General features: G+C 33.8%; 63 protein-coding genes and 1 pseudogene (2 of these 64 only partly in view). 23 read left to right on the top strand and 41 right to left on the bottom strand.

Annotated elements, in window-relative coordinates:
• From ACUXEY_RS01375 to ACUXEY_RS01350, 6 genes are all read right to left on the bottom strand, one after another.
• On the bottom strand, window positions 1–393 hold the 5' portion of the coding sequence (locus ACUXEY_RS01375) for an ABC transporter ATP-binding protein (RefSeq protein WP_429603534.1). The gene continues 369 nt to the left of window position 1, outside the view; the window shows 393 of its 762 coding nt (coding positions 1–393); the start codon lies at window positions 391–393; its stop codon lies off the left edge, out of view.
• A 156-nt stretch (window positions 394–549) separates the two neighbouring features.
• Window positions 550–891 carry a DUF1048 domain-containing protein gene (locus ACUXEY_RS01370; RefSeq protein ID WP_000889650.1) on the bottom strand — a complete coding sequence of 114 codons (342 nt, stop codon included), beginning with the start codon at window positions 889–891 and terminating at the stop codon, window positions 550–552.
• 75 nt (window positions 892–966) lie between these two features.
• Window positions 967–1,287, bottom strand: a complete 321-nt coding sequence (locus tag ACUXEY_RS01365; protein ID WP_000429483.1) for a PadR family transcriptional regulator — start codon at window positions 1,285–1,287, stop codon at window positions 967–969.
• Between the two features lie 419 nt (window positions 1,288–1,706).
• Window positions 1,707–2,993 carry a hydroxylamine reductase gene (gene hcp, locus ACUXEY_RS01360; RefSeq protein ID WP_098230493.1) on the bottom strand — a complete coding sequence of 429 codons (1,287 nt, stop codon included), beginning with the start codon at window positions 2,991–2,993 and terminating at the stop codon, window positions 1,707–1,709.
• 609 nt (window positions 2,994–3,602) lie between these two features.
• A complete protein-coding gene (gene bla2 / locus ACUXEY_RS01355; RefSeq protein ID WP_461299894.1) occupies window positions 3,603–4,376 on the bottom strand; it encodes a BcII family subclass B1 metallo-beta-lactamase in 774 nt (257 codons plus the stop codon).
• Between the two features lie 143 nt (window positions 4,377–4,519).
• Window positions 4,520–4,801 carry a MazG nucleotide pyrophosphohydrolase domain-containing protein gene (locus tag ACUXEY_RS01350; RefSeq protein ID WP_097815512.1) on the bottom strand — a complete coding sequence of 94 codons (282 nt, stop codon included), beginning with the start codon at window positions 4,799–4,801 and terminating at the stop codon, window positions 4,520–4,522.
• Between the two features lie 112 nt (window positions 4,802–4,913).
• Here ACUXEY_RS01350 and ACUXEY_RS01345 point away from each other — a divergent pair, with 112 nt between their 5' ends.
• A complete protein-coding gene (locus ACUXEY_RS01345; RefSeq protein WP_087984093.1) occupies window positions 4,914–5,204 on the top strand; it encodes a DUF3784 domain-containing protein in 291 nt (96 codons plus the stop codon).
• Window positions 5,205–5,233: 29 nt separating this feature from the next.
• Here the strand turns inward: ACUXEY_RS01345 and ACUXEY_RS01340 are convergent, their stop codons facing one another.
• The gene (locus ACUXEY_RS01340) at window positions 5,234–5,515 is read right to left on the bottom strand and encodes a hypothetical protein (protein WP_461299893.1); all 282 of its coding nucleotides are present in this window, start codon (window positions 5,513–5,515) and stop codon (window positions 5,234–5,236) included.
• Between the two features lie 133 nt (window positions 5,516–5,648).
• Here ACUXEY_RS01340 and ACUXEY_RS01335 point away from each other — a divergent pair, with 133 nt between their 5' ends.
• Entirely contained in the window at window positions 5,649–5,843 is a 195-nt protein-coding gene (locus ACUXEY_RS01335) for a hypothetical protein (protein ID WP_461299892.1), read from the top strand.
• 52 nt (window positions 5,844–5,895) lie between these two features.
• Here the strand turns inward: ACUXEY_RS01335 and ACUXEY_RS01330 are convergent, their stop codons facing one another.
• The 4 genes from ACUXEY_RS01330 to yeiL form a co-directional block, all read right to left on the bottom strand.
• Window positions 5,896–6,144, bottom strand: coding sequence for a hypothetical protein (locus tag ACUXEY_RS01330; RefSeq protein ID WP_000666946.1), 249 nt, complete (start codon window positions 6,142–6,144; stop codon window positions 5,896–5,898).
• 280 nt (window positions 6,145–6,424) lie between these two features.
• Window positions 6,425–7,468 carry a flavin-containing monooxygenase gene (locus tag ACUXEY_RS01325; protein WP_461299891.1) on the bottom strand — a complete coding sequence of 348 codons (1,044 nt, stop codon included), beginning with the start codon at window positions 7,466–7,468 and terminating at the stop codon, window positions 6,425–6,427.
• Window positions 7,469–7,673: 205 nt separating this feature from the next.
• Window positions 7,674–8,027, bottom strand: coding sequence for a glyoxalase superfamily protein (locus ACUXEY_RS01320; protein ID WP_000632412.1), 354 nt, complete (start codon window positions 8,025–8,027; stop codon window positions 7,674–7,676).
• 13 nt (window positions 8,028–8,040) lie between these two features.
• Complete coding sequence (yeiL, locus tag ACUXEY_RS01315) at window positions 8,041–8,733, bottom strand: transcriptional regulator YeiL (RefSeq protein ID WP_461299890.1); 693 nt, start codon at window positions 8,731–8,733, stop codon at window positions 8,041–8,043.
• Window positions 8,734–8,842: 109 nt separating this feature from the next.
• On the opposite strand from yeiL, the gene ACUXEY_RS01310 reads away from it, so the two are divergent.
• The 3 genes from ACUXEY_RS01310 to ACUXEY_RS01300 all read left to right on the top strand — a co-directional run bounded on the left by ACUXEY_RS01310 (window position 8,843) and on the right by ACUXEY_RS01300 (window position 10,351).
• On the top strand, window positions 8,843–9,289 hold the full coding sequence (locus tag ACUXEY_RS01310; RefSeq protein ID WP_243497915.1) for a DMT family transporter: 447 nt from the start codon (window positions 8,843–8,845) through the stop codon (window positions 9,287–9,289).
• 13 nt (window positions 9,290–9,302) lie between these two features.
• A complete protein-coding gene (locus ACUXEY_RS01305; RefSeq protein ID WP_210627154.1) occupies window positions 9,303–9,767 on the top strand; it encodes a DMT family transporter in 465 nt (154 codons plus the stop codon).
• 89 nt (window positions 9,768–9,856) lie between these two features.
• Complete coding sequence (locus tag ACUXEY_RS01300; RefSeq protein WP_429603260.1) at window positions 9,857–10,351, top strand: hypothetical protein; 495 nt, start codon at window positions 9,857–9,859, stop codon at window positions 10,349–10,351.
• A 40-nt stretch (window positions 10,352–10,391) separates the two neighbouring features.
• On the opposite strand, the gene aiiA is transcribed toward ACUXEY_RS01300, so the two are convergent.
• Window positions 10,392–11,144, bottom strand: a complete 753-nt coding sequence (aiiA, locus tag ACUXEY_RS01295; RefSeq protein ID WP_429603075.1) for a quorum-quenching N-acyl homoserine lactonase AiiA — start codon at window positions 11,142–11,144, stop codon at window positions 10,392–10,394.
• A 187-nt stretch (window positions 11,145–11,331) separates the two neighbouring features.
• Between aiiA and ACUXEY_RS01290 the strand changes: the two genes are divergently transcribed.
• Complete coding sequence (locus ACUXEY_RS01290; RefSeq protein ID WP_461299889.1) at window positions 11,332–12,351, top strand: zinc-binding alcohol dehydrogenase family protein; 1,020 nt, start codon at window positions 11,332–11,334, stop codon at window positions 12,349–12,351.
• Window positions 12,352–12,399: 48 nt separating this feature from the next.
• On the opposite strand, the gene ACUXEY_RS01285 is transcribed toward ACUXEY_RS01290, so the two are convergent.
• Together ACUXEY_RS01285 and ACUXEY_RS01280 are read right to left on the bottom strand one after the other, a co-directional pair.
• On the bottom strand, window positions 12,400–13,791 hold the full coding sequence (locus tag ACUXEY_RS01285) for an amino acid permease (RefSeq protein WP_461299888.1): 1,392 nt from the start codon (window positions 13,789–13,791) through the stop codon (window positions 12,400–12,402).
• Window positions 13,792–14,367: 576 nt separating this feature from the next.
• Window positions 14,368–15,567, bottom strand: coding sequence for a multidrug effflux MFS transporter (locus ACUXEY_RS01280; RefSeq protein ID WP_461299887.1), 1,200 nt, complete (start codon window positions 15,565–15,567; stop codon window positions 14,368–14,370).
• A gap of 364 nt (window positions 15,568–15,931) precedes the next feature.
• On the opposite strand from ACUXEY_RS01280, the gene ACUXEY_RS01275 reads away from it, so the two are divergent.
• Window positions 15,932–16,483, top strand: coding sequence for a DUF5823 family protein (locus tag ACUXEY_RS01275; protein ID WP_461299886.1), 552 nt, complete (start codon window positions 15,932–15,934; stop codon window positions 16,481–16,483).
• An 85-nt stretch (window positions 16,484–16,568) separates the two neighbouring features.
• Window positions 16,569–16,997 (top strand): cytidine deaminase, encoded by a 429-nt coding sequence (locus ACUXEY_RS01270; RefSeq protein ID WP_461299885.1) that lies wholly within the window; start codon window positions 16,569–16,571, stop codon window positions 16,995–16,997.
• A 111-nt stretch (window positions 16,998–17,108) separates the two neighbouring features.
• On the opposite strand, the gene bshB2 is transcribed toward ACUXEY_RS01270, so the two are convergent.
• Together bshB2 and ACUXEY_RS01260 are read right to left on the bottom strand one after the other, a co-directional pair.
• The gene (bshB2, locus tag ACUXEY_RS01265; protein ID WP_000439464.1) at window positions 17,109–17,771 is read right to left on the bottom strand and encodes a bacillithiol biosynthesis deacetylase BshB2; all 663 of its coding nucleotides are present in this window, start codon (window positions 17,769–17,771) and stop codon (window positions 17,109–17,111) included.
• Between the two features lie 15 nt (window positions 17,772–17,786).
• Window positions 17,787–18,137: a YojF family protein gene (locus tag ACUXEY_RS01260; RefSeq protein ID WP_000407039.1), complete on the bottom strand. Its 351-nt coding sequence runs from the start codon at window positions 18,135–18,137 to the stop codon at window positions 17,787–17,789.
• Between the two features lie 263 nt (window positions 18,138–18,400).
• Here ACUXEY_RS01260 and ACUXEY_RS01255 point away from each other — a divergent pair, with 263 nt between their 5' ends.
• The gene (locus ACUXEY_RS01255; RefSeq protein WP_461299884.1) at window positions 18,401–19,726 is read left to right on the top strand and encodes an ArsB/NhaD family transporter; all 1,326 of its coding nucleotides are present in this window, start codon (window positions 18,401–18,403) and stop codon (window positions 19,724–19,726) included.
• 151 nt (window positions 19,727–19,877) lie between these two features.
• On the opposite strand, the gene ACUXEY_RS01250 is transcribed toward ACUXEY_RS01255, so the two are convergent.
• On the bottom strand, window positions 19,878–20,105 hold the full coding sequence (locus tag ACUXEY_RS01250) for a coiled-coil domain-containing protein (protein ID WP_166703237.1): 228 nt from the start codon (window positions 20,103–20,105) through the stop codon (window positions 19,878–19,880).
• A 230-nt stretch (window positions 20,106–20,335) separates the two neighbouring features.
• Here ACUXEY_RS01250 and ACUXEY_RS01245 point away from each other — a divergent pair, with 230 nt between their 5' ends.
• From ACUXEY_RS01245 to ACUXEY_RS01235, 3 genes are read left to right on the top strand one after another with little or no spacing between them, the layout of a single operon-like run.
• Window positions 20,336–21,223 (top strand): ABC transporter ATP-binding protein, encoded by an 888-nt coding sequence (locus ACUXEY_RS01245; RefSeq protein ID WP_461299883.1) that lies wholly within the window; start codon window positions 20,336–20,338, stop codon window positions 21,221–21,223.
• Entirely contained in the window at window positions 21,220–22,317 is a 1,098-nt protein-coding gene (locus ACUXEY_RS01240; protein WP_461299882.1) for an ABC transporter permease, read from the top strand. The genes ACUXEY_RS01245 and ACUXEY_RS01240 overlap by 4 nt, the downstream gene beginning before the upstream one ends.
• 1 nt (window position 22,318) lies before the next feature.
• Window positions 22,319–23,617, top strand: coding sequence for an ABC transporter permease subunit (locus ACUXEY_RS01235; RefSeq protein ID WP_461299881.1), 1,299 nt, complete (start codon window positions 22,319–22,321; stop codon window positions 23,615–23,617).
• 72 nt (window positions 23,618–23,689) lie between these two features.
• On the opposite strand, the gene ACUXEY_RS01230 is transcribed toward ACUXEY_RS01235, so the two are convergent.
• From ACUXEY_RS01230 to ACUXEY_RS01215, 4 genes are all read right to left on the bottom strand, one after another.
• Window positions 23,690–24,241: a GNAT family N-acetyltransferase gene (locus ACUXEY_RS01230; RefSeq protein WP_461299880.1), complete on the bottom strand. Its 552-nt coding sequence runs from the start codon at window positions 24,239–24,241 to the stop codon at window positions 23,690–23,692.
• Between the two features lie 215 nt (window positions 24,242–24,456).
• Window positions 24,457–25,365 (bottom strand): ABC transporter substrate-binding protein, encoded by a 909-nt coding sequence (locus ACUXEY_RS01225; protein WP_461299879.1) that lies wholly within the window; start codon window positions 25,363–25,365, stop codon window positions 24,457–24,459.
• A 21-nt stretch (window positions 25,366–25,386) separates the two neighbouring features.
• A complete protein-coding gene (locus ACUXEY_RS01220; protein ID WP_461299878.1) occupies window positions 25,387–26,403 on the bottom strand; it encodes a FecCD family ABC transporter permease in 1,017 nt (338 codons plus the stop codon).
• A complete protein-coding gene (locus ACUXEY_RS01215; RefSeq protein WP_461299877.1) occupies window positions 26,404–27,438 on the bottom strand; it encodes a FecCD family ABC transporter permease in 1,035 nt (344 codons plus the stop codon).
• Between the two features lie 268 nt (window positions 27,439–27,706).
• On the opposite strand from ACUXEY_RS01215, the gene ACUXEY_RS01210 reads away from it, so the two are divergent.
• Entirely contained in the window at window positions 27,707–28,471 is a 765-nt protein-coding gene (locus tag ACUXEY_RS01210; protein ID WP_461299876.1) for a DUF817 domain-containing protein, read from the top strand.
• Between the two features lie 108 nt (window positions 28,472–28,579).
• Here ACUXEY_RS01210 and ACUXEY_RS01205 read toward each other — a convergent pair whose 3' ends face one another.
• Window positions 28,580–29,617 carry a DUF4003 domain-containing protein gene (locus ACUXEY_RS01205; RefSeq protein ID WP_461299875.1) on the bottom strand — a complete coding sequence of 346 codons (1,038 nt, stop codon included), beginning with the start codon at window positions 29,615–29,617 and terminating at the stop codon, window positions 28,580–28,582.
• A gap of 212 nt (window positions 29,618–29,829) precedes the next feature.
• Window positions 29,830–30,306: a DinB family protein gene (locus ACUXEY_RS01200; protein ID WP_461299874.1), complete on the bottom strand. Its 477-nt coding sequence runs from the start codon at window positions 30,304–30,306 to the stop codon at window positions 29,830–29,832.
• Between the two features lie 184 nt (window positions 30,307–30,490).
• On the opposite strand from ACUXEY_RS01200, the gene ACUXEY_RS01195 reads away from it, so the two are divergent.
• Window positions 30,491–30,979 carry a DinB family protein gene (locus tag ACUXEY_RS01195; RefSeq protein ID WP_461299873.1) on the top strand — a complete coding sequence of 163 codons (489 nt, stop codon included), beginning with the start codon at window positions 30,491–30,493 and terminating at the stop codon, window positions 30,977–30,979.
• A gap of 183 nt (window positions 30,980–31,162) precedes the next feature.
• A complete protein-coding gene (locus ACUXEY_RS01190) occupies window positions 31,163–31,699 on the top strand; it encodes a GNAT family N-acetyltransferase (protein ID WP_461299872.1) in 537 nt (178 codons plus the stop codon).
• A gap of 111 nt (window positions 31,700–31,810) precedes the next feature.
• On the opposite strand, the gene ACUXEY_RS01185 is transcribed toward ACUXEY_RS01190, so the two are convergent.
• From ACUXEY_RS01185 to ACUXEY_RS01175, 3 genes are all read right to left on the bottom strand, one after another.
• Window positions 31,811–32,287, bottom strand: a complete 477-nt coding sequence (locus tag ACUXEY_RS01185; RefSeq protein ID WP_461299871.1) for a DUF2690 domain-containing protein — start codon at window positions 32,285–32,287, stop codon at window positions 31,811–31,813.
• Between the two features lie 16 nt (window positions 32,288–32,303).
• Complete coding sequence (locus ACUXEY_RS01180; protein ID WP_000473750.1) at window positions 32,304–32,816, bottom strand: YjfA family protein; 513 nt, start codon at window positions 32,814–32,816, stop codon at window positions 32,304–32,306.
• Window positions 32,817–33,118: 302 nt separating this feature from the next.
• The gene (locus ACUXEY_RS01175) at window positions 33,119–34,012 is read right to left on the bottom strand and encodes a LysR family transcriptional regulator (RefSeq protein WP_461299870.1); all 894 of its coding nucleotides are present in this window, start codon (window positions 34,010–34,012) and stop codon (window positions 33,119–33,121) included.
• A gap of 123 nt (window positions 34,013–34,135) precedes the next feature.
• Here ACUXEY_RS01175 and ACUXEY_RS01170 point away from each other — a divergent pair, with 123 nt between their 5' ends.
• On the top strand, window positions 34,136–35,101 hold the full coding sequence (locus tag ACUXEY_RS01170; RefSeq protein WP_461299869.1) for a quinone oxidoreductase family protein: 966 nt from the start codon (window positions 34,136–34,138) through the stop codon (window positions 35,099–35,101).
• A gap of 110 nt (window positions 35,102–35,211) precedes the next feature.
• On the opposite strand, the gene ACUXEY_RS01165 is transcribed toward ACUXEY_RS01170, so the two are convergent.
• The 4 genes from ACUXEY_RS01165 to ACUXEY_RS01150 form a co-directional block, all read right to left on the bottom strand.
• Window positions 35,212–35,469: a hypothetical protein gene (locus ACUXEY_RS01165; RefSeq protein WP_461299868.1), complete on the bottom strand. Its 258-nt coding sequence runs from the start codon at window positions 35,467–35,469 to the stop codon at window positions 35,212–35,214.
• Between the two features lie 316 nt (window positions 35,470–35,785).
• On the bottom strand, window positions 35,786–36,496 hold the full coding sequence (locus ACUXEY_RS01160) for a histidine phosphatase family protein (RefSeq protein WP_461299867.1): 711 nt from the start codon (window positions 36,494–36,496) through the stop codon (window positions 35,786–35,788).
• Window positions 36,497–36,655: 159 nt separating this feature from the next.
• Window positions 36,656–37,180: a GNAT family N-acetyltransferase gene (locus ACUXEY_RS01155; RefSeq protein WP_461299866.1), complete on the bottom strand. Its 525-nt coding sequence runs from the start codon at window positions 37,178–37,180 to the stop codon at window positions 36,656–36,658.
• A gap of 6 nt (window positions 37,181–37,186) precedes the next feature.
• Window positions 37,187–39,088: an endonuclease MutS2 gene (locus ACUXEY_RS01150; protein ID WP_461299865.1), complete on the bottom strand. Its 1,902-nt coding sequence runs from the start codon at window positions 39,086–39,088 to the stop codon at window positions 37,187–37,189.
• 622 nt (window positions 39,089–39,710) lie between these two features.
• Between ACUXEY_RS01150 and ACUXEY_RS01145 the strand changes: the two genes are divergently transcribed.
• A complete protein-coding gene (locus ACUXEY_RS01145) occupies window positions 39,711–40,508 on the top strand; it encodes an exosporium leader peptide-containing protein (protein WP_461299864.1) in 798 nt (265 codons plus the stop codon).
• 94 nt (window positions 40,509–40,602) lie between these two features.
• Here the strand turns inward: ACUXEY_RS01145 and amyS are convergent, their stop codons facing one another.
• On the bottom strand, window positions 40,603–42,144 hold the full coding sequence (gene amyS / locus ACUXEY_RS01140; RefSeq protein WP_429603095.1) for an alpha-amylase: 1,542 nt from the start codon (window positions 42,142–42,144) through the stop codon (window positions 40,603–40,605).
• Window positions 42,145–42,360: 216 nt separating this feature from the next.
• Between amyS and ACUXEY_RS01135 the strand changes: the two genes are divergently transcribed.
• Both ACUXEY_RS01135 and pepF read left to right on the top strand, forming a co-directional pair.
• Window positions 42,361–43,152 carry an arylamine N-acetyltransferase family protein gene (locus ACUXEY_RS01135; RefSeq protein WP_461299863.1) on the top strand — a complete coding sequence of 264 codons (792 nt, stop codon included), beginning with the start codon at window positions 42,361–42,363 and terminating at the stop codon, window positions 43,150–43,152.
• Window positions 43,153–43,269: 117 nt separating this feature from the next.
• Complete coding sequence (pepF, locus tag ACUXEY_RS01130) at window positions 43,270–45,057, top strand: oligoendopeptidase F (protein ID WP_461299862.1); 1,788 nt, start codon at window positions 43,270–43,272, stop codon at window positions 45,055–45,057.
• Window positions 45,058–45,092: 35 nt separating this feature from the next.
• Here the strand turns inward: pepF and ACUXEY_RS01125 are convergent, their stop codons facing one another.
• On the bottom strand, window positions 45,093–46,226 hold the full coding sequence (locus tag ACUXEY_RS01125; protein WP_461299861.1) for a serine hydrolase domain-containing protein: 1,134 nt from the start codon (window positions 46,224–46,226) through the stop codon (window positions 45,093–45,095).
• A gap of 257 nt (window positions 46,227–46,483) precedes the next feature.
• Here ACUXEY_RS01125 and ACUXEY_RS01120 point away from each other — a divergent pair, with 257 nt between their 5' ends.
• Complete coding sequence (locus ACUXEY_RS01120) at window positions 46,484–46,714, top strand: hypothetical protein (protein ID WP_429789757.1); 231 nt, start codon at window positions 46,484–46,486, stop codon at window positions 46,712–46,714.
• Between the two features lie 110 nt (window positions 46,715–46,824).
• Here ACUXEY_RS01120 and ACUXEY_RS01115 read toward each other — a convergent pair whose 3' ends face one another.
• Window positions 46,825–48,057 carry an MFS transporter gene (locus tag ACUXEY_RS01115; protein WP_461299860.1) on the bottom strand — a complete coding sequence of 411 codons (1,233 nt, stop codon included), beginning with the start codon at window positions 48,055–48,057 and terminating at the stop codon, window positions 46,825–46,827.
• A gap of 85 nt (window positions 48,058–48,142) precedes the next feature.
• Between ACUXEY_RS01115 and ACUXEY_RS01110 the strand changes: the two genes are divergently transcribed.
• From ACUXEY_RS01110 to ACUXEY_RS01100, 3 genes are all read left to right on the top strand, one after another.
• Window positions 48,143–48,985 (top strand): LysR family transcriptional regulator, encoded by an 843-nt coding sequence (locus ACUXEY_RS01110; protein ID WP_166703214.1) that lies wholly within the window; start codon window positions 48,143–48,145, stop codon window positions 48,983–48,985.
• Window positions 48,986–48,987: 2 nt separating this feature from the next.
• Window positions 48,988–49,497, top strand: coding sequence for a DUF3916 domain-containing protein (locus tag ACUXEY_RS01105; protein WP_429603100.1), 510 nt, complete (start codon window positions 48,988–48,990; stop codon window positions 49,495–49,497).
• Between the two features lie 93 nt (window positions 49,498–49,590).
• A complete protein-coding gene (locus ACUXEY_RS01100; RefSeq protein WP_087984054.1) occupies window positions 49,591–50,268 on the top strand; it encodes a YdcF family protein in 678 nt (225 codons plus the stop codon).
• 50 nt (window positions 50,269–50,318) lie between these two features.
• On the opposite strand, the pseudogene ACUXEY_RS01095 reads toward ACUXEY_RS01100, so the two are convergent.
• The 8 genes and pseudogenes from ACUXEY_RS01095 to ACUXEY_RS01060 all read right to left on the bottom strand — a co-directional run.
• Window positions 50,319–51,262, bottom strand: a pseudogene (locus tag ACUXEY_RS01095) (glycerophosphodiester phosphodiesterase).
• A gap of 531 nt (window positions 51,263–51,793) precedes the next feature.
• On the bottom strand, window positions 51,794–52,573 hold the full coding sequence (locus ACUXEY_RS01090; protein ID WP_461299859.1) for a hypothetical protein: 780 nt from the start codon (window positions 52,571–52,573) through the stop codon (window positions 51,794–51,796).
• Window positions 52,560–53,213 carry a hypothetical protein gene (locus ACUXEY_RS01085; protein WP_461299858.1) on the bottom strand — a complete coding sequence of 218 codons (654 nt, stop codon included), beginning with the start codon at window positions 53,211–53,213 and terminating at the stop codon, window positions 52,560–52,562. The genes ACUXEY_RS01090 and ACUXEY_RS01085 overlap by 14 nt, the downstream gene beginning before the upstream one ends.
• A 184-nt stretch (window positions 53,214–53,397) precedes the next feature.
• On the bottom strand, window positions 53,398–53,661 hold the full coding sequence (locus ACUXEY_RS01080; RefSeq protein ID WP_242270465.1) for a DUF4176 domain-containing protein: 264 nt from the start codon (window positions 53,659–53,661) through the stop codon (window positions 53,398–53,400).
• Window positions 53,658–54,434 carry a hypothetical protein gene (locus ACUXEY_RS01075; RefSeq protein WP_461299857.1) on the bottom strand — a complete coding sequence of 259 codons (777 nt, stop codon included), beginning with the start codon at window positions 54,432–54,434 and terminating at the stop codon, window positions 53,658–53,660. Before ACUXEY_RS01075 ends, ACUXEY_RS01080 begins: the two co-directional genes overlap by 4 nt.
• Before the next feature lie 18 nt (window positions 54,435–54,452).
• Window positions 54,453–55,436, bottom strand: coding sequence for a WXG100 family type VII secretion target (locus ACUXEY_RS01070; protein WP_461299856.1), 984 nt, complete (start codon window positions 55,434–55,436; stop codon window positions 54,453–54,455).
• Entirely contained in the window at window positions 55,433–56,236 is an 804-nt protein-coding gene (locus ACUXEY_RS01065; RefSeq protein ID WP_098225080.1) for a hypothetical protein, read from the bottom strand. The genes ACUXEY_RS01070 and ACUXEY_RS01065 overlap by 4 nt, the downstream gene beginning before the upstream one ends.
• Window positions 56,237–56,485: 249 nt before the next feature.
• A protein-coding gene (locus ACUXEY_RS01060) for an FAD-dependent oxidoreductase (protein WP_461299855.1) crosses the window boundary here: on the bottom strand, window positions 56,486–57,671 show its 3' portion. It continues 434 nt past the right edge of the window; 1,186 of the gene's 1,620 nt are visible here — the last part of the coding sequence; its start codon lies beyond the right edge, outside the window; the stop codon is at window positions 56,486–56,488.

Below are 57,671 nucleotides of genomic sequence, written 5' to 3'. Positions count from 1 at the left end.
CCTCTGATTAGCCGCATCCGTCAGGCTAAATCTTCCAAGCAAATTGTCAGCGATTTGAACAGGATTGGAGACACCACGTAACTTGGCAATCATGATCAAGTTTTCCCTCCCGGTAAGCATGCCGTCTAAAGCTGCGAACTGCCCTGTCAAACTGATGCTTTGACGAACATGATCTGGTTGACGTTCGATATTAAATCCACAAATACTTACTTCACCATCATCTTGTTTCATTAGCGTCGAAAGGATATTGACCGTTGTCGTTTTCCCCGCTCCATTTGAGCCTAGCAGCGCGAAAATTTCGCCACGCTGCACTTCAAAATCCACTCCCTTTAAGACTTCTTTATCTTTAAAAGATTTTTTTAATCCTTTTACAGAAACCGCTGCATTACTCATACTTTTTCCCCCTTTATCAAAATAGATTACCTATACCCTCTATTTAGTATCACTGATAATCTGTAATACTTAGTAGTGATTTAAAAATATAACTGAATAGCGATGGTAGCAATTCACATTTGTAACCAGCTAATCAGTTGGTATTCCTAATTGTATTTATTTTTTTCTCAACTTCTTCATAATACTTTCATTCAAATCTTCACGATACTTGGAGACATACGTTTTAGCGTTTGCCACTAGTTCGTCAGCAAAAGATGCTACGTCTTCCCCAGTAATGTCAAGCACTTGTCTGCCTTCTGCTGCACCAGCTTCAAACAAATCGATTAATTCATACTGTATGTGCAGCATATCCATACCGTTTCCGGTCGAAAAATTCCACATGTAGTTTTGAATTTTCTTAAACACAAATTGATAGTCCTCGGGTAGTGCTGCAACACGTGCCATCATCATTCTGTACTCTTTTTTATCACCAATTAATTTTTTGAATATTTCCAACATATTATTTTCCTCCTTTTTTATAAAGCAGAACAAGAAACTCTCCAAATATGAGCCGGAACATTTTATATTATGAGGCTAGTTTGACTTCAAGACGTTAATTTTTGAAGATACAAAATCCCATTTTTTCCAAAACAATTCAAGTTCCTGACGGCCTGCTTCATTTAATGAATAAAACTTACGAGGCGGCCCCATATCTGATGGTTTCTTTTCAATATTCACAAGCTTTTTCTTTTCTAATCGTACGAGGATAGTATAAACCGTCCCTTCTACGACTTCGGTAAACCCAAGATCATTCAGGTGGCGGGTAATCTCATAGCCGTACGTTTCACGGCGGCTGATGATTTCCAGTACACACCCTTCCAGTGAACCTTTCAACATTTCAGTTAAATTTTCCATATCCTGATCCTCCTTTACCCCCTATTCTGTCTGACTTATATTCAGTATCACAGAGTACTAAGGCGAATTTTTACTGAATAGCTTTTGAGTAAAACTACACTATTCAGTATTACTTATTACAACTACATTGTATGACTAAGTAGTTGTGAATGTCAACTGATTTTCAAAATTTTTCTAAAAACCGCTATTACCTATCGTTTGCTGAAAATATTTTGAGAAACAGCACTACTCAGTATTACCTATTACAAGTACATTGTATGACTGAGTAGTTGTAAATGTCAACTCGATTTTTATATTTTTCTAAAATCAACTATTACCTATCCCACTAAGAAAAAATGCCCCGAAACAAAAATTCTACATTTTTGTTTCGAGGCGCTATAGGCCAGTTCTTCTTCTTAATAAGACAAATCACCCTTTTGTTACGATAACATCATTTCCATATCTTCCGCTGCATTTGTAATCAGTTTCAAACCGAATGTTTCTTGTAATACATCAAGCACGCCAGGTGAAATAAATTCAGGCGCCTTTGGACCGATGCGAATATCTTGAATGCCGAGACTAAATAGTCCAAGTAAAATCGCAACCGCTTTTTGTTCAAACCATGAAAGGACAATACTAACTGGCAGTTCGTTCACTTCGCATTGAAAAGCACCTGCTAAAGCGGCTGCTATTTTCACTGTAGAAATTGAATTATTACATTGCCCTAAATCAATGTAACGCGGAATCTCTGTACCAGGTACAACACCGTACTCTACATCATTAAAGCGGAATTTTCCGCAAGAAGTCGTTAAAATAACCGTTTCTGGCGGAAGTGACGTTGCTAATTCACGATAATATTCCCCGCCTTTTCCTGGTGCATCACAACCTGCGATGACAAAGAAACGCTTAATCTTCCCTTCTTTTACTGCCTCAATAATTTCTGGGGCCAATGATAATACTGTATTATGATGAAACCCTGTTACTAACTGTTCATCCGACTCCATATGTACTTCTGGAAGTTCTAGCGCTTTTTGAATCAACGGCGTGAAATCATCATTTTCAATTTTTTGTACACCTTCTAAACCTGCAATATCATATGAAAAGAATCGATCAGAATATGATCCTTTAATTGGCATAACACAATTCGTTGTCGCTAATATGGCACCTGTAAATTTTTCGAACAGACGTCGTTGATCGTACCATGCCTTACCGATGTTTCCTTTTAAATGTTTATATTTTTTCAGCTGCGGATACCCGTGTGCTGGCAACATTTCAGAGTGCGTATAAATATTAATTTCTTTTCCTTCTGTTTGTTTTAATAATTCTTCTAACGCAAATAAATTATGACCAGTAACTACAATTGCTTTACCTTCTACATGGTTTTGTGTAATTTGAACAGGCTCTGGAACACCAAAGTGATTCGTATGCGCCTCATCTAATAACTCCATTACTCGTAAAGCCGATTTCCCTACTTTCATAGCCATATCAATATGTTCTTGTTCATTAAAGTTAGAATTGGTTAATGTCATATACAGTGCTTCTTGCGTTGTAGCATCTACAAAATCATCAGTATACCCTAGCTGAGCAGCATGCGTACGATAAGCCGCAATTCCTTTTAATCCAAACACAATCGTATCTTGTAAACTTGCAATTGTTTCATTTTTACCGCAAACACCGATTACTTTACATCCGCCTGTTGGCGTTTGTTCACATTGATAACAAAACATTATCATCCCACCCTCTCCCAATCATTCCTTACAAACTAAGCATAATATCTGGTGAGATGAAAGGATGTGATATCAATCACAATAATATAGATAAATTTGTGACAGTTCATATTGTTGACATAATATTTTTATTGACTCTAAAAACATTACTGAAAAATGTACATCTTTGTTGGTACTTTCAAATAGCTAGTTAATAGATTTAAAGAACTATTAGCAACTAGCAATTTTTTTGATTAAAAATTCTATGGGAAAGTCCTTCATTTACAATACATTTACATTATCTTAACATTGTTTACATTATTTATATGATATATTTATATAGAAACTACTTAATAAATTTCATGTACATTGTTATCTTTATAATCTCTGATTTAATTAACAAGAGATTATGTTATATTTTCATATCAGGGGTGAATGAGGATGACTGAAACTTTAAAAACACTTATAATGCTTGATGCTACTTACGTTGTTATAGCGATTATGACGGTACTGGTATTTGTATACTTGGAATTAAAATCTCAATAACGTATGCAGGCTTCGCATTTAAATATAGTTAGAAGAAAGCGAGGAGAAAATTGTTTCTCCTCGCTTTTTTATTCCCACTGTTTCTTATTTCAACAAATCCAATGTATGTAAAAGTAAACCTCTATCCCCAACTTCTCCATGACCAGGAACTACTGAATTGATAGTTCCATATCGCTTCAGCACATTCTCAATCGATGTAGACCATTCATTTACGTAAGCATCAGCAACGTTTCCTAAATCTTTCGCGGACGCAGATTTCACTAAACAGCCTCCAGCTAAAATGTTGTATTGCGGTAACCATACGACAATATTATCTTCTGTATGTCCTTTCCCTGGATAAAACGTTTCTACTTTCATATTTCCAAACTTCAAATTTGTAACGGTTTGTAAATCTCCAAGCGGTTCCTCATATCCATTTTTCTTTGCTAGTTCTGCAGTCAACACTGTACTATGCGCTTTAATGCCTCTTTCTTTCAATGTTTTTATTCCGCCAATTCGATCAGCGTGCGCATGTGTAATAATGACATCCGTTACCCGTTTCTTAAATTTCTTTTCTACCATCTCTATTAATTCCTTCGTTAACTTATCATCCCAAGAAGAATCAACAAGCACTAACCCTTTAGAAGTAATAAGAACTAGCCCGTTCGAAGGAACTGCTTCTCCGTTAAAATAACCTAACTCCGTATGAACCCATACATGCTTGTTTAACTGAGAAATTGAAATAGTTCCTGTCTCATTTTTTATTATTTTTTGCTCTAGCTTTTGTTCCGCTTTCACAGAAGAAACAGCACTAACAAATTGAGTTGTTCCTAGCAAACTAACACATACCCCTAATTTTAATAATGTATTCTTTTTCATTTTCTCCACCCTTTCTTTCAAACGAAATAGTTATTACCTATAATAGACAATTCACCTTAACAGTTTGTTCCATCTTTTCTTACATATTTTTCATCTCATTAATAAAAAGCGTACAAAATTTTGTACGCTTTTTAACTTTCCTTTTACCATTCACGTTTTTTATTAATCCTCATTTTTTCTTCAAACGCCTTCTCTAAATCAATTTCTAACTTGTTTGCTAAATCACATACATTCCAAATGACATCAAACATTTCTAAACCAATCTCTCTTTTCGAATCTTGTATTTTATCACGCTTTAATATAACTTCCGCTAATTCACCCAATTCCGCCATCGTATACATTGTACGCTCTTCAATGGTTGTATCTTGAAATCCTTTTTCTTTACTGAAATTTGATACATATCTCTGGAATTCTACAATATTCATACTTAATCCCCCTTCATGATAAATACTCCGTTTTTCTATTACACTTATATTTTGTTAAATTATAACATTCATACTATAATTTATTTATAACCCTTTAACGGAGGTGTTTTCAATGACTCTCTTCGCTTCCCCATCATTATTCATATTAGCAATCATTTCATTTGCATTAGCTTATTTCATCGGAGTAAAACAATACACTTGGCTCTTATCAGGATTCAATGAACGCCGTGTGCCAGATAAAGGTAAGTTATCACAAATAGTTGGTCTTTATAATTTAACTGCCGGTGTTATTGCCACAATTGGTAGTGTCTTCACTACTCCTAATGCCAAAATCTTATTTCCTATCATTATAATTGGACACGTTATAATAGCTGCCTATGTAAATACACGTATGGTTCAATAAAAAAAGATCATCCGATTGGATGGTCTTTTTTATAATTTATCGACATATTGCTTCGCTTCTAATAATGAAAAACCAAAAGCCTCTCTTACTCTCTTAACTGCTGTAACTGTTTTTCCTTCTTCCATAAGCTGGCGCAACTCTTTATTAATTTCAGGTTCTTTATCTATAATTCCCATTTCTTTCGAAATTAGCTGTAATCTATCTTCCATCCTCTTTAAACGTGCATCCGTTTTCTTTTCGATTCTATTTAATTTTTCAACGATATAAATAAACCCAAAGACCGCTATCGGTATGATCATCCAAAATTCCATGACTATTCCTCCTCATTAGCTTTCATTTGTTTTATTTCACTAACTTATGTAAATTTTACCACGAAACACATTTAATGTATAATAGTAATATACAACACTGTTGATAAAACCTTTTATTTTAAGGGGGCACTTTATGAAAAGATTTTTAAATACGCTACTACAATTTGTAGTTCTTTTAATTGCACTACATTTATTATTTGATATCGTTGGCTGGCTTGTTTTCAATGCGCCAATTAAAAATAAACAAATCATTATTTCCTTACTAACAACCTCATGGTTAATGTACATGTACCGAGATAAATTTTTTAAGACATTCACTTCGAATTAACTAAAAAAACTTCATCAATAAAAGATGAAGTTTTTTCTTTTTCTCTCATTCTCTATATAACATTTTTCGCAACAATTTTTATATGTTCTGGTGCAATAATCTCCGTTATACTTTCTTGGAAATCTTCCTGCAACATTTCTTCAATATGTTCTAACTGCACTTCAACATGTGTGCATTCTAAATTATGTATATTTAATAGTGCATAATGATCTTTTTTCTTAATTACTAAATATTGATTCTCCTCTGTTACAAGTACAGAACCTAATCGTACTCCTAGTAGTCGTTGATCATCAAACTTCACAATCACTCCCCCTTCCTTAATCCAAAACGCGATCCGTATGTAATAAAATAACATTTCAGGTAATCTATTCTTTATAAACTATATCACAATTTATTAAAATATAAATATCATATTTTTTTTACTAAAACCCCCTATTCTTTTATATATTTCGATACAAAAAACTTTCTCAACATAAAATTAGAATTTTCAGTTTTTATTCTTATGAAAATCTATTATAATGAAGTTAATAAATGTTTGACCTCTCCTAATTCATGTACATATGGATGATCAGTAGTCGCTACTACTGATCTATTTTTTTGATTTCAGAAAGTAAATACGCTGCATCCTTTCCTACACCACAAATAAGTGCAGAGCCCCTTTGAGATTGCCATGGCAAACCGATATAATATAATCCCCTTACTGGACTTATCCCCTTTACATGATTAGGAAATCCATTCCCATTCACTGCTTTTTCTATTTCAATCCATTTATAGTTCTGAATAAAACCAGTTGACCATATAATACTTTCTACGCTATACGTGCCACCATTTTGAAACATAATGCTATTTTCTGATGCACTAACCACTTTTTCCTCTAGTTTAATTGCTCCACTACGAATAAGTTCCTTTCCTTCAAAACCAAAAATAGGATCCTTTCTCTTCTGAAACCATTTTCCCCTCCTTGTATTTACTTCAGCGTACAATAAACCCAATTTTTCTAACCAATTAAAAATGCTTGTTCTAAAAAGATGTAGCGGTAAAAATGTTAAAGGATGACTGATAGACATTGTAACTTCATGAGTTTTTGCAAGTTCTACTGCAATTTGCATTCCTGAATTCCCGCCACCTACTACTAGTACTTTTCCCTTAGGAATTTGTGATGGTGATTTATATTGTGATGAATGTATTTGAAAAACATGCGATGAAAGATGTTGTGAAAATGAGGGGATATATGGTTGCTGAAAGCCACCTGTTGCGATAACAACCTTTTTTGATTGTAAAATTTCTGTAGAAGTATGTAATTCGAATATATCTTTTTCTTTCTTTATTTTAAAAACTTCGGTTTGCAAGTTTACTGGTAATTGAAAATGCCTTGCATATTCTTCTAAATATGTTGCCATTTCATCTTTACATGGAAATCCATTTCCTTCTCCTTTTACTATCATACCTGGTAAACTACTATATTCCCTTGGTGTGAAGAGTTGCAAAGAATCATATCTGTTTCTCCATGAATCCCCAATTCGGTTTCCTGCCTCAAGTAATAAGAAATTATATCCTTCTTGCTTCAAGTAATATCCCATTGTTAATCCAGCTTGACCAGCTCCAATAATAATTAAATCTAACATCTTTTTCCTCCTTTTCAAAACGTATGAATATATGCTCACTTGTTCATATGATTTATGATACGATTTATTTTTCAATATTTCAATCTGTTTAACAAAATAAAAAAGAGTAGTTCACTGCTTTATGAACTACCCTTCATTCCATTTATTTAATACGTAATTACACTGCACTATCTCTAAAAAATATATATATTAATTCCTTCCGGCTCTACAATTTTTCCTCATAAAATATAATTCTATTTGAAAACGGATCAATTACAGTTAATTCAATTGTATCCCAAGGTGTTTTTTCTATATTTGGCTTTGAATAAGCATATTCTTTATTCAATAATATAGAATGATAATCCTCTACATTACCTATTTTGACCCGAATCGCACCGCCTGGCGAGGCATCCCCATGATGTTCTGATAAATGGATTACAGCATCGTGTAACGAAATTTGCATATATAATGGCATATGTTCCTCATACCGATGTTCCCAATCCATATTAAATTCTAAAAAATCTATGTAAAATCGCTTTGCTTTTTCAATATCAAAAATTCTAAATATAGGTGTAATCATTTAAACTCTCCTCCTATTTATAAACATCTGCCGCCAATTCCCTCAAAACATCCACATTCACTACTTCAAAGCAACCATTGTTCTTCTTTATAATCTCTTTATCACAAAAAATATTTAATGTACGTAATAAGTGCCGATAACTCGTTCCTAACAATTCAGCTGTTTCCGTTAAATTCCCACTAAATACAATTCTATTTCCGTGCTGCACCGCTCGTTCTCCTGCTGCTAACATGTAACTTGCCAGTCTATTTTCAAGTGGATATAGTAAATTAATGGTACTATTTTTTGAAAGTCGGTTTAATTTATGTGCTAACGATCCGCAAATACATCGTAGAAATTTCGCATCATGAAATAGTTGATTTCTCACTTTCCCTAAAGGCAAACCAACACAATATGAATCTGCCATTACTTGTACGTTTGAAGCAGTCTTTTGAGAATGAATTAACTCCACATCTCCTAACAGCTGCAAACTATCATAAAAACATAGCAATACAGATTTCCCGTTACTTAATGTATTAAACGCTTTCGCTTTTCCTTCAACGAAGAAAAATAAATAATCTATCTCTTCATTCTCTCTACAAATAAACTCATTCTTTTTAAAAAATATTAGTTCCATATATGGTTTCATATCATTACTAAAAAAGGAGTCAATATTATTTTGTTTCATATACTTTGCTAATTTAATAGCATTACATATTTTTTTCATAGTTCCCCCGCCTTTACAACTACTCCCCATTGTAATCAAAATTTTCTCCTTCCACTATGACATATGTCATAGTAATTCACAATTTCAGCATGATACAGTCATTACAAATATGAAAATTAAAGGGGATATTACATTGTATAACTTTCTTTCTGTCTTTATTGGTGTGCTCATTGCCGTTATGCTTCCATTGAATGGAATTTTATCTGAATTAATTGGCAAGTATACCGCAAGCGTTGTCATTCACCTTGTCGGTTTAATTGCAGTTATCTTCATTTTAATCGTAAACAAAAATAAAATTCATTTTGATAAAAGCATTCCACTTTTTTTATATAGTGCTGGAGCGATTGGGGTATTCACTGTTCTTTTTAATAATATAAGTTTCTCCGTCCTTGGTGCCTCCATTACGATCGCATTAAGTCTACTCGGTCAATCTATCGCTTCCATCGTTATTGATCATTTCGGCTTATTAGGAATGAAAGTTGCAAAGTTTGAAAAGAAAAAACTAATTGGATTATGTTTCATCTCTTCCGGAATTATAATCATGACAATTTATTAATGGAGGCAAGAAAATGTTATATATTACTATCGCTATTTTAGCTGGTGTTTCTATCGTTGTTGCTAGAATTATTAACGCGAATTTAGCAGCGAAAATTGGTAATTGGGAAGGCACGTTTTTTAATTATATTACTGGATTATTTTTCTCTATGGTATTTTTAATTTTCAGCTCAGATTCAATGTACATTCCTGTTCATACGTTGCAGTCTATTCCTATCGCTGTTTACTTAGGCGGATTAGTAGGCGTTATCGTCATCTCGTTATCGAACTATATTACACCTAAAATCTCAGCATTTTATTTAACGTTACTCATCTTTATTGGACAATTATTTGCGGGGACTATCATTGATTTCATCTTGTCACACGAACTCTCAATGGGCAAAGTTGTCGGTGGCATTTTCGTTCTAATTGGTCTCACTTACAATTTACTCATAGATCGCCCGATAAAAACCGTGAAGCATAACCACGTTCAACTATAATACTTTGCGCTCCCCTATCATATATTAATAGAAAAGCTCTTCATACGAAGTGATAGAGAGGAGAATATTCTATTAAGAAAATCATTTTACTGCTCGGTAGCGCACTAATTATTTTTGGAATCGTATGGTTTTTCAACTCTGGAAAATCTATTCAAGATTTCTATACAGCAAATAAACCAAAGAAAAAAGCTACTATCATTTCCACTCAAAGAGACCCAAATGAGCCCCCTGTCTTTTTAGGAAAACAGGAAATAAAAGATATACATGTCGAGTCAATCAAAACAAAAAAGGATATCTTTCTCACAAAAACAGATGAATTAAAAACACTCATTAACAGTATGGATACAGCCAAAAAAGGAAAATTAACATTAGATGAAGAAGGATCAGATTTAATAGATTGTGATATGTGGATCACTTTCGAGAATGGAACTTATAAAAAATATTTCATATGGGTAGTTGATCATCACAATAACGAAGTAATGATTGCTCAGCAAGATACTCCTGATGATGTAAACCTTACGTACTATCAATTAAATGAAGATAGTTCAAAAAAAGTTTATAACTTATTAAAAAAAATTATTTAAACGAAAAAGTCATGAGCAAATGAGCTCATGACTTTTTGCACTATATATATTCTGGGAACACTTTACATCCCTTTTCCTGCTCTATATCATGCCCAAAGAAAACAATCGGCTTCTCTTTTATCACAACTTCTTTTAAACGTTTAATTGAAGATAAAGCTAATTCTGGATCAAATCCAGCAAACGGCACTTCATCTTCAAAATTCTCTTTCGTATAAGATGCATCAATCGTTAATAATACAGGACCGGATTTTTCCGTCTCAATTAATAATGACTGATGCCCTGGAGAATGTCCTGGTGTATACAATAACTGAACACCAGGTACCACTTCATAATCACCTTCAATAATTTTGTAGTTTAAATTCGGCAGTATACACTCTTTCAAATATTCCTCTCTATACTGTGCCGCCTCATATTCAGCACGCTGTATAATGATTGGCGTATTCGAAAAAGTACCATTTCCTCCTGCATGATCAAAATGCAAGTGAGAACTAATAATATATAGAAGATCTTCCGGCTTATACCCTACACGTTTTAAAATAGTTACGATTCTATCTTCTTCATTCATTTTCGGTAAAATCTGCCCTTCAACAAATGTACCGTTAAAAAGTCCTTCATTATTAACCGCACTTTCTGGCATACCTGTATCTACTAAAATAGGCCCCTCTTCTGTCTCCAAAAGATAACACCATACAGGTAAGTTCAATAAATTTCCCGGTGTGAGCGTACTATTAACAGAAGAATGATCTAACATACAACGACCTGCTGGGATGAAATAAAGCTTCTTTACTGTCATTATGTATCCACCTTTACATTTAATTTGAGATAAAGTAACACAGTAAAAAATTCTGCTTTTTAGAAACAAACTCCTTCCACTCTTTCATACCAGCATAAATAAAAAGAGTGTACTTTTTTTACATAATGGCATTTCACCATCTATAATAAAAGAGTAAATGACTCTTATTTTAATGGAGGGAATACACATGAAAGCAATTGGTTTACATGAATACTTACCTATTGAAGAAGAAAATAGTTTAATTGATATCAAAGTTGAAAGGCCTGTTGCTACAGGAAGAGATATACTCGTTAAAATTAACGCTATTTCCGTTAATCCAGTTGATACAAAAGTTCGCTCTCCGAAAGATAAAAAAGAAGATATAGCGAAAATACTTGGCTGGGATGCTACTGGTGTTGTCGTGCAAACTGGCGAAGGTTGTACGTTATTTAAAGAAGGCGACGAAGTGTTTTACGCTGGAAGCATTACGAGACAAGGTACATATAGTGAATACCACCTAGTTGACGAAAGAATCGTTGGCAAGAAACCAAAAACGTTAAATGATGCTGAATCTGCAGCACTTCCTTTAACAGCTATTACGGCTTGGGAAGGTTTATTTGAACGCTTAGGCATTGATTATAATAAGAAGGATACAAATACATTTAAAAACATTTTAATTATTGGCGGTGCTGGTGGTGTTGGCTCGATTGCAATTCAATTGGCAAAATGGGCTGGACTGAATGTAATCACAACTGCATCCCGCAATGAAACGCTACATTGGGTTGAAAAATTTGGTGCCGATTATATTATTAATCATCACCAACCTTTACAAGATCAAATATTAGAGTTTGGGCTAAAAGATATAGATTATATTTTCTGCTTAAACAATACAGATCAACATTGGCAAGCAATATGTGAGCTTATTAAACCACAAGGGAAAATTTGCTCTATCGTAGAAAATGAACATCCTCTTGAGATGGAGATTTTAAAAAGTAAAAGCGCTACATTCGTTTGGGAGTTTATGTTTACAAAAGCGATGTATGAAACTGGTGATATGATTACGCAGCACGAACTATTAAATAAAGTAAGTGAATTATTAGATGAAGGCATTTTAAAGACTACTCTAAATGAAACATTCACACCAATTAACGCTGAAAACATAAAGAAAGCACATGCACTACTTGAAAGCGGAAGTACAATTGGGAAAATCGTTTTAGAAAAGTTTTAATAACAAAAAGTCCGATTTCCAAATGAGAAATCGGACTTTTTACTATCTTTATTTACTTGAAATCTCTTGATCATTTGGAACATCTAACGGAGGTCGTTTCCCTATTCCGAAAGCATAGAAACTAATTGTAACGATAGCTAAGAAAATAATACCTACAACTAGTGAAATACGCGTATCATCGTTAAACCACATTCCGATTAATACCATAATTAAAAAGGCAATTGTTAAATAGTTTGTAACAGGAGCAAATGGCATTTTGAACGGATGATCTTTCATCTCTGCCCCTTTTTCTTTTCTAAAGTTAATTTGACTAATTAAAATGACGAACCATGGTACCATACCAGGAAGTACGCTCGCACTATATACATATACGAATAAGTTTTTCGGAGCAATATAACTTAATACAACACCAACCGCTAAACCGATAAGTACGCCAACTGTACCGAATAAAGGTACACCATTTCCAGAAAGTTTCGTGAAATATTTCGGTGCTTGTCCATTTACACCTAACGTGTAAAGCATACGTCCCGCACTATAAATACCACTATTACAACCAGACATCGCCGCTGTAATAACAACGAAGTTAATAAGTCCTGCAGCAGCCGTAATACCAACCTTCGCAAAAGTTGCTACGAATGGGCTACCAATTGTACTTAATTGATCCCACGGATACACAGTTACAATAACGAAAATAGCACCAATATAGAAAATTAAAATACGCCAAATTGTACTTTGAATCGCTTTTGTAAGTGTCTTCTTCGGATCCTTCGCTTCACCAGCAGTAATACCGATTAATTCCACACCTTGGTATGCACCAACTACAAGTGATAATGCAAAGAAGAATCCTGAAAAACCACCTGTAAAGAAACCGCCATTTGACCAAAGATTTGATATACCAATCGCTTCTCCGCCGTTACCAATTCCAAAGAAAATAAGTCCAAATCCCGCAATAATCATTAATAGAATCGTAACGATTTTAATCATCGCAAACCAAAATTCAAATTCACCAAATGACTTAACAGAAATTAAGTTAGCTGCGCCAAGAATAACCATTGCGATTACACCTGGTATCCAAGCTGGTAATTCCGGGAACCAATATTTCATATATGCTCCAACCGCAATAATTTCTGACATCCCAACGATAACCCACTGGAACCAGTTACTCCACGCTGTCATATAGCCAGCTAGCGGATGAATATACTTATGACCGAACGTCGCAAATGAACCTGTACTCGGCTCCATATACAACATTTCACCCATCGCACGCATAATGAAGAAGATAAAAATACCTGCAATTGCATAAGCAAGCATTACTGACGGACCTGTCCATTTAATCGTGCTGGCCGACCCCATAAACAAACCAACACCAATCGTTCCGCCTAAAGCGATCATTTGAATATGACGTGCTTCTAAGCCCCTTTTCAATTCCTTGTTTGCCACTTCATTTCCCCCTCTTAGATGATTCATAGCCGCATTTTAATACAAGATGCTTTCCCCTAATTCCTTTCGGCTCTGAAAATGATGAAGCAAACGTCATTTTACACTAGCTTTAAAGCTATCCTAAAATCGTTTTTTGCCTCTTACAAAATTCTCAAAACCTTTCATCTTCCAATATTCTATAAATCTTAAAATTACTTATCTTATATTAATTCATTAATCTGAAAAATTCAATTATTTTTTAGTAAATTATTATACATAAGTATGATTAATTTTTAACTAAATTAACAATAAAATACATCTATTCAATATGATTCCGGCATGAACATTATTACAATATAAATAACCGAGGAAAGTATTTCTTCCTCGGTTTCACATCCCATGCACTTTAATCTTTATAGTTAATAACGTAATTCCCCACACGTCCAATTCATATACCAATCAGAAATTTAATATACTAATAAATTACTAACTTCTTTAGTCCAGCCCAATTTGAAGTAGGAATCTTACTACCTCAAAACAGCGTGATAAAATATAAAAGAGTCTCATTTTTAATGAGACCCTTTTACCATTTCATATTTAAATCATTTTTGAAGTTTGTTTACCTAAAATAAACACCTTAGTAAACACCATCATGATAACTACTATAGCCAGAAAATAAAGTGGCATCACTAGTAACGAACCTGTATGCAGCTGGCTCATTCCCCAAATTGTCATCGTTACAATTACATAGTAGCCTAAGCTAAACAATGCTCCTGCTATACCAATAACATCTTGAAAATCTACTAATGCTAAACTTAAACAGTTAGGCAACGCTACTCCAATTCCTAATAGCAAAATAAACATCGCTACTAAAAATACAATCATATATATTATGTTTGGATTTGATCCCAGTAAAGTAATAACAGATAAAAGGATAGCTCCTCCTGTCATTACAAGACAACCGATATATATAATCTTCTCTGGTTTATACGTAGCAAGCAATCGTTTTGAAACTTTCGCTCCAATAATTGAAGCAGAAGCAACAACAATTCCTAAAAATCCATACATACTAGGCGATAACTGAAAGTATTCAATAAAGATAAACGGCGCTTCTGCATAATAGCTAAACAAAACACCATTCGCTCCTCCAATTAATAACCCGTATGTTACTACTTTCGGATTTGTAATCAATCGTTTTAAAACAGAAAACACATTTATTTTATTCGTTACTGAGTCCGTCTTTGTTTCCGGAAGAGAAACAAACGTATACAGAAAAATTCCGAAACTCATAATAACTAAACTTAAAAATACGATTTTAAATCCAAACATTTGATCAAGAAAGCCACCAATTAACGGTCCTATCGCTGGTGTAAAAGCAATGACTGCCGAGATTTGAGCAAACATAACATGCCTCTTATGCCCCTCTACACTTTCACGAAGAATCGTTTGTGTCACAACTGATCCTGCACTTGCTCCAAACGCTTGAATAAAACGACTTATCAATAAAACTTCAATGGAATTTGCAATAAAGCATAAGAAACTCCCTATGCCATATACGACAATTCCAAATAACATTGCCGGGCGACGGCCAATTATATCCGATAACCATCCAATAAAAAATACACCTAAAGCAAATCCAGCAAAATACACACTAAGCGTTAACTGCACTTCATTATTACTTACTTGTAACGCCTTTGAAATGTCAGGTAAAGACGGTGTGTAAATCGTTTCACTAATTTGCGGAAATGCCACAAGAATAATCATTAACAAAAGTGATGGTACTGAGACTTTTTTCATTTTTCATACCCTCCTATAACTTTGAAAATCTCAGAAATAAAAAGACTTTCCTTAGCTACGGAACAGGAGGGGCCATTATAGAAATTCGATCATAAAACAACAAAGAAAACACCTCAATTACGTATGTTAATACTTATAGGAGGGTAATATTAACATTGATTTTAAAATATACTTTTTCAATTATATTACATATTGCGATTCTTTTTCTAGTGTTTGGCCTTAGAGTATTAGCTAAAAAGATAACTTGATGCTGCCACCTTTTTATGGAATAATTAGGAATAGTTTGAATTGATAGTACTAATTATTAAACGATAGACTAGCATATTTTAATGTCGTAAAGCTTACAAACAGGAGGCCTTTCGTAATGATTGAAATTTTAAAGACAGTAATAAATTTCCTGATTGCTCTATTCTCAGGAGAATTACCAATTGTATATTATGTGTGGATTATTACCCTGTTCCTAATTCAAATAAGCCAATCTACTCTGAATTACAAACTCTTTAACAAGAAAGATAATTTCAGCACTTATACATCGGAAGGATTACTTGCTTTTATTATTTTATTATTTGGAGGTATGTTAGTATCTAAGTTACTTGCTTACATAATAGACGATTCTACTATTAGTATGACAAATGTAACACATTATTTTATTTCTCTTATTATATTAACTATATTTGTCGTCATAAGCTGTCTTAAAGATTTTATAGAAACATCTATCAAAAATAAAAATGTGTCTCTTTTTAGCTTTTTAGTAGTTTCCTTAATAACAAGTATACTTTCATTCAAGTTTTTATCACCTTTAATCGAAGGTTCTTTTTCTCTTTCTAAATCTTTTATAACCACTTTAATCATTCTTGTAACTATATCAATTCCTCTATTAATTGCCTTAGAGGAAAAGTATGCAGATGAAGAGTAATTCTTACATTCATAGTTTAAAATCGGTATTAATAATAAAATAACAGTCATTGAATCGAAAATTAAGCAGAAATGAGGAAATACAATTGAGCATTGAACAACAATTATATGATGCAGTGAAAAGTTTAATTGACCAAAGATATCCGCATAATTGGGGCGGAGCTGCAGCGATTCGTGTAGAAGATGGATCCATTTATACAAGTGTTGCCCCAGACGTAATAAATGCTTCAACAGAACTTTGTATGGAAACAGGTGCTATTTTAGAAGCACATAAATTTCATAAGAAAGTTACACATTCGATTTGTCTCGCAAGAGAAAATGAGCATTCTGAATTAAAAGTATTATCACCTTGTGGTGTATGCCAAGAACGTTTATTTTATTGGGGACCAGAAGTACTATGCGCCATTACAAATTCGAAACAAGATATCATTTTCAAACCTTTAAAAGAGTTGCAACCATACCATTGGAGTGAAGCATATCATGATGAATTCGCAAAAGAATGGAGTACACGATAAAGTGAAGGTTACACTCAAATAGCGGAGAATAAAGATTATTCACTAAAAAAGCACCGTCACAAATGACAGTGCTTTTTCTATGTAAGAGCTACTAGAAGGTTCCCTTCTAGCCTACTCCCATTTATAAGTCCAAAATTGTTCAAGTTGCAGCCATTTTAATGTTGCTGCATCTTTGTTTTTGATTTTTGCATGTGTTTCTTCTAGCATCGCTTCTGTTTGGGAACGATGCGCACCTAGCGCGGCTAGTTTATGCTCGAATACTTCACTAATATTATTTACAACATCCGGCTCACCTAATACAGCTTCACGATTTTTTGTAATCGCAACTGCATGAATGACTGGACGTTCTTCTTTTGGCATACGTGATACAGCGCGAACGGCAGCGCGACCAAATGCATCATGATCTGGATGTACGCCGTGCTCTGGATAAAATGTAATAATTCGAGATGGATTTACTTCTTGAATGATTGCTTCAATTTTATCTGCAACGAAATCAACATCTTCAAATTCTAACGTTTTATCATGGAAACCAAGCATTCTTAAATCTTGAATCCCCATCGCTTCACATGCGTCTTTTAATTCTTTCTCACGGATATTTGGAATCGTTTCACGGTTAGCGAATACGTTTTTCCCCATATTACGTCCCATTTGTCCTAAAGTACCGCACGCATACGTTACAGGTACTCCTTGATCTGTTAATAAGCGAATTGTTCCTCCCGCAGCAAATGCTTCATCATCTGGATGCGGAAATACAACAAGTACATGTCTCTCCATAAGTTTCCCTCCTTCTTACTTAAATGGTGTTAAGCTTAACTCAAGTGCAACTGCTAAGCGCCCTTGATTATCGTGCCCTGCAAGTAATAAACGCTCTTTATCGTCTACTTCCCAGTGCGTAATACCTTCTGCATATACCCAGCCATGATCCATTTTCAAACCAACTCGGTATGGATTCGTTCCAGTAATCTTCCCGCGTTCAAAGCGAATAATTGCATTTCGAATGAATGCTCCAACTGTCATCATCTTTTCATTAAAGTGTGACGCATACGCTCCGTTCGTTGTTTCTAAATGAATATATACATCTTTATTTACAAAACGTTCAATTTCATTTTGAATAAGAGAACTATCTTTTACTATTTCCATCGGAATTCACCTCTTTAAACCATTTTACGCAAAAATAATGTAAATTGCTATCTCTATATTAGAGGACAGCGCCCACTTTTCCTAATAATTTGCACTGTGTTTCTTTATTTTTTTATATCATATGTAAAATCATCATTTTTTCCTTCACTTTGTTAAATAGTTTTCTTTCTTTTTTGAATTTGCTACAATATATTTCATCCCGTATTTAATACAGCGAGATACATTTTGACAACTGAATACATACTTTAAAGAAGGTGACATGATTGGAACAATCAGCACATGAAGTAGCAAATTGGCAATATTATTTTGCAATTGCCGTATTTTTAATCACGTACGGATTTATTATTTCTGAAAAATTGAATCGTGCTGTAATCGCACTATTCGGTGCTGCTATTATGATTATTTTTGGAGTTGTAGATTTACATACTGCTTTCACATCACATATTCAATGGGAAACGATCACCCTTTTAATCGGGATGATGATTCTCGTACATATTACGAGTCAATCAGGCGTATTTGAATTTGTGGCCATTAAAGCAGCAAAAGCAGCTGGTGGAAAACCAATCCGCATTTTATTATTGCTATCCTTATTAACTGCTGTCGGATCAGCATTTTTGGACAACGTAACAACCGTCTTATTAATCGTACCTGTTACACTATCCATTACACGTATTTTAAAAGTAAACCCTGTTCCTTATTTGATTTCAGAAGTGCTATTTTCAAATATAGGCGGAACAGCAACATTAATCGGTGATCCACCGAACATTATGATCGGATCGGCAAATAAGCATTTAGATTTTAATGCCTTTTTACTGAACTTAGCTCCAATCGTAATTATTATTTCTATCGTTACACTTGGCATTATTTACTTTATGTATCGCAATAAACTAAAAACAACACGTGAGCAAATCGAAAAACTTATGGTATTAAACGAAAAAGATTACATTAAAGATCAAAGCCTCCTTTTAAAATCGATCACGATTTTGGGACTAACTATTTTAGGCTTTATACTCCATTCTGTTATTCATGTAGACGCTGCTGTTGTCGCGATGACAGGCGCTACACTTCTTATGCTAATTGGAGTAAAAGAACATGATATTGAAGATGTATTTGCCCACGTTGAATGGGTAACCATTTTCTTCTTCGCCGGACTATTCGTTCTCGTTGGCGGGTTAATTGATATCGGGCTTATTTCTTCACTTGCAACAGAAGTACTCGACGTAACAAATGGCGATATCGGTTTCGCTGCGGTACTTATTTTATGGGTATCAGGCATTGCATCTGCAACAATTGACAATATCCCCTTTGTCGCAACAATGATTCCGCTTATTCAAGATTTAGCTACAGGGCTCGGACTATCTGTCGACTCTCCGCAAATCGAAGTACTATGGTGGGCGTTATCACTTGGAGCTTGCTTAGGAGGAAACGGAACATTAATCGGAGCATCCGCAAACGTAGTCGTTGCTGGTATTGCAAAACGTGAAGGACATGGATTCTCGTATATGGACTTCTTAAAAATCGGGTTACCGTTAACTATCATTGCATTACTATTATCACACGCTTATATATATTTGCGTTATTTAATGTAAAAGTTGTAGTGTGTGAAATTATATCGATGATTTTTAAAATATATCGATTATTTCTTCGAATATATCAACGATTTTTTAAGTATATCGAATTACTGATAAATAACGACAACGAAAAAGGTATGCAGCTCTAAATTGCATACCTTTTTTTCGTTCACCAAAATATGCCGATAATTGCTAACCCACCTAATATCATACCGCCAATTTGTCCGATAATTGTTGGTGATAATTGAACACCCTTTCGCACTTCAACAACCGGTCTTTCGTGCCTTAGTTGCTGCACTTCACTTTGCAGTTGATGTACACTTCCGTGTAATTCTTTAATTAGTTCCTTTAATTCAGCGACTTCTTCATTTACTGGTTTTGCTTTGTCTAAATTCATTTTGCATGACTCCTTTTTCTCTAATCGACACATTGTAAAAATTCTCCAACAAGTGCTCTTTTTCCTTTCTTCACAGTCTCATTTCTAAATTATTCATATAATAGATTTAAAAATGAGATTTAGAAAAAGCTTAAATTTATATCTATATCTCTTTATAAATCAGAATTTTCAGTTATAATTAACAGTACAATTACATTTTATACCAATTCATTAAAAAGGAGGAATTCTAGTTGACTATTCTATCTATCAATAATTTATCCAAAAGTTACAAACATAAAAAAATATTAGATGGCATTAACCTCACAATCAACTCCCCAGGAATTTGGGCTTTAGTTGGTCCTAACGGTGTTGGTAAAACTACTTTTTTAAATGTAGTTACCAACCTTTTGCCCGCTACATCCGGAAATATTGAATTGATCGGAAAATCTAACAAAGATGTTTCAGTGTTTAAAGACGTTTCTTTTTTACAGGACAATTCTGTACTATATGACTATTTAAACGGCTACGACCATCTTGCATTCATTTGTGATGTGCAAAAAATTTCAAAAGAACGCATGAATGAAGTTGCAAAATATGTAGGAATGGAAAGTTATGCGAAGAGGAAAATTAAAGATTACTCCTTAGGTATGAAACAACACCTTCTCTTAGCAATGGCAATCTTAAACAAACCAAAGCTTATGTTCCTTGATGAACCTCTAAATGGCTTGGATCCAACTAGCTCTATACTGATGAGGAAAATTTTATTACGCTTAGTAGAAGAAGGTACAACAATCATTCTTTCTTCGCATAATTTATCAGAAATTGACCGTGTTACAAAGAAGATTCTTTTTTTAAAAGACGGCAAATTAATAGAAGAGGATATGACAAAGTACGAAAAAATTTATTATCACTTCTTATTTTCAGATTTAAAATACGCACAACACGTCTTATTACAAGAAAACATACAAGCAGTGTTAACTAAGAAAAGCCTTAGAATCCAATTAGAACACCACACCATCCAAGACCTTATTAATCTATTTTATTCTCATAACATTAATATTATTGATATCCAAAAAGAAGTTATCGGTTCTGAAAAAAGATATGAAGAAGTATTTAATGTATGTGGTGATACGACATGAAAATATTTCTATTCGAACTAAAAAAAATGCTCTACTCTAACATTCTCTTTACTTTAATCATTGCTACTATGCTAATTATCTGCGGGTTATTTCTGCATAATGCACTAAAACAAGACATAGTCCAAATGAAAAAAATTGAATTATTTTCTAAATATGAAACAGAAGTTTCTAATCAAGTTACAGGAGATCAAGATACATTAAAAAAAGGACCTAACGCAAAAATTGAATCTCGATTAGAGATTGGAATTCCGCTATTTAAAAATTTAAATCAACTTATACAAGAAGTAAAAGATAACAAGTGGAAAAATGAATTACAGGCTGAAATGAAAGTGTATGACTTAGCTATGCACTTTCAACAAGTAGAAGGAAGTTTCTCAGCCAGCGAAAAAGATATGAAAAAAGCAATTCGACTGAATGAAAACTTATTACAACAAGGTTTGCCAAAAGAAGACCTTGACCTTTCCATTCAACCATCTCTATTTATAAAAAAAGTAATTTCACTACTACTCAATGCCCCAGGATTCCTTATTTTACTACTCTTACTAGGTACAGTCATTACGAAAGAATTTGAAGACCATACGATTAAGCTAGCCTATACTTTACCTATTTCTCGTACTCACTATATCTTAATAAAATTTTTCAGTTTACTTCTTGTTAGTTTCCTATGGATTTTACTAGTATTTTCACTGTCTTATATACTACCAACAATATTCGGAAAATCTACCGGTAATATTTTTAATTACCCGCTTTTCACAAAAACAGAAACTATTATTAGTTCAGGTACATACTTAAAAACAGCTCTCACTTACAGTCTATGTTATTCCACTGTAGCTATTTCCTTATTAGTGCTCATTGGATTTTGGATAAGAAATGCTCTTGTTACATATTTAATTCTCACTTTTATTTTGAGCAGTGGTTTCATTTTATCAAAAATCGGCTTTAATCCGTTTCTATCTCCCCTTTCCTATCAACAAATAGATCACGTCATTTTAGATAATAATGGATATTATCCATTAGGTGCAGTGGTGTTAATTGGAAGTACATTTTTGCTCTTACTATGTGCCATATGCATGAATCGAAAGCGGGGTGTGTAATATGAAACAACTCTTCCAATTTGAATTCAAAAAATATTTCAAGAAAAAAACAACATGGATTGCAGTATTCACTTCTATTCTTTTCGTTAGTAGTTTATATTTCTTAAATTATTCTGTCGCGAAAGATATCCAGCGTGGAAATTTATCATTTGCACAATATATCGTTAACATTTCGCAACAGGCTTTAAAAGAACTGGAACTGCAAAAGATTGAAGCTGAACAGAATGGCGATGTTGAAAGAATTACAGAAAATAAATTAGCTATTCAAGAATCTCAGCTATCTCTTTCAAAGAAGAACAAATGGATTACGAACTATTCTCAAGGTAAGTGGCAAGACATATATGAAGAAAATATAAATCATTTACAATTTATGTTTAAGAGCTCAAAAGGCTCTAACTCTTTCCCTCACGCAATTGACAAACAATATATTTCCTTTTTTACAGCACGGGCAACGTTGGAAGAATTATTGTTACTGAAAAAAAATAAAGCTGAACCATTCATTCAAAATACCATTCATACTCCCTTCCTATTTACAATTTACGATCAATTTACAGGTAGTTCCTTAGAACAATGGGAAAAGAGTACTATGCGTTATGGTACAACTGGTTCTTTATTTTTATATCAAATAATCCAGTACTACTATATACCAGTACTCATTTTATTGGGATGCTTTATTTTCGGAAACAATATCTCTTCTGAAATGAATAATAAGAAGCGTGGTTTACACTTTTACTATACTTTGCCTGTTAAGCGAAAATCATTATTTATAACAAAGTATTTTAGTGGATTCCTTTCTACAATTGTTTTTGTTTTACTAATGCTACTTATTCCTTTGTTATGTAGCTATTTTACAAAAGGAGTCGGGAGCTTCAATTACCCAGTCCTTATATATGAAGGATCAGAGCCTAACCCATTTGGCAGTGAGTATAATAGTTTAAATCCCATTAAAGATCAATTTCACTTTATCACTTTGAAAAATTACTTTGGACAAGTATTATTACTAACTGTTTTACTAACATTTTTTCTATATTCTTTTTACTACATTTCATCACTTGTACTAAAAAGCCTAAGTATTACAACGTCTCTTGTAGGTATTATAACTTTTATCGGAATGAAAAGTTTCTCTTCTCCTTACAATCCATTTACTTACGTGAATATTCACAGTGTCCTCACTGGCGAAACAGCGACTTTAGTTTTTAATCCTTCTATTAATCTTTCAAATGGGATTATGTTAACATTTGTCTTAGGCTGTACTCTTTTATTCGCAGGATACAAACTATTTATAAGAAAATATAATTAGAACTAAAAATAAAAAAGGAAAACTAATACCTACCTAGTTTTCCTTTTTAGTCCATTATTCATATCATCACTTTTATTTTTGCAGCTCGATCCATTCATCCCTTAATATCCCCATAATCATACGATCAAAACACTTCCCATCTCTTTGAACTGCTTCTCTCATACAGCCTTCTATCTGAAAACCCATTTTTTTATACAACTCAATAGCAGCTTTATTATAAGAAATAACATCCAGACCGACGCGGTGCAAATTCAATTCATAGAAAGCATATTTTAAGATAAGATGGATCGCTTCTCTTCCATATCCCTTCTCTCTATCATTTGCATCTCCTATACCAATTGCTAATAAACCCGTTCTGTTATTCCACTCTATGCCATGAATTGCAACAAAACCAATTAAGCGATCTTCTTGAACTGTCCTTAACATGAAAGAAACACTATTCGATCTTCGCCCCTTTAATAACCCATCACTCGCTATTTCCTGTAAAGATTGTGGGAATGCTACATCTGTATCTACGTTTCTTAAATACTCACTATCTTCTTGCCATTTAGCCATTACTTCAGCATCTGCTTCTCTCATAGCTGATAATTTAATCGTTTTATTTTGAAAAAGATTCATTGTCATTTCAAACTCCCCCTTTTTTAATAACGGGGATACTTATTTTAGCCTATTTATCCCCTTATTCCATAAACTGCTTTATAAACGGGATACTTACAATAAGCGCTGACATTGGCACATCTCCTCTACATTAAATTACATTCATTGTATAATTTTTCATTTATTCTAACAATAAAAAAGACCCTCAAAATTTAGAGGATCTTCCTAACAATGAATTGCTATTATTTCGTAAACATTTTCTCCGCTTCATCCATTGCCATTTTATTACCTAAAGCAGAATAGTCAAGCCATGGTTGGTCATTAATAATGTATACGTGCTTACCCTTAACAGCTTTTAAGTCTTTCCAAATTGGTGTTTCTTGAAGTTGTTTAAATGCAGCTTTTGCCTTATCATCTCTATTTACAACAACGAAAATCGCATCTGCATCAAAGTCAGGTAATACTTCTTGTGAAATGACTTCGAAAGGACGGTTTCCATCAATGTTCTCTACTCCATTTGCAGGTTGTAATCCTAAGTCTTGGAATAAAATTGGTCCCATCGGTCTTTTCGTACTAAATACACGTAATTCTTTTGCAGTAACACGAATTGCCATTACTTTTTCGTTATTACCTAATTCTTTATCTATTAAACTTTTTACTCTTTTTGATTGCTCTTCGTAATCTTGAATATATGTATCCGCTTCTTTCTCACGGTTTACAAGTTTACCAACTTGTTTTAACTGATCTCTCCACGTACCTTCATCTAAATTGAAAGAATGTGTTTTTGCAATTTTTTCGTATTTCGCTAAATCTTTGCCCGCGTATTTTTCATCCACATAAATGTCAGTTGGCTTCAATTGAAGTAATGCTTCCATATTCGGATCGGTTACAACACCAAGTTTTTTCGTATCTTTCAGTTGTTCTTTTGCATGCGGTAAGAAATCTTTTAAATCTCCACCAATTACAGAACCTACTGGTGTAATTCCTAATGCAAGTAAATCATTTGTTAAATGAATAGACATTGAAGCAATTTTTGGGTCATTACTTTTTTCCGTTTTTTTCGTTGCCTCTTCATTAGATTTCGTTTGACCACATGCTGCTAATACTAGAATACACATCATGCTAAATAAAATAGTAAGTTTCTTTTTCATATGTTCTCCTCTTTGAAGTATTTATTTTGTTTTTGTAAGTAAATAAAGAAAATACGGTGCTCCTAAAGCTGCCACTACTACACCAGCCGGAATAGAGTTTGGCTCAAATATAGAACGACCTATCGTATCTGCTAGCACTAAAATAATCATTCCGATAATGCCAGCTAGTGGAAGGAAATGTTGATACGTAGTACCTACTAACTTTCTTGCAATATGCGGAGCAACTAAACCGATAAAACCAATCCCTCCTGCCATCGATACACTCGCGCAAGATAATCCAACCGCTGTAGCTAAAAGTAGTAACCGTTCTTTTTGAACAGAAACACCAAGTCCTGCTGCCACACTATCACCTAGTGACAATGCATTTAACGTTTTAGATTTTAGCCATGCATACGGGGTTAGTATGAAAATCCAAGGTAATAATGCAAGGACATGAATCCAATCCCTTCCCCACACGTTACCAACTAACCATCTAGAAGCGAATGTATATGTCTCATCATTTAACTTGAGAGAGAAAAATAACGAAATCGCACTAAATCCAGCTGAAACAGCAATACCAACGAGAATAAGTCTAATAGGAAGTAAACCTTTTGACCGATCACTCGCAAGTATAATAATTAAAAATGCAGCTAGCACTCCTCCGCCAAATGTAAATAACGGTATTAAAATCGATGCATTCTCATTAATTGAATGAAAGAAAGTAACAAATATAATTAGTCCGAAAGATGCACCTGAATGTAATCCTAAAATACCAGGATCTGCAAGGGCATTACGTGATAACCCTTGTAAAATCGCACCAGAAATCCCAAGGCCAATGCCAGCTAACATTGTGATTATAATTCTTGGCATACGATAATCGTATAGCACGGTTGCACTTTCAAAATCACCATAACCGAAAAGCGTTTGAATTACTTTGAGCGGTGCAATGCTAAGTGTCCCCGTATTTAAGCTAAGCAAAATGACAGCGATACTAATACAACCAAAAATTGTAGTTACAGTAATGGCTCTTTTTTTATCTATGTTAATAAGACCCTTCACTTATAGCTCCCTCCCAACTTTACGTGCTATATAGAGGAAGAACGGAACTCCAACAAGAGCCACCATAATTCCTATTGCAAGTTCTTTAGGAGGATTTACTGTTCTTGCCCCTAAGTCAGCTAAAACTAATAACATAGCTCCTAAAAATGCTGACATAGGAATAATGAGTCGATAATTAACACCAACTAATTTTCTAGCAATATGCGGGATAACGAGTCCTACAAATCCAATAGAGCCAACAGCTGAAACAGATACACCTGCAAGAATGACTACTATAATCATCCCTAGTATTCTCGTTCGGTTCGTTTTTACTCCTAAATTCGTAGCGACATCATCCCCCATTGATATGAGTGAAATAGACCGCCCTAATACTGTCGCAAAAACAATTGTTATGAGAATAATAGGAACTAAAAATTTCAAGTGTTCCCACTTAACCCCTGCAACACCACCAGCGTACCAAAACGCTAAATCTTGACTTAAGTCATAATAAATCGCGACACCTGAACTTAACGAATGTAAAAGTGCTGCCATAACTGCTCCAGCAATCGTTAATCTCATCGGTGTTAATCCGCCTGATGTGGCCGATCCGATAATAAAAATGAGTACTGTACTTAAAACCGCTCCAATAAAAGAGACAATCATTAAATAGGAATATGGCATATGAGGAAAAAAGGCAAAACTAAGTGCTACTACAAACATCGCACCTGCATTTATGCCAAGCACACCTGCATCAGCTAAAGGATTTCGTGTTACTCCTTGCATAACAGCCCCAGCGACCGCAAAAGCTGCTCCTACAACTGCTGCTCCAATTACCCTTGGGAGCCTTAATTCATATATAATTTGGTGCTGCGTTAATTTCGGATTATAATCAAAAACCGCTGTCCATACGGTTTGCAAATGGATATCCTTTGCACCGAATGCAATAGCTAAAAATATAGATCCGATTAAACATAAAATTGATAAGCACATGAAACATATGAACTTAATATGTTTCATGTGCTTATTGCCAGCATGTACAGCAGACTTATGTAACATGTTTCATTTCATCCTTTATATTCAGTTGTTTTTTATAATTATTTTTATTTTATAATATTTATTGATAATAATTATCATTTTTATTTAGAAATTATATCCTCACTTTTTTAAAATAGCAAACTATTTTTTTAATTTGTTAAATATTAAAATACTTATTACAATTCCTTTCTAAAACTTACAAATACATGCAAAATAGACTGCTGGTTTATTTTTTAAATTGTAGTATACTTAGTCATTATTTTGATTTTTCTAACAAAAAGGAGATACAATGTTCTATATAAAACAACTATTACATTTCACTTACGAGCAAGCATTATCCTGTTTATTCCCAGTCGTTATTTTCTTAACACTAGCCCTATCAAAAATCATTTCTATCCCAGGGTTATACCGCTATGATTTCATACTCATCGTATGTCTTCTTATGCAGTGGATTATGTATAAGACTGGACTTGAGACGAAAGACGAATTAAAAGTAATTACTGTTTTTCACCTTATCGGGCTTTTACTAGAAATATATAAAGTACATTTCGGTTCGTGGAGTTATCCAGAAGAGGCATATTCAAAAGTTTTTGGAGTTCCACTTTACAGTGGCTTTATGTATGCAAGTGTTGCCAGTTACATATGCCAAGCGTGGAGAAGATTACATTTACAAATGTACCATTGGCCGAGGGCTATTTTTGCTATACCGCTAGGCGCTATGATTTACTTTAATTTTTTCACACATCATTTTCTATATGACTTTAGATGGGTATTAACTGTACTTTTATTCATCGTTTTCTTTCGGACATTTGTAGAATTTTCATTACGAGGCGTTACATATAAAATGCCACTCGTTCTCTCCTTTTTCCTTATTGGTTTCTTTATTTGGATTGCAGAGAACATCGCAACATTTTTCGGAGCATGGCAATATCCAAATCAACGCGAAGCATGGAATCTCGTTCACTTAAGCAAAATTAGTTCATGGTTTTTACTCGTTGTTATTAGCATTATGATTGTTACACAACTCAAACATTTGAAGGAGTCGAGAAGATAATACTGATTATGTAAAAACAGTTAGCCCATCACTCATTAGAGAGTGATGGGCTTTTTTACCGTCCTTATCAAAGGAGTTATAAATTACAGGAGCATAAGCAGTTACACATTATGAACTACTACTAGCAGAAGAGGTTGCTACAGATGAAGCGGCAATCGTTGCCATCATAGCTGCCTGTTGTGCTTGTATGAGGACTTCTATCATAGTTTGTAAACCTGTGTTAGTAGCTTTACTTTCTTCACCTTTCTGACTTACGAACAGTTGAATAGCAATAAGAATATTCGTGTCTGTATGCCAACGGAATAATTTCTCCCCTTGCAATTTTTCAATCAACGCTGTAATAGAATGAATCTCTTTTTCTCCATCCTCAAGTAACGCTAGTAGCCCTATGGCTGGGTAATGCATCTGTTTCACTTTTACCTTTTCTTTTTTTAACGAGTTCCATATGTTTGTACATGTTGCAACTAACATTTCTTCACGAACATCCTTCTTTAGTGAAAGAATATGACTTAAAAACTGAAGATCATTCCCTTTACGCAAACCAGCTTTCGCTAGTTTCTGATACAGACGTTCTACACGGTCCATAAGTGTTTCTACATTCTCTGATTGTCCTGCTAATAAAACCGCGAGCGGATAATCATTCGTACCTGTAAGAAAAAGATGATCCTCTTTCATACGTTTATATACTTGCATCGAACGCTGAATGTGCGTACCATGCTGTTCATTTTCTTCTGTTAAAAGCACAGCTGCTGCGAGATAAGTAAATATACTTCGACTAAAACCACCAGCAACCAATTGTTCATATAAATCTAAAAACTTCCGAAAAGCCTTCTTGTAATCTGTAAAGTGAATATCTAAAGTTGCGGCCACCACAAAGCGATGATAAGACTTTAAGTATGAAAACATCCCTACTTGATTTTTAATATAACTACTAATCTCTAAAAAACGTCCGAGATCAAACAATTTATCACTACCTGTATACATAGCAGCAATCATCATACCTGTTCGAGAATCACTCGTTTTCCATTTTAGTTCTCCCTTTAACTGTGTATACGTATGTGTGTATTGCTCCAATTTTTGTTCTAATGTAATCATAGTATTCACCCCTATTTCTAGTTCTTCTGTTTTATTATACTTATATTTCATGCAGGTTTCGCAACCTTAATTCTGTATTTCCTTCAATATTTTCCTATTATGTAAAACAAATATAATAACTATTCCTATTTTATCAGTATCACGATGTCAAGCGTTCATAATTCTTTAAGCTCAACGACAAAAAGGATAGATAATAAATTATCTATCCTTTTTGTCGTTATAATATTTCACAAGATAATTTCGTTTTTTATATGCAATTACAACTAAAGAGCTTTAATAATACGCTCCATCGCCTTCATTTGCCCAATATGATCCGCTTCATGATAAAGCATCATGCCGTAAAGCTCCCCTACCGTTTCCAATCCTAGGAATGGCTCTGGCAGTTTATTTTCAAATGCTTCTGCTGGAATTTCGTTAATACGTTTCGCTTGTTCTTTTAACTGAGCCGTTAACACTTCTAACGATGGTCCTTCTGTTTTCCATTTAGATGGTCTTGATCCATACCCAAACATACCTGGATATTCAGTTGGTAATTGTTTGAATTCTTTTCCAAACATGAAAACTTCTGCTGCCGTTAACACATGTCCAATATGCCAGCGAATTGTATTGTTAAAACCCTCTGGCTGTGTATCTGCAATTTTATCATCTAACGTTTCCATAAATTTAAGTAATGCACCACGCGTTATTTCAAATTGCTTTAAACCAACTAGTCTGTTCATTTTATCGTTTCCCTTCTTCATGTACCATTTATTATGAACTAAGAATGTTCAATTTATTAAAGTTTCACCTTGTTTAATCTATCAGAAACAATGAAGAAATACATCTAATATGCTTACTAAAAATATTTAAAAGGTTCACCCCTAATAAATATAGAATTACTTACTACACAGTTAGTTTAGTAAATAATAGAGGAGTGTTAATTTCATGTTACGTATTTTAAAACAACAATATAATCTTATTAGCTCTACAAGAGAAACTCTATTTTCGTTTTTAGAAGAAATCCCATTAGAAAAGTTACATAACGCTGTTCCTAACTTCGGGAGCGGTAGCATTATAAAGACACATATTCATGTAGCTGATTGCTATCGATACTGGCTTGGATCATTTGCATTCAAGCAAAAAAGGGCAGATTTTTCATTTGCTAGTGATGATGAGATTGAGCATGCAGATGTAGAGAAAGTCCGTGTTAGATTTAAGTTAGTAGATGAGACTGTACAACGTTTTTTAGATGAATACAATGACCGTTGGCTCGAAAATATAGCAAATGAAGTAAAATGGCAAAAAGAACCTTGGAGTACAACTCCGCTATGGCTTTTAACTCATACGGAGACGCATGAGTTTCACCATAAAGGACAAATTGTATCTATGGCTCGTCACCTTGGATACAATCCTCCTGATACAGACCTTAGTTAATTCGATTATTAAAAAACTTGTTGATATATTTGTTGTGTATAAAACTTTTATCATTTTTTTTAGGTATACCATATCATTATAAAATTCACGTAACATTAAAGTAAGACTCATACTTTTCAAACAATACAACTTTTATCAAAAATATTTAGATACTGTATCACCAACCTTAAGGAGAAATTTATAATGAGATTAGAGAGTGAAAGAATTTATTTAAGACCTCTTTGTCAGCTAGATGCGCCTATTATATTAGAAGGTACAATGGATGATGAAATAAGATATATGACTGGAACCAAGTCTACTTTTTCATTGGAGCAAATTAAAGCACATATAGATCATATAAATAATGACTCAAGTCGCTATGATTTCGCTATTTGTTTAAAAAGCACTGAGGAAATGATTGGAGAGTTGTCGGTTTTAGATATCGATGAGGAGAACAAAAGAGCAGGATTCAGAATATCAATGCTTTCCATAGCATTAATAGGACACGGCTATGGAACTGAAGCTATTACAATTGTTTTAAAATTTGTTTTTGAACAACTATATTTAAATCGGTTACAGTTAGAAGTATTTAGCCATAATTTACGCGGAATTAGAGCTTATGAAAAGGTTGGGTTTGTAAAAGAAGGCACCTTACGTCAATCTTTATTTTATAATGATACATACTCGGATGAATTTATTATGGCTATACTTAAAAGTGATTATAAAGATATGTCCTTGTAAATGAATGTTCTTAAACTATTAACATCTTGAAAGAACCTTACCACAATATAATGTAGTAAGGTTCTTTCATTTTTATATCAAATAACAGCTCTTAACAAATTTATAATCGTATCAATACCAAATAGTCTCCGCATAATTATATGCATCACTATTTGGAATAGCATGTTTCCCTTGCGCTTGCGCCTTTCTTGGATCTAAATCATATACCATTGGTGTATAGCATGATGTTTGCCCTTTATTCACAACACCATTTCCTCCAGCACTCCCGCAAGTATATGCCTTTCCATCTGTTTTTCTTACGATTCTTGCATCAGCTTCGTTATTATATACTGCTGCACGAGTTACTGTAACTTTTGCCCACGCTGTCTTACACGTTGTGCTAAATTTTAATTCCACATAAGAATTGGAATCAATCCACTTCTTTTCTTTCGTTACTGCTGATTGATCGCAGCTATTGTAATATGGACTTTTCCCATCATATGAATGGTCTTCTGCATATGCTTTATCATTATTCGTCGTACTAAACACACTAGTTAAAACGAGCAATGATAGACAGAAACATGCACTTACCTTTATTAAAAGTTTCATAGCAATCCGCTCCTTTTTAATAGCGTCCAGTTTTTCCATAACCGTTATTAAACGTAACTGCTTCAGCATCTGCTGTGTATCCGAAATCAGCAGTTAAATCAAATACCATTCCTGTATACGTACTCGTTTGACCTGTTTTTATCGTCCCGTTCCCCTGATTGGAAGTGACTGATTTTTGGAATACACCATTTTTATATTTATTCACAACAGCGTACGCATACACTCCTCCAGAAACAGCTGGTGCTGGTTGATCTAAAACAAACTTAGCCCAAGCTGCATGACATTTATTACTGTAACGTAAATACACTGTCCCTACTTTTTTACTACCTTCGTACACCGCTGTAGACTTTGCATTAAATCCATCTGCATCACACGTTGTACTGCCTCCGTATACTTTCGTTGTTGCTGGGTTTTTCCCGTCATAATAACTACTTAAATCAGTAGCTGCAAATGTACTTCCTTGGAAACTAAATAATACCCCTACACTCGCTACACTTAATACACATACTTTCATTAACTTTTTAAACATTTTCAATTTCCTCCCTCAAAAGAAGTACGTATAATAAAGACAATCTATCCCCTATGTACGCCCCTCCTTTCATGCTTCCTAGAGGCATCTTACAGAAACGAATAAACGTTGTAAATTTCCTTATGATTATTGGAATATACGAAGAAATTTACGTAATCGTCTAAGAAAAAAAGTTGCGAAATACACATGTTATAGCATTCTTTATTTAAAACATAAAAGAACCGATACTCGTTTCATGCAAGCATCGGTTCTTTATACAAAATTGCCATTTTTACTATTATATAAAATAAATATTTCTCCACTTAATCCGTTGTAAGAAACTCCCTCGTTACATCAATAAATTGCTGCAGTGGCGCTGTCATCCATTTATCTTTATGCCAAGCAATTTGTGTATAAATCGGTGAGATTGCACTTTCTAAATGTAACTCTTTTATCGTCCCCTCTCGTATATCTTTTTCTACTACTATTGCTGGTAACACAGCTATTCCTAAATCTGCAATAACACATTGTTTAATTGCTTCGACACTAACGAACTCAATTTTATTTGCTGGATACACATCTTCTGTACGAAATAGCTCTTCAAATAAAGTCCGGTACGAGCACCCTAGCTCTGTTAGCAATAACGTCTCATTTTCTAAATCTTTTGTAAAAACGGAAGCTTTCTCGAGTAAGTGATGTCCTGAAGCAGCTACTACTTTTAATTCTTCTTTCATAAGCGGCTCCACATGTAAAGCATCTTCTGTTTTACATTCGTCCAAAATAAAGGCAAGATCGACTTTTCCCTCCATCAATTGTTCCTTCACATCTTTATTGGAATGCGCTGGTTTGAATATAAGTTTTATTTGAGGAAATTGTGCTTTAAACCTCTTTAATATAGAAGGAAGTCTATATGTACATTGGCTTTCTTGCGCACCGATTATTAACGTACCTGCTATTTCTTCATCATCTTTCACAGCCATTTTTGCCTCGTTGCTGAGCGCAATCATCTTGTCGGCATATAGTTGAAACTTCCTACCTGCTTCAGTTAAGAAAAGACGTTTTCCTAATCTTTCAAATAACGGCGTACCTAGCTCAGCTTCTAACGTTTTAATTTGCGCTGTTACACTCGATTGAGCAAAGTTTAATTTCTTCGCAGTTTGTGTAAAATTCAAAGTATCCGCCGCTACTTTAAATGTAATTAATTGTTTTATCTCCATTTATCGTCCCTCTTTTCAATCGATATTTCCGATTGATTTCATCGAAATAATCCTCTTTGCCTATTGATATTTGTATTGTACGATAAAGAGCATCTACAAACAATAAAAATGGAGGTATTCCATATGAAAGCACTTTGTTTCGAACAGTTCGGAAATCCGGATGTACTACAATATAAAGAACTAAATGATCCAATCATAAATCCAAATGAAATTCTTGTCCGCACGAAAGCAATCGGTTTAAATTTCGCCGACATTTATAGACGTCGCGGTGATTATCATCTCGCTGGCAACCCACCGTATATATTAGGTTATGAAGGGGCTGGCATTGTAGAAAAAGTAGGAGCTGACGTTACGAATATTAATCCTGGAGATCGTATTGCATTTGCTGACGTTCCATTTGCAAATGCAGAACTAGTTGCCGTTCCATCGAAGAAAGCAATTAAGCTTCCAGATTCTATCTCTTTTAAAACAGCCGCTTCTGTCTTATTACAAGGATTAACAGCACATTATTTAACGAAAGATAGCTATGAAATAAAACAAGGTGATATAGCTTTAGTACATGCCGCTGCTGGAGGTGTTGGGCAACTTCTTATCCAAATAATTAAACTACTAGGCGGAAAAGTAATCGGCCTCACGTCATCAAAAGAAAAAGCAAAGATAGCCACATTAGCTGGTGCCGACCACGTATTTTTATATAGCGAGGCATGGTCTACGAAAGTACTTGAAATGACAAATGGCGATGGAGTAAATGTTGTATATGAATCAGTAGGTTCTACGCTAGAGGAAAGTTTTAGCGCAACTAAAACTGGTGGTACTGTCGTATTTTACGGAATGGCTGGCGGTAATCCTACGCCCGTTGATCCGCGTATGCTTATGGATACTTCGAAAACTTTAACTGGCGGAGACCTTTGGAACGTGCTTACATCTTATGAAGAGAGAAAAGAACGCTCCTCTCAATTATTCGAATGGATTACGACCGAAAAATTAAAGATCGCAAGTCCTACTACCTTCTCTTTACAAGATGGTGCCCGTGCTCATGAATTATTAGAGAACAGAAAAAGCACAGGGAAGATTTTATTAATCCCATAATTATTCCAATAAAAAAAGGAAGCTAGAATGTATTTCTTTGCTTCCTTTTTTAACATTATTTATGTTCAATCTCGCTTCTTTTCAATAACCCTGTTATTTATATTTTTTCTCTACGCTTCTCTTTCTAGGCCCCTCATTTTTAAGTTTATATAATAAACGAATCTAAATATTAAAGGAAAGAACAAACCTCCTAATATCAACGATCCAATAAATACAGTATCAATAAAAGAAAGAATCCCAAATAATAGCATTCCAAAAAAATAAAATACAACTGCACTCCAATAAATAAAACGTGGAAACTTAGTTTGGAACGAATCACCTTTTTCACACGGTTTTCCAAATAACAAATGAACGAATTTAATCAACATAATCACTTCTCCATATAATTGTTAATATTCTTTTCTTCTTAGAACTGAACATAAATCACATACCATGTACCACCCATATTCACACATTCCTTACTTTGTTTTATTTCTCGTATACTTACTTTAGATTCCGAGATGAAATGTAAGGCTAATGTCCCTCCAATACACTGCAAACTAATTTGTTGTTCCTACTCTCTAATTATACCATTACAATAATTTTCATAGTTCATTTTTAACGGAATATTCCGATTCGAATTAATAAATGATATATTAAAAAATAAAAAGGAAGCTAGATTTCTCTACCTTCCTTTCCTTATTTTTATATTTCCACACTTTTTTTTCCTTTTGCAACATAGCTCATATCTCCAACCGACTCGACTGTGTATGTTCCGTCTTTATATACAATCTTCGTCACACTAGCATTTTCTACTCCAAGTTTTGTTTGGCTACTGTCTAACATTTCTATTAAGGTAGTAATCAAAAGCCCATGAACAACAACTAAAACGTTGCCGCCTCCATTTTTAGCAGATTCTTCACTAATTTTATCAATCTCTTCTTTTATACGAGTAGAAAATAATTCCCAATCTTCCGCCTGTTTCGTAGGGTCTGCTGCCCTAATAAGATTAATCACTTCTTGAATAGAAAACTTCATAAGTTCTTCTGGCGATGCAACGCCCGCAGCTTTTCCAACCACATCCCACATGTTTTCAAGTTTTTCACCTTCAAAAATACCAAAATTTAATTCTCGTAAATTTTTTCTTTTCTCAAGTTTTAACTTTGTTTGCTCACTATATTTTAATACTAAATTAGCAGTTTCAATCGCTCGGCCACTATCACTACTATACGCATTCGCAAAATGAACATCTTTTAATCCCGTTCCTAAATTAGAGGCAACTTCCACACCTATTTCTACTAACGGAGAGTCTGCCCACCCTTGCGCACGATGATTCGTATTTAATATTGTTTTACCGTGTCTCGTAACATATAACGTAACTACATTCTCATTGCTATCTGTTTCTCGCTTCTTCATTCAATTCTCTCCCTTTACATTTCTATATCAATTTTACCACCTTAATTATTCATTGAGCAAAATATACGTAAGTAGATTTACTTAATAAAAAAAGCTATCTTTCTGTATATCCCTACAAAAAGATAGCATCTTTTATGATTATATTTTCAACCGATACTCTTACTCAGCAAAAGCACTCGAATATTGCACAACTCCTTCTACACCTTGCAGAGCGTTCTCGCTTAGCTCAATCACCATAAACACTTCATCTGGCACTTCAAATGGTGCTTTTATATTCCACTCACTTGCTTTCTTAAAGCCAAATTTTGGATAGTATCCTGGATGTCCTAACACTACAACTGATCCGTATCCAAGTTCTTTCGCTTTTTCTAAAGCAGCTACAATAAGCTTCCCACCAATTCCTTTTTTCTGGTGGCCCCTATCAACTGAAACCGGTGCAAGTGCTAACGATTCTACAGAAGTTCCATCCTTTTCAATCGTAATTTTGGATAACATAATGTGACCAACGATTTCCTCTTCTACTGCAACGATTGATAATTCAGGAATAAACGCGTCACATTCTCTAATACGTTTTACAAGTGCATGTTCTGTTTTATCACTAAATTCTTCATGTAAAAATGCTTGTTGTACAACTTCTTCTGTTTTTCTATAATCGTTTTTTTGCTCTTGTCTAATCGTTACCATTCTATATTATCCTCTATTCTTTCTTATTTCTTTTTGGATTTTACGAAGCGCTTTTTTCGATCCGCGCTCTATATCATGTTGCATTTTTCTTTCTTTATAATCGACAAATAGTGTATTTAAATCATATCCCTCTGGGTATAATTCCTTTGCTGCTACCTCTAACGTAATACGTTTTACATTCACTTCAACAAATTCACCGTTACAATATACAACGACGTTATAGAAATTATCTATTTCCTTATAGATAATACCAAAATCATCATAATCTAATACATTTACACGATCACCGATTTTGTACTCGTAATGGTTTTCTCTTTTTTCTTGCACGAATTTCGGTTTTCTAATTTTACTTTCATTCACTTTTTCTAGAGCGTACTCTTTATTTTCCATATACGCTCTCGCTCTTTGCAATACACGCTCTCTTACGTTCATTTTATTCGCAATCCAAAGTGCATTACTTTCACCTGATTTACCGATCACTAATTTATAAAGCGGTTCTAGTGTCTCACTATTAAATTGCATCGCTGCATTCATAAAATCATCATGCATTTCTGAGAAGCGTTTAATTTCACCGTAATGCGTACTCGCAACTGTAATACATCCTGCAAGATAAAACTCCTCTAAAATAGAAATTGCAAGTGCTGCCCCTTCATTCGGTTCTGTCCCGCTTCCTATTTCATCAAATAATAGTAACGTATTATTATTTGACATCCTCATAATCTCAGATAGATTTTTCATATGAGATGAAAATGTACTTAATGCATTTTCGATACTTTGATTATCACCAATATCTACAAACACATTTTCGAAAATAGCAATTTCTGTTTCTTTATCTCCGGCAATGTGCAAGCCTGACATTGTCGCTAATGTTAACAATCCAATTGTTTTTAACACGATTGTTTTCCCGCCTGCATTTGGTCCTGTAATAATTAAACTACGGTAATTTTGACCGATTTCAAAGTTTAACGGTACTACTTTTCCACTTAAAAGCGGATGCTTACAATTTACTAAATGCATGTAGCCATGATCATTTAATTTCGGCTCTATTCCATCGATTGATTTACTAAACTTCGCTTTCGCAAATACCATATCATATTGGCTAATCAATTCCATGTTAATTTTTATATGATAAATATTTTCTACTACCATGCCTGATAAAGTCGCTAAAATTTGATACTCTTCCATCGCTTCTTCTGCTTTCAAACTTGCGAGTTCCACATTTAACTTTGTAACCGTGTGTGGTTCTATAAATACAGTAGAACCTTTAGCAGACGCTTCAACTATACTTCCTGCAACTTGATTTTTATAAGAAGATTTAATTGGAATCGTATACCTATCATCCTTCTTACTAATAAAGAATTCTTGAATATACTTCTTATTTGCACTACTATTTAAAAACTTCGTTAAACGTTCTTTTATTTTCCCGTCTACCGAATCGATGTTATTTCGAATTCGTTTTAACTCTTTACTAGCGGCAGAATCAATGCTATTTCCTTTTATTGAAAAATTAATTTCCTCTTCAATACTTTTAAATTCAGTCATTGAATTTGCATAAGAAGCTAATACTGGCGCAAAAAATTCTTTATCTAACATAAACTTTTTAATCTTCCTACAGCCGCGTAAAAAGTCTGAAACACTTACTAACTCTTCAGGATCTAAAATCATCCCTTTTTCTAATTTTTGAATTGTACTTGCGATATTTGAAATACCGAAAAAAGGAACATGCCCTTCCGCATCTACTATAGCTCGCGCTTCGGTTGTTTCATTTAATCGATTCCTTACTACTTTTATACTCGTACTCGGCTCTAATTTATTTATTAATTCTTTTCCTAATCCACTTACACAATAAGATTTCACTATATCCTTTAATTCGTTATATTGTAACTTTTCAAAAGTCATCGTATTCATTTTGTTTCTCCTCACTATGATTGATTTCTATCATAAATGAAGATACCTACTCATTAGATTCCAATGAGCTCTACATGATTTAATTACCATTTTTATACATTAAAAATATATACAAAAAAGCTGCGGGGATACCGCAGCTTTTACATTTACAAGGCATGTATAATAACATATGCGGAAATAAGCCATAAAAAACAGATGGCAATCCCCTTATTACACGCTTTATAAAGTATTGTAGGTATCTTCATAGGTTTCGAAATAAATCCATGACAAAATTAGGGGTATGATATACATAAAAAATCCCCTGTTCTTATCCGATTTATTTCATTAAATTTTCCCTATTTAGTACCTACCGCACTCACAAAAAGCACCTCTCATTAATTTATATTATAGTCATTGAAATCTAATTTACTGAAATCATCATACTATATGTTGTTTTAGAAGTAAAGGTGTCATACTTAATTAATACGCATCTATACAATTCAATATCGCGGCATATACATGAATTGTATCCAACTTTAATTTCATTGCAAAAAATTAAATAAGCGCCTCCGCTATTGCGAATGTCATTTACTTTCCCTACTACATTTAATAATTATGACAAGCAATCATAGGAGGTTACTATATGAGCGAACAATACATCATTTTACATGGGCCTGCTCTTGAACCAAATTTAATTGGTCCCACACTACCACCAATTCCACCATTTACATTTCCGACCGGACCTACTGGAATCACAGGACCTACTGGCGCGACAGGTTTTACTGGAATTGGAATAACTGGTCCTACTGGGATTACAGGACCTACCGGAATTGGAATAACTGGTCCTACTGGGGTTACAGGACCTACCGGAATCGGAATAACTGGTCCCACTGGAGTTACAGGACCTACCGGAATTGGAATAACTGGTCCTACTCGGATTACAGGACCTACCGGAATTGGAATAACTGGTCCTACTGGGATTACAGGACCTACCGGAATTGGAATAACTGGTCCCACTGGAGCAACCGGTTTCGGGATACTCCCCGTATTTGGAACAATAACTTCTGAAATAGGTATCGGTTTTTCAGCAGTAGTTAATACAAATGTTAATTTCACCATTCCAGGACCTGTTAGTGGAGCTACTCTAAATCCAGTAGACAACTCCATTACAATTAATACCACTGGTATATACGCTGTATCCTTTTCAATCGTATTTGCGATACAAGCTATTTCGTCTAGTATATTAAATCTTACAATAAACGATTCTATTCAATTCGCAATTGAAACACGAGTTGGTGGTGGTCCTGGGGTAAGTGCTACATCCGCCAGAACAGATTTATTACCTTTAACCCAAGGAGACGTTCTTCGAGTACGAATAAGAGAAGCCACGGGTGACATTATTTATTCCAACGCATCTCTCGTTATTTTAAAAGTCGACTAGTTCATTTATGAAAATAAAAATTTAGGAATGATAACAATATAAAAAGAAGAGGAGGACTTATGTTTCAGTCTTCCTCTTCTTTTTTATCAGCAATTCACTGCTGAACATATATGGAAACTGATCCTCCACTTACATGGAACTGCCCCCATCCGTCCTTATTAATTGTTACAGTATTTGTTTGATTACCCGTCATATCGTACCATACTTCCCCTGCGTTATTCTTTCCAACTTCCATCCACTTTGATCCTCCTGGCCCATCTGAGATTAATGTCGCTAAACCGGAATCTGCATGTACACCATCACCTTCTCTTGTCCATCCAATTACATCTGGATGGTCTAAATAATCACGCTGCGTACCATATGCAAAGTTTTTTCGTGCCGTCAAAATCGGATCAATTTTATCTTTTAACGCTGGAATTTCATAACTACTATTTCCGTTTGTCCCATAGTAATCACCATAGAAAACTGAAGGATAGCCCTCTGCACGAGTTAAAATAAATGCATATGCCAACGGTTTAAACCACGGACTTACTACAGATTCCAATGATTGTCCAGGCTGAGAATCATGATTCTCAACGAGAGTAACTGCAAGTGCGGGGTGATTTTGCATTACTGTTCCATTTAAAATATTTCTCATATCATAATTCCCATTTCCTTTTGAAGCATAATGAAAATTGTAATGCAGTGGTGCATCAAATACAGATTGATTATAATTGACTTTCGCTAAATAATTATTTAAAGTCTGGATATCATTTTGCCAATATTCAGCCACCGTAAACATTTCTTTTCCTGTTTGCTGTCTGACATGATTTACCCAATCGCGTAAATATGCATGATCAATATGCTTAACAGCATCTAAACGAAAGCCATCTAAATTTAATTCATTCGCATACCACGTTCCCCAATTTTTCATCTCATTCGCAACATCTGGATGATCAAAATCAAGATCTGCATACATCAAATAATCATAATTTCCATTCTCGCTAGACACTTCCCAGTCCCATGCTTTACCTATCCCCCTAAATTTATAAATTCGATTTAATTTCCTTCCTTCATCCCAATCCGTTCCGTCAAAATGATACCATTTCCATTTGAAATTAGAATAAGCATCTCCACGCCCTGGAAAGTTAAACCCTGTCCATGCATTAATTTCATAATCACCTGATACTTCAATATTTCGATTGTTACGGTCTACCTCAACAGCTGTTACAGTTTCAGTATAATCTGCTCCACCTTTATGATTCATAACTACATCACCATATACATCGATGTTTTGCTTATGTAAAGCTTCAATTGCAGATTTCAACTGTGCTTTTGTCCCATATTTCGTCCGCACCGTTCCTTTTTGATTGAATTCTCCTAAATCATATAAATCATACGCTCCATATCCTACGTCATTTTGCGTAGTTCCTTTATATGCAGGCGGTATCCAGACAGATGTAATTCCTTTCTGAGCTAAATTTCCAGCATCCGAATGCAAACGATTCCAATGATTCCCATCATTCGGAGCATACCACTCAAAATACTGCATTAACGTTCCATTGTTAACCGTATCTGCATACACTTTACTCCCCCCATATATACTAGGTAAAAACAAAACAACCGACAAACCGACTACTATTATTCTTTTCAACATATTTACACCTTCCCCTTCCAAGAAAACGTTTGCATAGTTTATCGGAATTATTATAATATTCGTTCTACAATTAGTAAAGTAGCAATCTCTCACTCTCCCACATTATTTTTTAGTCTAACTTCAAATATTCAACAAATACTTCAAAGTAGTTTTCATTTCACATCTTATTCAAGATTGTTTACAATTTATCTATAAAAGCATAACGGAGGGATTTCTATGACGGACTTTCAAAAACAATTTTTTGCGCGATTACATATAGAAGAAAAAGACAAAGTTTCATTTGAGGATTTACCTAACATTATGTACGCGATGGCACAAACCGTCCCTTTTGAAAACTTAAATATACTCGAAAACAACTTTACAGAAATATCAAAAGAAAATCTAAAAGAAAAAATTTTAGTAAACAACCGTGGCGGTCTTTGTTATGAACTTAATCCTACTATGTACTACTTCCTTAAAGACGCTGGATTTGATGTTCATCTCGTTTCAGGAACAGTGTACAATGTAGCAAATTCTACATGGGCTGTTGATTCTGGACACATCGCAACTGTTTTAACACATCGTAATGAACTTTATTTAATTGAAGTAGGATTCGGATCATACTTACCTCTTGCTCCTATCCCTTTCTCAGGTGAAGTCATTCACTCCGTTACAGGAGATTATCGTATTCGTAAAGAAATGACCGAAAAGGGAAACTACATGTTAGAGATGCGTAAAAACAATGAGTTTTTAGATCAATCTTCTGCTGAAGATTGGACGTTAGGCTATGCATTTTATATAGAAGAAGTCACTGAAGAAAAAGCAAATGCGGCACAAAAAATTATCGTTGAACATGAGGGCTCACCATTTAACAAAGTACCTCTTATTGTAAAACTAACTGAAGATGGGCATGCATCTTTAACAAAGGATAGTCTGACCATAGCGAAAAACGGTAAAAAAACGAAAGAAAACGTTACAGATGTACAATACAAAAATCTTTTACATTCAAAATTCGGAATTACATTATAATTCTTTAAGCCTTGCCATTTTAGCAAGGCTTTTCATTTTCCAGCAGGGATTTTTTGCAATTTGTTGTATTTCATAGTTATATAGGAATATAACTACATATTTAGAAAGGAAATGATTATGACTGAACTTAAAGATCGACTACAAGTAGATGATAAAGAAAAGTGGGATTTAACAGATATTTACCATACAATTGAAGATTGGGAAAGTGATTTCCATAAAATTGAATTATTAACGAAAGAATTACACGAGTTTAATGGAAATATTTACGATGGCAATAGTTTATTAGCTTATTTAACAAAGAGTGAAGAAATATCTAGCATAATATCTTTAATGTTCGCTTATGCACGATTACAATCTGACCTTGATACGCGCGATACTGACGCTCAATCTCTTGTCGATAAAGTGTCACAATTACATGTGAAAGTAAGTGCGGCTAAATCTTTCTTTTCTCCATTCTTACTTAGCGTAGATGAAAACACATTACATTCTTACATAGAAGAGGCAGAAGGCTTACAATATTATAAAGAAGACTTATTTGAATTATACCGTTATAAAAAACACGTATTAAATAAAGACCAAGAAGAGATTTTATCACAAATGGGCGAAGCACTTTCCTCTCCTCAGCATACATACGGCATGTTAAATAATGCGGATATTCTATTTGGTGAAATTACGACTGATGATGGAGAGAAAGTAAATTTAACCCGTGGAATGTATGCAAAGTTAATAGAAGATGAGGATCGCGAAAAACGTAAGGAAGCCTATAAAGCTTATTACAAACCATACGTTCAATTAAAAAATTCTATCGCTTCTACTTTATCTGCTGCTATTAAAAATAATGTTACTGTTTCAAAACTAAGAAACTATCCATCAGCTTTAGAAAAATCATTATTTGGCGACATGGTTCCGAAAGAAGTATATGAAAATTTAATTGATACGACGAAAAAAAACATTCAATCACTACATACTTATAATGAACTTCGAAAAGAAAAATTACATGTAGATGAACTACGCCAGTACGATTTGAGCGTTGATTTAGTAACGGGTGTAAAACAAGACATTCCATATGACAAAGCGTTTGACATCATGATTGAATCACTAGCCCCATTAGGTGAAGAATATATTGAAACATTAAAAAGCTTTAAAGATAAACGTTATATTGACGTGAGAGAAACGCCAGGAAAGCGTTCCGGCGCGTATAACTTTGGTGTATACGGTGTTCATCCTTTCATTCTTTTAAATCATCACGATGATTTAAATAGCCTTTTCACTCTTACTCATGAATGTGGACACGGTATGCATACGCACTATTCACACGGATACCAACCAAGAATTTCTGCACACTATACTATTTTTGTTGCAGAAGTCGCTTCTACAGTAAATGAAGTGCTACTAATTCATCATTTATTAAAAGAAGCAAAAGATGCTAATGTACGTAACCATTTAGTAAACCATTTTATCGACAAATTTAAAGGCACTTTCTTTACACAAATTATGTTCGCTGAGTTTGAAAAAATCACACATGAAATGGCGCAGCAAGGTAAACCATTAAATGCTCAAGTCTTTAGCGAAGTTTATGAAAACTTGTTTAGAGAGTATAATGGCGACTCCCTCGTATTTGACGAAGAAGTAAAATATGGATGGGCTAGAATACCGCATTTCTATCGTCCATTTTACGTATACAAATATGCAACTGGATTCGCTTCTGCAATCCAAATTGCAGATAAGTTATTGAGCGGCGATCCAAATGCTCAAAAACATTATATTGAATTCCTTAAAGGTGGAAGTTCTGACTATCCATTAAACTTACTGAAAAAAGCTGGAGTTGATTTAACTACGCCAGAACCGATTGAAAGTGCACTAAATCGTTTTAGCTCACTTGTTGAAGAGTTTTCAGCTCTATAAAAAAGAAGAGCCTCTTGCTAGAGGCTCTTTCTCTTTCACGTTCCATTTCCTTCAATTAAATCATTCGCCATTTTCCTAAACTCTTGATTGAATGAGTCATTCATACCATTTTGGACGTTAGAAAATAATATGACGAACGTCTTTTTATCCCAGTTAAAATTATTAAATGTATTCCAACCTGCTAATACGCCGTGGTTATGATAATAATCTGGATACGTATAGAAACTAAATCCATATTTTCTTGCAGGTGATGCAGTAAACATATCTAATACGCTTTGTTTAGAGAGCAGTTTCCCATCCATAATAGCCTCATCTAATCTTTTCATATCTTCAACAGTCGTATACATTTCACCACACCCATACAACCAGTTCATTTTCAAACGGGGTGTAACTATTAACTCATTATCTTTTCTCGTATAACCTTCTGCTAAAAAAATATCTTCAGGGAGAGTTGCACCCATTCCAGATTCATGCATTTCAACAGGAGTAAAAATATTTTCTTTCACATATTCAGCGAGCGGTTTATTTGCTATCTTTTCTACAATATACGCAAGTACCATATAATTATAGTCTGTATATTTCCATCCTGTCCCTGCAGGAAATTGCAATTTTTGCGCTCCAATCCACGTTACTAACTTTAATCGTGACGCCGCATTCACCCTACCTTGTCCTTGATCTGGTAATCCGGACGTGTGTGTTAACAAATTTCGTAACGTAATGTTTTTATCTGCTGGAAACGATGGAATATACTTATTTACATTGTCTTCAATATTTAATTTCCCTTTTTCCTTTAGCTGCATAATAGATATTGCAACGACTGTTTTCGTAATAGAACCAATACGATATTTCGTTCTTGGCGTTGTTGCTACTTTATCTTTCACATTTGCATACCCATAACCTTTTCGTAAAATCACATGGTCTTTACTGGCTACAAGAACACTCCCATTAAACCCTTTATCTTTTAAATATTGATCTAGTTTTCCAGCTACAACTTCATAGCGCTTTTTCTCATTCGCATCAACTTCTTGCATATTATCCTTTTGCTTACTATTTACATTAGAAAATGCCTTTATATCATATTTCTTACCTTTATTTGCATGTATTAGCGCAACGACACTCCCACAAAAAATAGCAAAAATAAAGAAAACGATTAACCATTTCTTTAACATAATAGGAACCCTCTTTTATCTAGTTTCACTTAACGTACATCCATTCTGTTCTATATCTTTTAATTTTCAAATATTTTATAATACTACCTATTATTCACCTAAATGAACTAGATTCCTTTTTCTCATATTCAGTTTTCGGCTACTCTCTATTGTATTTCTTTCTTGCAAAATTTCCACCTTACAATCGGATACACCCTACTATAATTTCAATATCTTATGTAACATTTGTTACACATTATCAAAAAGGAGTTATAAACATGAAAAATACTGATAAACGCAATCGTTTAGATGCTATGATGTTTCATTACAGGGTAACAAAAAATAACATAGTTTTAATTGAATATTACGGAAAACAAATTACGATATTAAAAGGAACTGATGCTGAAAAATTTTTAAACAAAATAAATCATGCACATAACGATACAGAAAAACAACTCATTATGGCTAAAGTGACAGGTAATTTCAAAAGAGGCAATGAACGTCAATGAAAACGAATCTCATTTATATTTTGATTATACAACATATAAAAAAAGAAATGTCACTCATTCGGCATTTCTTTAGACTTTCTTCATAAAAAATTTACATTGCTAACTTTCTTTTATTTTTTGTTTTTACCATATAAACTCACTGCCGAAATACTTAATAATAGCACTATACACAACCAAGCATGCGTATATCCTTTTTCATCGACAATATAACCAAATAAAATAGGTGCAACAATAATAGCAATTTGATTGAATGTAAGTGCCAAACTAACTGTTATCCCAACAGAATCTTCACTCGCCAATTCAGCAACTTCGGCTATAAAAAGACTAAACCATCCAATTGAAAAGAACCCTAACAATGCACTTACACCATACAATACTCCACTCGTTATTGTATGTATGCCAATGACTAACAATAGAATCAAACCGATAGAAGCACAGACAGCTATAAATAATGGCGTGCGCCGATTCCCCTTATAAAACAAATCACTACTAGCTGCTAATACAACACGGCCAATCATTCCAGAAAAGAACATCACTGAAAATACTGTTCCAGCTACAATAGATGTGATAGATTGTTCCTTTACTAAAAATTTCATGAAGTGCCCAACTAACACCATTTGCAATGAAATCATGCAAATACCCGTTATATATATTGGATACAACTCTTTTTTTCGTATCACTACTTTTAGCTGCGTCCAAAAAGAAATTTTAATATGTTCTTTCCTAGCATCCTCTTGAACATATGGCTCTTTATAAAACATAAAAAATAATAATCCTCCAATTATACAAATGTATGCCATACTATTTATCGCGTAAGTCACATTATATTGTATTGTAAAAAACGGGATTAGCACTCCCGCTAACGCACCACCAATCGGTATACCAGCTTGCCTTATTCCCATCGCTAATCCGCGATTTTCTTTTGGGAACCATTTTAAAATCACTTTACTTCCTCCTGGCTGGGAAACACTATAGAACATTCCTACTAATAAAAGGACAAATAACAGACCATTAAATCCATTTACTATATTAGTTAGTAAAAACGAACCTCCTAACAAAAATGAACTGATAGAAATCAACAACTTTTCATTATATTGATCGAGTAACCGCCCAACAAAAAGCATACAAAATAACGGTCCCACATTTACAACACTTACTAACAATCCACTCTCCATATTCGTAAGCCCATATTCTTCTTTCCAAAATAAAGAGAAAGCTCCGACACCATATGTTATAAGTGTCGCTGTCGTTTGAGCAATCGTCGCAAACATTAACATAACCCACTTATGCTTACTTTTCATCCTTTCTTCAATTAACACAATAATCCCTCCATCCCCTTCCATTGTATGAAAGTTCTGATATCATATAAAATAAAGGTTCATCATATAATCCATCAAAAAAATTGATACCTTTTCGGAGGGAAGATACGTGGACATAAAAGATTTAACTGTATTTTACGAAGTTGCTAAGGAAAGTAATATTTCTCACGCTGCGAAAAATTTGAACTATGTACAATCAGGCGTAACAATGCGTATGAAACATCTAGAAAATGAATTAGGTGTGCCTTTATTTTACCGTAACGGGAAAGGGGTAACTTTAACTTCTAACGGTGAGATTTTATTAACATACGCCAAACAAATTATCCACTTAATGGATCAATCTATAAAAGCGGTTCAAAGTAATGGAACTGATCCTAAAGGTACTTTGAAAATCGGATGTACAGAATCTACAACCGCGGTAAGGCTGCCATCTATATTAACGGCCTATTATGAAAAATACCGAGAAGTCGAATTGATTTTAGAAACAAATACGACCGAACAACTAATTAGGCTTGTGTTAGAACGAAAACTAGACGGAGCGTTTATAGCAGGATCTACTCAGCATACTGAACTTCATACAAAGTTATTTCGTGAAGAAGAATTAGTTCTCATTAGTAAAAACATTTTATCCTCTCTTAAAAATATAGAAGATATGAATTTACTCGCTTTTAGTCACGGTTGCTATTATAGAAGTTTATTAGAAGACTGGCTTCAAGAAGAAGGCATCTCGCCTAAACGAGTATTAGAGTTTGGAACAATTGAAGCAATACTCGCCTGTGTAAAATCAAATATGGGCGTAGCAATTATGATGAAATCTATATTAAATGGTCATGCACATAACTTATCATTTAATCCTTTACCTAATAGATTCAAAAAAGTTCCTACTACTTTTATCTCTAGAAAAGATATATATCACTCAGCTGCATTACAAAAATTTATGGAGATGATTTAACAATGCGTGAAAAGAAAATACGTGGGATGAAGCGTAAAACAAACACAATGATAAAGCGAATTGAAAAACATACAAAAACGTTCCCTTCTGCTTTCTATTACGATGAATATTGGTATATGCCATTACCAGTTTCCCAAGCTTTTATCAATTCGTGTAAAACACCTAGAAAAGTAAAACGATTATGTATACAAACTCTATTAAATCAAGCAAACCATTTAATAAAAATAAAACCGAGCGATACACATACATATCGAGTTGTTGTTTTGATTTCTATAGAAAGTTTGTGGGATTCACAAATCATTATATTTAAAAATGAAGACTACTTTCATAATTTCTTTAATAGAAATAGTAAATTTCAAAAATGGATTCCTCTTTCAAATGAATCTGATTTTTGGAAGACATGGGGAATTTCAATTTATCCTACCTTTCAAACCTTGCACTTCCAAGAGATCATTTATGATGAAGGTGAATGCTATGAAAAAGAAATTTGGTTTATTGGAGAGTTATCTTAAAAGGGGAATTTTCAAATGAAAAGCTTCCCTTTTTCCACCTAACAAAATCGCTATATAATGAATTTATCATTTTACTATATAGGAGGTTTTCAAATGGTAATCCCTAAATATCCTGATGTCCCTACTCTTACGAAAAAACAAATCGATCAAATTACAGAAATCACTTTTCTAAAAGAAATAACACCACAAAAATGTGATGTAATTTTCGTTTTCGGCGGTTCTCATCCTGGTAATTGGCGAGCTCCTCTAGAAGCTTATCGACAAGGTTTAGGAAATAAAATTATCGTTACAGGTGGTACTAGTTTACATGGCATGAAACATCCGAGCTGGAATTACGGGGATTTGTCAGAAGCAGAAGTAATTGTAAATAAATTAATGGAACATAGCATACCAAAAGACGCTATCATATTCGAGACAAACTCCCTTCATTCTATCGCTAATGTAATGGAAGCGAAAAAGATTTTTGATTTCACAAAAATTAATCGGCTACTATTTGTATGCAAAAGTTTAGGAGCTGGTCGGCAATATAGAGTATTAAAAAAACATTTACCTAACACTGTTACTTGTATTCCATTTACATTTGATACAAGTTTCGATGGTGAGTTTATAATTAATAGATATAATTGGATGGAAAATGAAAAGAGTCGCTCTATGATTTTTGGAGAATACTTGAGAAATGTTTGCTATGGTAGAAAAGGCGGTATTGAGCCACCTGAAAAAGAGGTTGAAGGTTTAGAAGAATATGTATCCTACTACTATAATCTAGCATAATAGAAAAAGGTATACCTAAAACACCGGTATACCTTTTTTGTTATCTCACTTTATTTTTCTTTTAACACACTATGTAGTCGATCAGGATAATTTGTAAACATTCCTGTAGCACCCCATTTCATTAACAATCTCATATCTGGTTTCTCATTAATTGTATAAGGATGAATTAACAGTCCATTTTTCCTAGCCAATTTCATATATGACTCATCAATAATTAGTTCTCCGTTATCATTACGTAAGTTCGGTCCAATACCAACTGCATACTTTTTAATTTCTTGAAAATCTTCATTTGTTACACTTTTCGGTTCATGTGTAATGCCAGACCATTCAACAATCTCATTGTTTTCATTTGGATAATACCAAAGCAGTTGAACTAACGGAATATTTCTATTCATACTATGAATCTTTGTTAAACTATCTTTACTAAATGATTGAATCATAACACGACTAGATGACATGTTTTGACCTACTAAATTATATTTATTTAACAATGCTAACAATTTCTCTTCCATTCCTGGATACACATCTGGTGATTTCGTTTCAATGTAATACTTCATACTTCTCCCATACTTTTGGAAGATTTCTTCAAGAGTCGGAACCTTTTGACCAACATACTCTTGCTTAGCCTTTTCTGGATAAGCTTTATTGAACCAAGATCCTGCATCTAAGCGTTTTATTTCACTTAATGTTTTATCTCGTACTTCACCTGTACCATTTGTAGTACGATCAACTGCTGTATCATGCATTGCAATTAATTGGCCATCCTTAGTTAATTGAATATCTAACTCCAAATAATCCGCTTTCATTTTTTCACTAAATCATAAGAAGCAAAAGTATGCTCAGGTGCATGTCCACTTGCTCCGCGATGTGCAATATTTAAAAACTTATTCTTATTCCACTCATGCTTTCCTTCTGCTTTCGCATGAACAGCTCCCCCAGCAAAAATACTTCCCGTCATAAAGAAAATAACTAATACGCTAATAATTTTTCTCATCCTTTTAACCCTTCCTACGTTGTAAATTTCAACAAGTTAATGAGATTTACACGAAATAGAAGATATACTTTCATTATTTTTATAAGCTTATATTAAAATTCCAATCTTACAAATACAATTCTCCTATGTTATTACTATACTATTTATTTTCCATATCCCTCCTATTTACATGTAACTTCCTATTGATTACATTTCATCAATAAAAAAAGCCATAAATTATTTAGAGGACACTTCTGTATCCCTAAATAAATTTATGGCTTATCTCAAATATCTCCAGCCTCGATTAACTTGTCGAAATTAATCATACCAAACCTATTAAAATTTGTGAATATTATTTTTTCAGTACGGTAAAGCTTTAATCAGTATAAGTTATATATCTATCTTATACTAATTAGTATTTGAACACATCGAATTTTTCCGAACAGCCCGATTCCTATCTAACTTCTTTAATTTCCATTCATACAAGATAAAATTCTATTGTCATTCGACATGATATTTACGTAAATCTAGGCTTTACTTAATTACAAATTCTTAATTTCGTATATCCTTTCTTGCAAGTTTAGGTTTCTTTTGAGAATGTGGTATATTTACATGTCCCGAAGCAGCCACGGATTGTCTCCTTTCCTTCCTTGACAGTTTAGGCTTCTTTTGAAAATATAATTCTTTTAAATGTCGCGAAGTAATACCTTGTTTTTTGAAATCAAAGTAAAAATACAAATGTGTACTTAGCGCTAGGAAAACAACTGAAATAAATGAAAAAATAACGATTAGCACAATCGCCATAGCTTTTTGGCTCAAAATTCCAATACTAACTTGACCAATCATATAACCTAAACCCAAAAAATATACAATTTTAGGGATTTTCACATCTTGATCAGCGATCCCCCTTAAGCGGGCTGTAAAATATTTAATCCAGAATAATTCAGATTTATAAACAATTAAACTATATGCAATAAGCGATAGAATAAAAAATAAAGGAGATTCTATTTCTACGAATTCGTAAGCTAACTTTTGCACAGCTATAAAACTACAAAATGAAATACTTAACGCAACAAATCCAGAATATAGTAAATGTTGCAATTGAGGCTGTCGAGGCTTATAAATGGAAACCCAAATCCCCCATAGATTACATATCACATAAAATGGAAAAGCTGCGTAAAAGTATATATTGTACGGTGGAAATATGAATAAAATGATGAGTAGCATAAAGTTCATGATAACCCACATAAAGGCCCCTACAATATTTCTTATATCAAATGGTATTAATATTCGTATACAATCCACTATGTTGTTGCCATTATATTTGTCCATTATGCATCCCATCCATTTCCTTCCTCTTCAAATCAACATATACCCATATATATACTCCAGATATACTAAGCACAACAGCAAATAAAGAAAAGACTAAAATTAAGACCGTCGCTAAACCGTTTTGTGATAATGTACCTATACATATTTGTCCAATAACATATCCCAATCCTGATAAATACACAATTGGAGAAATTTTTATATTGTCATTTTCTTCATTGTTTAATCGCTTTAAAAAACTTTTCATTCCAATAGAAATCAATTTATAGATTGTAAAAATGTAAAGCACAAAAGTAACAATAAAAAATAGAGGTGTTTCAATTTTAATAAAAGTATATGCAATCTTTTGAATCACTATAAAGCTTCCAAAAGAAAAAGTTATCCCCATAAATCCATTATATAAAATGTGTACCAACCTTGGCTCATTTGGTTTATAAAAAAATACCCATACTCCCCATATATTAGCAATCAAAAGAAAAGGTAAAACTATATATAAGTATATAGTAAAGGTTGGAGGAAATAAAAATGGGGTTAAAATCATAAAATTAATCACTACCCACACCATAACGACACTCGATCTTACACTGTCAGGCGTCAATTTCCGAATAATTTGTTCTGTACTTTTTCCGTGGTATTTTTCCATATTACTCTCCTAAAAACTAAAAAATTTTATCTAAAGTTGCTTTGATTCCATCAGTTTCTATATTAATTTCTATAAAAACATCCAAGCTTATTCCACTCCAATAAAGGTTCCATTTGCTGCATCACTAATAAGAAATAATGTAAAAAAAACTGCTTGTTTAAACAGTTTTTCACATTATTTCTTATTATATTTTAGATAATACATTTTCTTGGAAAGTACGTTCTTCTTGATCTTCATAGCCTGTTGAAACAACTTCTTGAATATCATCATGATTAAATAAATACGTGAAATCTGGGTTAATATAGCCTTCTGGATACGGGCACCCGATATAATCGAATTTTCTTACCTCATCCGTTTCTACTTGTTGTTTCCGCCCGAAAATCATGAGCTTCTTTGTACCTTCTTTTAAAATCACAATAGAGCCTATAGGAAAAAGTTGCGAATTCATTGTCTTTTCTCCTTTCTTGTAAGTTTAGGTTTCTTTTGAGAATATGGTATATTTACATGTCCCGAAGCAGCCACGGATTGTCTCCTTTCCTTCCTTGACAGCCTAGGCTTCTTTTGAGAATGTAATTTTTTTAAATGTCCTGAAGCAATACATTGTTTTTTGAAATCAAAGTAAAAATACAAATGTGTACTTAGAGCTAAGAACACAACGGAAAAAAATGAAGCGAGAATGATTAATACAATAGCCATAGCCTTTTGACTCAAAACACCAATAATAACTTGACCAATCATATAGCCTAAACTTGAAAAAAATACAATTTTAGGAATTTTCACATCTTGATCAGTTGTACCCCTTAAGCGGGCTGTAAAATATTTAATCCAGAATAATTCAGATTTATAAACAATTAAACTATATGCAATAAGCGATAGAATAAAAAATAAAGGTGACTCTATTTCTACGAATTCGTAAGCTAACTTTTGCACAGCTATGAAGCTACAAAATGAAATACTTAACGCAACAAATCCAGAATATAGTAAATGTTGCAATTGAGGCTGCCGAGGCTTATGAATAGAAACCCAAATTCCCCATAGATTACATATCATATAAAATGGAAAAGCTACGTAAGAGTATATATTGTACGGCGGAAATATGAATAGAATGATAAGTAGCATAAAATTCATAAAGAACCATACAAAGCCTACAATATTCCTTATATCAAATGGTATTAATATTCGTATACAATCATCTATGCTGTTGCCATTATATTTGTCCATTATACACCTCATAAAAAATTAAAAGATTTTATCTAATACATTTCCAATTCCTGATTTAACTCTATCTTTTACCGAATCCTGTTTGCCATCATGATTCCAATCACCTTTGTTAAATTTGATTCCATCAGTTAACATACTTAAAAATACAGAGGTACCAAACCCAATGCCAGCCCCAACTACAGTTCCAATTGGTCCCCCAATTACTGTACCTATTGCAGCACCAGCCCATGCACTACCAGCAGTAGAGCCAATCCCGATTGCTGCATCACCAATAATATCACCAGCTATCTTAGTTTTTGACGCTTTATTTTCAATATTTTCCTTTGTATCATTAATTACATCCCATCCTACAGCTGCATAGCCTAAAGCATTTGTTTTTAATTTCAATGAATCTTTAAGAAATTCTTTTGGTGATAAAACATGTCTTTTTACATCGTCTATTTGCTTTACTTCGGCTAAAGGTAATTTTGTACGCCTTATCACATTAAGTCCATTTTTATCCTTTAGTACGGTCCGATTTTGAAATCTTACCATTTCTTTTCCTTTTCTATCTGTGTAGGGTGTTACACGCAAGCCTTTATTATGTAAAGATGCCAATTTATAGGCAGCTGCACCTTCCGTTACGGTACCCAGTAAAGTAAATGCAGACCCTGCAGGGTTATCTTTCCAATCACCAATATCGCCACCAAACGGTGCGAACCAATTTATATCAATTGCTTCTTCTCCAAATGAAACTTCTTGTTGATCAGCCTTCTCAAAACGATCAGCAGCTTTTCTTAATGCATCACTATGTTCTTTTAAAACTGTCGTTATAGTAGCTAACACTGAGCCTGCGTATTGGGATTGATTTAACACAGCATCTCTTCCAGATACTTGGAAAGGAAGATCAAATAACAGCTGATTGATACGTTGATGTGTTTCAGATAGCTCATGAGCTGTTTGTTCTATATTAGAAGCCAGTTTCCTTAAATGGGCAGGAGTAACCTTAATTTCACCGCTCACCTTGTTTCACCGCCTAATGATTTAAGATAAAGCACCATCTTTTTTATCTCTTCAGTAAGAGTAAAGGTATCAAGACAAATAAAATTTGTTTGTGTTTGTTCATTATCTAATACTTTTTGGATTAGCCAATATTGGTTTTGACTATATAAAAACTGAATACAGTCTGTAGACCATGAATCCTTTATATAATAATGAACTTGAACCGTATTTAACTCTTCACGATTATGTATAATGTTTGCTAATTCTGAGGAAGCTTCATCATCTAAGTAAAGTGTCAAGTAGTCTACTAATTGCTTGTGTGATTGAGTTAAAATGTCTTCTTTATATGCAGAAGAAGGAATTTTAAATGTATAATTTGGGCGAGAGAAAGTATTTTTAGGCTGTAATGCTTGATATATAAATTGCCAAGCTACCTCTGGTGTCCCGCATTCTTTAAATGTACATTGTTTATCACCGTTAGCATCTGTTATTACATTTTGTATAACTTTTTTTTCACTAAAATAGAAAATATTTTTTTCTAAAGCGCTGTTTTTACCTATCTGTACTTCAATAACAAATCCTGTAGTTAAACAAATGCGGAAATATTCTAAAAGTTGTTTGTTACATAATGTTTCATCTTCTTTTATTATGAGTAGTTCTTCGTTTGTCCAATTCTCGTGCATTACATCTAATTCTTTGTCTATTTCTTCATCTGACCAATTTTCAAAGGGGTTCTCAATTCCAATCATAGTTTCACGGTCAAACATACCAGTTAATACATATACTTCTTTATTTGATAAAATAAGAGGTTCAATAGTCAAATAGTCCCACTCCCTAGCGTAATATATAATCTCTAGGAAATATAATACAATAAAAAAATGATTCAATCTAGTAATTGCCAACACTTATAACTAAAAACTAAAAAAATTCTAATAACAACAAAGAGAAAGGGAATTAATTTACATATGTTTTTATAATAATAATAATAATGTCTCTTCACTAAACAATTTTATTTTGTAAGCCAAAAAATAGAAGTATCGTCCTATATTAGACAATACTTCCGTAGTTACTTAAAAAACACATAATAAATTACTCATTACCTCCTCCAGCATTACACCTGGATTTACCACTGCTTTTTCCGAACGCCATCCAATAAAGCCATCTGGTCTAATTAGTACAACTCCTTCATTCTCTATCCCATATAATTCACGAAAAACATTTTCTTGAGCAATAAAGTCTCCGCTTACCCCTACTCGATACACATTAATATTTATCCCTAATTTAGATGAAACATCATATACAGCTTCAGCCCAAAAACTATTGTCTACTCCAGTAAGTAATACAAAATTGTTACCAAATAAGTCTAATATAGAAACTTCTTTCCCTTTATCCATCCCCCAAAAGTGAGGTGCTCGTGTTCCAGGTCTTCCATTCAACTCTACGATATCCATTCTATGTGGAGTGGCTGATTCATCTAGCATTGCTTTTGAACAATACTGATACCCGACAGTTACAGCTAAACCATCCATATTATTCAAACTGCCTTCTTCTCTATTCGCAGCACGGAACAATAAACTACTCGCATACTCCGTCGTTAATTTTGCAACAGGATACCTCTCTTCATGATATGTTTCTAACAATTTTGGATTTGCCTTCCCTTTTATAACAGCCGCTAATTTCCAGGCTAGATTGTGTGCATCTTGTATTCCTGTATTGGAACCAAACCCTCCTGTTGGCGGCATAATATGTGCAGAATCACCAACTAAAAAAATGCGATTATCTTGAAATTTTGTAGCAGTACTTTCAGCCGCTTTCCACGGTAAAACACTTACTATTTCCGGCTCAACATTTGTGCTTCCAATTGCGGTTTGAATAATTTGTTTACAACGTTCTATAGTGAAATCTTCTGGTCGCTCTCCTTTTAATGGATCGTAGGATACATGGTAAATCCATCTTCTTTCGTTATCAACTGGAATAAGCGCACCAAGAACTTCCGGATGAAGTACCATAGAAAAACCAAATGCATCCCCTTGTATAAACTCACTTAAATCCACTTCAAAATAAATATTCATATAATAGCCACCGATTGTACCTCGTCCCTCCGTACTTATCCCTAGTTGCTTACGTATTTTGCTTTTCGCTCCATCCGCTGCAATTACATAATCACAATGAATAATACTTTCTTCTTCCGTTTCGCGATTCCGAATCGTTGCGATTACTCCTTGCTCATTTTGTTCATAAGAAACTAATTCATGA

This window comes from Bacillus sp. F9_6S_D1_P_5 (assembly GCF_054823925.1).
Note: the sequence above shows the minus strand (reverse complement) of the source record. Positions and strands in the feature narration are given on the sequence as shown.

Bases quoted from the DNA above. Each gene is read 5' to 3' on its own strand.
- ACUXEY_RS01105 (WP_429603100.1), top strand. From the start codon at position 48,988: ATGCGTGAAAAGAAAATACGTGGGATGAAGCGTAAAACAAACACAATG.
- ACUXEY_RS01085 (WP_461299858.1), bottom strand. From the start codon at position 53,213: ATGGAAAAATACCACGGAAAAAGTACAGAACAAATTATTCGGAAATTG.
- ACUXEY_RS01100 (WP_087984054.1), top strand. From the start codon at position 49,591: ATGGTAATCCCTAAATATCCTGATGTCCCTACTCTTACGAAAAAACAA.
- ACUXEY_RS01205 (WP_461299875.1), bottom strand. From the start codon at position 29,617: ATGAAATATAAGTATAATAAAACAGAAGAACTAGAAATAGGGGTGAAT.
- ACUXEY_RS01370 (WP_000889650.1), bottom strand. From the start codon at position 891: ATGTTGGAAATATTCAAAAAATTAATTGGTGATAAAAAAGAGTACAGA.
- ACUXEY_RS01075 (WP_461299857.1), bottom strand. From the start codon at position 54,434: ATGGACAAATATAATGGCAACAGCATAGATGATTGTATACGAATATTA.
- hcp (WP_098230493.1), bottom strand. From the start codon at position 2,993: ATGTTTTGTTATCAATGTGAACAAACGCCAACAGGCGGATGTAAAGTA.
- ACUXEY_RS01345 (WP_087984093.1), top strand. From the start codon at position 4,914: ATGACTCTCTTCGCTTCCCCATCATTATTCATATTAGCAATCATTTCA.
- ACUXEY_RS01155 (WP_461299866.1), bottom strand. From the start codon at position 37,180: ATGGTAACGATTAGACAAGAGCAAAAAAACGATTATAGAAAAACAGAA.
- ACUXEY_RS01290 (WP_461299889.1), top strand. From the start codon at position 11,332: ATGAAAGCAATTGGTTTACATGAATACTTACCTATTGAAGAAGAAAAT.
- ACUXEY_RS01195 (WP_461299873.1), top strand. From the start codon at position 30,491: ATGTTACGTATTTTAAAACAACAATATAATCTTATTAGCTCTACAAGA.
- ACUXEY_RS01090 (WP_461299859.1), bottom strand. From the start codon at position 52,573: ATGGACAAATATAATGGCAACAACATAGTGGATTGTATACGAATATTA.
- ACUXEY_RS01320 (WP_000632412.1), bottom strand. From the start codon at position 8,027: ATGATTACACCTATATTTAGAATTTTTGATATTGAAAAAGCAAAGCGA.
- ACUXEY_RS01160 (WP_461299867.1), bottom strand. From the start codon at position 36,496: ATGAAGAAGCGAGAAACAGATAGCAATGAGAATGTAGTTACGTTATAT.
- pepF (WP_461299862.1), top strand. From the start codon at position 43,270: ATGACTGAACTTAAAGATCGACTACAAGTAGATGATAAAGAAAAGTGG.
- ACUXEY_RS01280 (WP_461299887.1), bottom strand. From the start codon at position 15,567: ATGAAAAAAGTCTCAGTACCATCACTTTTGTTAATGATTATTCTTGTG.
- ACUXEY_RS01080 (WP_242270465.1), bottom strand. From the start codon at position 53,661: ATGAATTCGCAACTTTTTCCTATAGGCTCTATTGTGATTTTAAAAGAA.
- ACUXEY_RS01120 (WP_429789757.1), top strand. From the start codon at position 46,484: ATGAAAAATACTGATAAACGCAATCGTTTAGATGCTATGATGTTTCAT.
- ACUXEY_RS01350 (WP_097815512.1), bottom strand. From the start codon at position 4,801: ATGAATATTGTAGAATTCCAGAGATATGTATCAAATTTCAGTAAAGAA.
- ACUXEY_RS01135 (WP_461299863.1), top strand. From the start codon at position 42,361: ATGACGGACTTTCAAAAACAATTTTTTGCGCGATTACATATAGAAGAA.
- ACUXEY_RS01125 (WP_461299861.1), bottom strand. From the start codon at position 46,226: ATGTTAAAGAAATGGTTAATCGTTTTCTTTATTTTTGCTATTTTTTGT.
- ACUXEY_RS01170 (WP_461299869.1), top strand. From the start codon at position 34,136: ATGAAAGCACTTTGTTTCGAACAGTTCGGAAATCCGGATGTACTACAA.
- ACUXEY_RS01275 (WP_461299886.1), top strand. From the start codon at position 15,932: ATGATTGAAATTTTAAAGACAGTAATAAATTTCCTGATTGCTCTATTC.
- ACUXEY_RS01310 (WP_243497915.1), top strand. From the start codon at position 8,843: ATGAAAATTAAAGGGGATATTACATTGTATAACTTTCTTTCTGTCTTT.
- ACUXEY_RS01325 (WP_461299891.1), bottom strand. From the start codon at position 7,468: ATGTTAGATTTAATTATTATTGGAGCTGGTCAAGCTGGATTAACAATG.
- ACUXEY_RS01200 (WP_461299874.1), bottom strand. From the start codon at position 30,306: ATGAAGAAGGGAAACGATAAAATGAACAGACTAGTTGGTTTAAAGCAA.
- ACUXEY_RS01240 (WP_461299882.1), top strand. From the start codon at position 21,220: ATGAAAATATTTCTATTCGAACTAAAAAAAATGCTCTACTCTAACATT.
- ACUXEY_RS01335 (WP_461299892.1), top strand. From the start codon at position 5,649: ATGAAAAGATTTTTAAATACGCTACTACAATTTGTAGTTCTTTTAATT.
- ACUXEY_RS01215 (WP_461299877.1), bottom strand. From the start codon at position 27,438: ATGTTACATAAGTCTGCTGTACATGCTGGCAATAAGCACATGAAACAT.
- ACUXEY_RS01225 (WP_461299879.1), bottom strand. From the start codon at position 25,365: ATGAAAAAGAAACTTACTATTTTATTTAGCATGATGTGTATTCTAGTA.
- ACUXEY_RS01250 (WP_166703237.1), bottom strand. From the start codon at position 20,105: ATGAATTTAGACAAAGCAAAACCAGTAAATGAAGAAGTCGCTGAATTA.
- ACUXEY_RS01180 (WP_000473750.1), bottom strand. From the start codon at position 32,816: ATGTTTAAAAAGTTAATGAAAGTATGTGTATTAAGTGTAGCGAGTGTA.
- ACUXEY_RS01260 (WP_000407039.1), bottom strand. From the start codon at position 18,137: ATGGAAATAGTAAAAGATAGTTCTCTTATTCAAAATGAAATTGAACGT.
- ACUXEY_RS01365 (WP_000429483.1), bottom strand. From the start codon at position 1,287: ATGGAAAATTTAACTGAAATGTTGAAAGGTTCACTGGAAGGGTGTGTA.
- ACUXEY_RS01185 (WP_461299871.1), bottom strand. From the start codon at position 32,287: ATGAAACTTTTAATAAAGGTAAGTGCATGTTTCTGTCTATCATTGCTC.
- ACUXEY_RS01175 (WP_461299870.1), bottom strand. From the start codon at position 34,012: ATGGAGATAAAACAATTAATTACATTTAAAGTAGCGGCGGATACTTTG.
- bshB2 (WP_000439464.1), bottom strand. From the start codon at position 17,771: ATGGAGAGACATGTACTTGTTGTATTTCCGCATCCAGATGATGAAGCA.
- ACUXEY_RS01210 (WP_461299876.1), top strand. From the start codon at position 27,707: ATGTTCTATATAAAACAACTATTACATTTCACTTACGAGCAAGCATTA.
- ACUXEY_RS01165 (WP_461299868.1), bottom strand. From the start codon at position 35,469: ATGTTGATTAAATTCGTTCATTTGTTATTTGGAAAACCGTGTGAAAAA.
- ACUXEY_RS01235 (WP_461299881.1), top strand. From the start codon at position 22,319: ATGAAACAACTCTTCCAATTTGAATTCAAAAAATATTTCAAGAAAAAA.
- bla2 (WP_461299894.1), bottom strand. From the start codon at position 4,376: ATGAAAAAGAATACATTATTAAAATTAGGGGTATGTGTTAGTTTGCTA.
- ACUXEY_RS01230 (WP_461299880.1), bottom strand. From the start codon at position 24,241: ATGACAATGAATCTTTTTCAAAATAAAACGATTAAATTATCAGCTATG.
- ACUXEY_RS01150 (WP_461299865.1), bottom strand. From the start codon at position 39,088: ATGAATACGATGACTTTTGAAAAGTTACAATATAACGAATTAAAGGAT.
- ACUXEY_RS01145 (WP_461299864.1), top strand. From the start codon at position 39,711: ATGAGCGAACAATACATCATTTTACATGGGCCTGCTCTTGAACCAAAT.
- ACUXEY_RS01190 (WP_461299872.1), top strand. From the start codon at position 31,163: ATGAGATTAGAGAGTGAAAGAATTTATTTAAGACCTCTTTGTCAGCTA.
- ACUXEY_RS01115 (WP_461299860.1), bottom strand. From the start codon at position 48,057: ATGGAAGGGGATGGAGGGATTATTGTGTTAATTGAAGAAAGGATGAAA.
- yeiL (WP_461299890.1), bottom strand. From the start codon at position 8,733: ATGAAAAAAATATGTAATGCTATTAAATTAGCAAAGTATATGAAACAA.
- amyS (WP_429603095.1), bottom strand. From the start codon at position 42,144: ATGTTGAAAAGAATAATAGTAGTCGGTTTGTCGGTTGTTTTGTTTTTA.
- ACUXEY_RS01340 (WP_461299893.1), bottom strand. From the start codon at position 5,515: ATGGAATTTTGGATGATCATACCGATAGCGGTCTTTGGGTTTATTTAT.
- ACUXEY_RS01305 (WP_210627154.1), top strand. From the start codon at position 9,303: ATGTTATATATTACTATCGCTATTTTAGCTGGTGTTTCTATCGTTGTT.
- aiiA (WP_429603075.1), bottom strand. From the start codon at position 11,144: ATGACAGTAAAGAAGCTTTATTTCATCCCAGCAGGTCGTTGTATGTTA.